At 71.1% G+C, this 56,596-nt stretch carries 52 protein-coding genes and 3 pseudogenes (1 of these 55 cut by a window edge); 31 read left to right on the plus strand and 24 right to left on the minus strand.

Features of this window, described 5'->3' with window-relative positions; all coding sequences use genetic code 11:
* Positions 1-46 precede the first annotated feature (46 nt).
* Positions 47-1,195 carry a toxic anion resistance protein gene (locus R3F55_20480; GenBank protein ID MEZ5669767.1) on the minus strand — a complete coding sequence of 383 codons (1,149 nt, stop codon included), beginning with the start codon at positions 1,193-1,195 and terminating at the stop codon, positions 47-49.
* Positions 1,196-1,463: 268 nt separating this feature from the next.
* Here R3F55_20480 and R3F55_20485 point away from each other — a divergent pair, with 268 nt between their 5' ends.
* The 3 genes from R3F55_20485 (at position 1,464) to R3F55_20495 (ending at position 3,239) form a co-directional block, all read left to right on the plus strand.
* Positions 1,464-2,225, plus strand: a complete 762-nt coding sequence (locus R3F55_20485; GenBank protein MEZ5669768.1) for a glycosyltransferase family 2 protein — start codon at positions 1,464-1,466, stop codon at positions 2,223-2,225.
* Positions 2,226-2,231: 6 nt separating this feature from the next.
* Complete coding sequence (locus R3F55_20490) at positions 2,232-2,570, plus strand: lipid-A-disaccharide synthase N-terminal domain-containing protein (GenBank protein MEZ5669769.1); 339 nt, start codon at positions 2,232-2,234, stop codon at positions 2,568-2,570.
* 192 nt (positions 2,571-2,762) lie between these two features.
* Positions 2,763-3,239 (plus strand): GcrA family cell cycle regulator, encoded by a 477-nt coding sequence (locus R3F55_20495; protein MEZ5669770.1) that lies wholly within the window; start codon positions 2,763-2,765, stop codon positions 3,237-3,239.
* A 17-nt stretch (positions 3,240-3,256) separates the two neighbouring features.
* On the opposite strand, the gene R3F55_20500 is transcribed toward R3F55_20495, so the two are convergent.
* From R3F55_20500 to R3F55_20525, 6 genes are all read right to left on the minus strand, one after another.
* Positions 3,257-4,195, minus strand: a complete 939-nt coding sequence (locus R3F55_20500; GenBank protein ID MEZ5669771.1) for an ABC transporter ATP-binding protein — start codon at positions 4,193-4,195, stop codon at positions 3,257-3,259.
* Positions 4,192-5,166: an ABC transporter ATP-binding protein gene (locus R3F55_20505; GenBank protein MEZ5669772.1), complete on the minus strand. Its 975-nt coding sequence runs from the start codon at positions 5,164-5,166 to the stop codon at positions 4,192-4,194. The genes R3F55_20500 and R3F55_20505 overlap by 4 nt, the downstream gene beginning before the upstream one ends.
* Positions 5,163-5,984, minus strand: a complete 822-nt coding sequence (locus tag R3F55_20510; GenBank protein ID MEZ5669773.1) for an ABC transporter permease — start codon at positions 5,982-5,984, stop codon at positions 5,163-5,165. Before R3F55_20510 ends, R3F55_20505 begins: the two co-directional genes overlap by 4 nt.
* Positions 5,981-6,982, minus strand: a complete 1,002-nt coding sequence (locus tag R3F55_20515; protein MEZ5669774.1) for an ABC transporter permease — start codon at positions 6,980-6,982, stop codon at positions 5,981-5,983. The genes R3F55_20510 and R3F55_20515 overlap by 4 nt, the downstream gene beginning before the upstream one ends.
* Positions 6,983-7,018: 36 nt before the next feature.
* Positions 7,019-8,626, minus strand: a complete 1,608-nt coding sequence (locus tag R3F55_20520) for an ABC transporter substrate-binding protein (GenBank protein MEZ5669775.1) — start codon at positions 8,624-8,626, stop codon at positions 7,019-7,021.
* A 137-nt stretch (positions 8,627-8,763) separates the two neighbouring features.
* Entirely contained in the window at positions 8,764-9,228 is a 465-nt protein-coding gene (locus tag R3F55_20525) for a GFA family protein (protein ID MEZ5669776.1), read from the minus strand.
* A gap of 191 nt (positions 9,229-9,419) precedes the next feature.
* Here R3F55_20525 and rpmH point away from each other — a divergent pair, with 191 nt between their 5' ends.
* The 7 genes and pseudogenes from rpmH to argB all read left to right on the plus strand — a co-directional run bounded on the left by rpmH (position 9,420) and on the right by argB (position 13,917).
* On the plus strand, positions 9,420-9,554 hold the full coding sequence (rpmH, locus tag R3F55_20530; protein ID MEZ5669777.1) for a 50S ribosomal protein L34: 135 nt from the start codon (positions 9,420-9,422) through the stop codon (positions 9,552-9,554).
* Between the two features lie 85 nt (positions 9,555-9,639).
* The gene (rnpA, locus tag R3F55_20535) at positions 9,640-10,026 is read left to right on the plus strand and encodes a ribonuclease P protein component (GenBank protein ID MEZ5669778.1); all 387 of its coding nucleotides are present in this window, start codon (positions 9,640-9,642) and stop codon (positions 10,024-10,026) included.
* A gap of 6 nt (positions 10,027-10,032) precedes the next feature.
* On the plus strand, positions 10,033-10,338 hold the full coding sequence (gene yidD / locus R3F55_20540; protein ID MEZ5669779.1) for a membrane protein insertion efficiency factor YidD: 306 nt from the start codon (positions 10,033-10,035) through the stop codon (positions 10,336-10,338).
* An 11-nt stretch (positions 10,339-10,349) separates the two neighbouring features.
* Positions 10,350-12,326, plus strand: a complete 1,977-nt coding sequence (gene yidC, locus R3F55_20545; protein MEZ5669780.1) for a membrane protein insertase YidC — start codon at positions 10,350-10,352, stop codon at positions 12,324-12,326.
* Positions 12,327-12,336: 10 nt separating this feature from the next.
* Positions 12,337-12,516, plus strand: a pseudogene (locus R3F55_20550) (GTPase).
* Positions 12,517-12,604: 88 nt separating this feature from the next.
* Positions 12,605-12,997 (plus strand): hypothetical protein, encoded by a 393-nt coding sequence (locus R3F55_20555; GenBank protein ID MEZ5669781.1) that lies wholly within the window; start codon positions 12,605-12,607, stop codon positions 12,995-12,997.
* 14 nt (positions 12,998-13,011) lie between these two features.
* Positions 13,012-13,917: an acetylglutamate kinase gene (gene argB, locus R3F55_20560; GenBank protein MEZ5669782.1), complete on the plus strand. Its 906-nt coding sequence runs from the start codon at positions 13,012-13,014 to the stop codon at positions 13,915-13,917.
* 181 nt (positions 13,918-14,098) lie between these two features.
* Here the strand turns inward: argB and R3F55_20565 are convergent, their stop codons facing one another.
* The 8 genes from R3F55_20565 to ubiA all read right to left on the minus strand — a co-directional run bounded on the left by R3F55_20565 (position 14,099) and on the right by ubiA (position 20,366).
* Entirely contained in the window at positions 14,099-14,797 is a 699-nt protein-coding gene (locus R3F55_20565; protein MEZ5669783.1) for an SDR family NAD(P)-dependent oxidoreductase, read from the minus strand.
* Between the two features lie 99 nt (positions 14,798-14,896).
* Positions 14,897-15,121: a hypothetical protein gene (locus tag R3F55_20570; GenBank protein ID MEZ5669784.1), complete on the minus strand. Its 225-nt coding sequence runs from the start codon at positions 15,119-15,121 to the stop codon at positions 14,897-14,899.
* Positions 15,122-15,163: 42 nt separating this feature from the next.
* Positions 15,164-16,003 (minus strand): S49 family peptidase, encoded by an 840-nt coding sequence (locus R3F55_20575; GenBank protein MEZ5669785.1) that lies wholly within the window; start codon positions 16,001-16,003, stop codon positions 15,164-15,166.
* 110 nt (positions 16,004-16,113) lie between these two features.
* Complete coding sequence (gene msrP, locus R3F55_20580; protein MEZ5669786.1) at positions 16,114-17,079, minus strand: protein-methionine-sulfoxide reductase catalytic subunit MsrP; 966 nt, start codon at positions 17,077-17,079, stop codon at positions 16,114-16,116.
* Positions 17,080-17,175: 96 nt separating this feature from the next.
* Positions 17,176-18,462 carry a phosphopyruvate hydratase gene (locus R3F55_20585; protein ID MEZ5669787.1) on the minus strand — a complete coding sequence of 429 codons (1,287 nt, stop codon included), beginning with the start codon at positions 18,460-18,462 and terminating at the stop codon, positions 17,176-17,178.
* Positions 18,435-18,884, minus strand: coding sequence for a phosphotransferase (locus R3F55_20590; GenBank protein MEZ5669788.1), 450 nt, complete (start codon positions 18,882-18,884; stop codon positions 18,435-18,437). Before R3F55_20590 ends, R3F55_20585 begins: the two co-directional genes overlap by 28 nt.
* Positions 18,851-19,450, minus strand: coding sequence for a hypothetical protein (locus tag R3F55_20595; protein MEZ5669789.1), 600 nt, complete (start codon positions 19,448-19,450; stop codon positions 18,851-18,853). Before R3F55_20595 ends, R3F55_20590 begins: the two co-directional genes overlap by 34 nt.
* Entirely contained in the window at positions 19,377-20,366 is a 990-nt protein-coding gene (ubiA, locus tag R3F55_20600) for a 4-hydroxybenzoate octaprenyltransferase (GenBank protein MEZ5669790.1), read from the minus strand. The genes R3F55_20595 and ubiA overlap by 74 nt, the downstream gene beginning before the upstream one ends.
* Before the next feature lie 142 nt (positions 20,367-20,508).
* Here ubiA and R3F55_20605 point away from each other — a divergent pair.
* From R3F55_20605 to R3F55_20660, 12 genes and pseudogenes are all read left to right on the plus strand, one after another.
* A pseudogene (locus tag R3F55_20605) lies at positions 20,509-24,005 on the plus strand (indolepyruvate ferredoxin oxidoreductase family protein).
* 196 nt (positions 24,006-24,201) lie between these two features.
* The gene (locus tag R3F55_20610; GenBank protein MEZ5669791.1) at positions 24,202-25,872 is read left to right on the plus strand and encodes an EAL domain-containing protein; all 1,671 of its coding nucleotides are present in this window, start codon (positions 24,202-24,204) and stop codon (positions 25,870-25,872) included.
* A 102-nt stretch (positions 25,873-25,974) separates the two neighbouring features.
* The gene (locus R3F55_20615; GenBank protein ID MEZ5669792.1) at positions 25,975-27,666 is read left to right on the plus strand and encodes an EAL domain-containing protein; all 1,692 of its coding nucleotides are present in this window, start codon (positions 25,975-25,977) and stop codon (positions 27,664-27,666) included.
* 204 nt (positions 27,667-27,870) lie between these two features.
* On the plus strand, positions 27,871-28,002 hold the full coding sequence (locus tag R3F55_20620) for a hypothetical protein (GenBank protein MEZ5669793.1): 132 nt from the start codon (positions 27,871-27,873) through the stop codon (positions 28,000-28,002).
* A 136-nt stretch (positions 28,003-28,138) separates the two neighbouring features.
* Complete coding sequence (locus R3F55_20625; protein ID MEZ5669794.1) at positions 28,139-28,474, plus strand: hypothetical protein; 336 nt, start codon at positions 28,139-28,141, stop codon at positions 28,472-28,474.
* An 83-nt stretch (positions 28,475-28,557) separates the two neighbouring features.
* Positions 28,558-29,478 carry a class I fructose-bisphosphate aldolase gene (locus tag R3F55_20630; GenBank protein MEZ5669795.1) on the plus strand — a complete coding sequence of 307 codons (921 nt, stop codon included), beginning with the start codon at positions 28,558-28,560 and terminating at the stop codon, positions 29,476-29,478.
* Complete coding sequence (gene thiE / locus R3F55_20635) at positions 29,475-30,137, plus strand: thiamine phosphate synthase (GenBank protein ID MEZ5669796.1); 663 nt, start codon at positions 29,475-29,477, stop codon at positions 30,135-30,137. Before R3F55_20630 ends, thiE begins: the two co-directional genes overlap by 4 nt.
* Before the next feature lie 78 nt (positions 30,138-30,215).
* Positions 30,216-30,786 (plus strand): annotated as a pseudogene (gene efp, locus R3F55_20640) (elongation factor P).
* 102 nt (positions 30,787-30,888) lie between these two features.
* The gene (locus R3F55_20645; protein MEZ5669797.1) at positions 30,889-31,722 is read left to right on the plus strand and encodes an inositol monophosphatase family protein; all 834 of its coding nucleotides are present in this window, start codon (positions 30,889-30,891) and stop codon (positions 31,720-31,722) included.
* Positions 31,723-31,897: 175 nt separating this feature from the next.
* Positions 31,898-33,325 carry an OmpA family protein gene (locus R3F55_20650; protein ID MEZ5669798.1) on the plus strand — a complete coding sequence of 476 codons (1,428 nt, stop codon included), beginning with the start codon at positions 31,898-31,900 and terminating at the stop codon, positions 33,323-33,325.
* 57 nt (positions 33,326-33,382) lie between these two features.
* Entirely contained in the window at positions 33,383-34,534 is a 1,152-nt protein-coding gene (locus R3F55_20655; protein MEZ5669799.1) for a flagellar motor protein MotA, read from the plus strand.
* 79 nt (positions 34,535-34,613) lie between these two features.
* Entirely contained in the window at positions 34,614-38,054 is a 3,441-nt protein-coding gene (locus R3F55_20660) for a peptidoglycan -binding protein (protein ID MEZ5669800.1), read from the plus strand.
* Between the two features lie 29 nt (positions 38,055-38,083).
* Here the strand turns inward: R3F55_20660 and R3F55_20665 are convergent, their stop codons facing one another.
* On the minus strand, positions 38,084-39,295 hold the full coding sequence (locus R3F55_20665; protein ID MEZ5669801.1) for a phosphoglycerate kinase: 1,212 nt from the start codon (positions 39,293-39,295) through the stop codon (positions 38,084-38,086).
* Positions 39,296-39,518: 223 nt separating this feature from the next.
* Here R3F55_20665 and R3F55_20670 point away from each other — a divergent pair, with 223 nt between their 5' ends.
* The 6 genes from R3F55_20670 to R3F55_20695 all read left to right on the plus strand — a co-directional run bounded on the left by R3F55_20670 (position 39,519) and on the right by R3F55_20695 (position 44,664).
* Positions 39,519-40,682: an MlaE family lipid ABC transporter permease subunit gene (locus R3F55_20670; protein MEZ5669802.1), complete on the plus strand. Its 1,164-nt coding sequence runs from the start codon at positions 39,519-39,521 to the stop codon at positions 40,680-40,682.
* 45 nt (positions 40,683-40,727) lie between these two features.
* On the plus strand, positions 40,728-41,525 hold the full coding sequence (locus R3F55_20675; protein MEZ5669803.1) for an ATP-binding cassette domain-containing protein: 798 nt from the start codon (positions 40,728-40,730) through the stop codon (positions 41,523-41,525).
* Positions 41,526-41,528: 3 nt separating this feature from the next.
* The gene (locus R3F55_20680; protein MEZ5669804.1) at positions 41,529-42,500 is read left to right on the plus strand and encodes an MlaD family protein; all 972 of its coding nucleotides are present in this window, start codon (positions 41,529-41,531) and stop codon (positions 42,498-42,500) included.
* Positions 42,497-43,165 carry an ABC-type transport auxiliary lipoprotein family protein gene (locus R3F55_20685; protein ID MEZ5669805.1) on the plus strand — a complete coding sequence of 223 codons (669 nt, stop codon included), beginning with the start codon at positions 42,497-42,499 and terminating at the stop codon, positions 43,163-43,165. Before R3F55_20680 ends, R3F55_20685 begins: the two co-directional genes overlap by 4 nt.
* Positions 43,162-44,043, plus strand: a complete 882-nt coding sequence (locus R3F55_20690) for a tetratricopeptide repeat protein (protein MEZ5669806.1) — start codon at positions 43,162-43,164, stop codon at positions 44,041-44,043. The genes R3F55_20685 and R3F55_20690 overlap by 4 nt, the downstream gene beginning before the upstream one ends.
* Before the next feature lie 174 nt (positions 44,044-44,217).
* Positions 44,218-44,664: a copper chaperone PCu(A)C gene (locus R3F55_20695; GenBank protein MEZ5669807.1), complete on the plus strand. Its 447-nt coding sequence runs from the start codon at positions 44,218-44,220 to the stop codon at positions 44,662-44,664.
* A 75-nt stretch (positions 44,665-44,739) separates the two neighbouring features.
* Here the strand turns inward: R3F55_20695 and R3F55_20700 are convergent, their stop codons facing one another.
* The 5 genes from R3F55_20700 to R3F55_20720 all read right to left on the minus strand — a co-directional run bounded on the left by R3F55_20700 (position 44,740) and on the right by R3F55_20720 (position 49,680).
* A complete protein-coding gene (locus R3F55_20700) occupies positions 44,740-45,237 on the minus strand; it encodes a CarD family transcriptional regulator (GenBank protein MEZ5669808.1) in 498 nt (165 codons plus the stop codon).
* 332 nt (positions 45,238-45,569) lie between these two features.
* A complete protein-coding gene (locus R3F55_20705; GenBank protein MEZ5669809.1) occupies positions 45,570-45,905 on the minus strand; it encodes a ferredoxin family protein in 336 nt (111 codons plus the stop codon).
* Positions 45,906-45,985: 80 nt separating this feature from the next.
* Positions 45,986-46,456, minus strand: coding sequence for a TerB family tellurite resistance protein (locus tag R3F55_20710; protein MEZ5669810.1), 471 nt, complete (start codon positions 46,454-46,456; stop codon positions 45,986-45,988).
* Positions 46,457-46,567: 111 nt separating this feature from the next.
* Positions 46,568-46,960, minus strand: a complete 393-nt coding sequence (locus R3F55_20715; GenBank protein ID MEZ5669811.1) for an RNA-binding S4 domain-containing protein — start codon at positions 46,958-46,960, stop codon at positions 46,568-46,570.
* The gene (locus tag R3F55_20720; protein ID MEZ5669812.1) at positions 46,960-49,680 is read right to left on the minus strand and encodes a helicase-related protein; all 2,721 of its coding nucleotides are present in this window, start codon (positions 49,678-49,680) and stop codon (positions 46,960-46,962) included. The genes R3F55_20715 and R3F55_20720 overlap by 1 nt, the downstream gene beginning before the upstream one ends.
* A gap of 242 nt (positions 49,681-49,922) precedes the next feature.
* On the opposite strand from R3F55_20720, the gene R3F55_20725 reads away from it, so the two are divergent.
* Both R3F55_20725 and R3F55_20730 read left to right on the plus strand, forming a co-directional pair.
* On the plus strand, positions 49,923-51,455 hold the full coding sequence (locus R3F55_20725) for a hypothetical protein (GenBank protein ID MEZ5669813.1): 1,533 nt from the start codon (positions 49,923-49,925) through the stop codon (positions 51,453-51,455).
* 92 nt (positions 51,456-51,547) lie between these two features.
* Entirely contained in the window at positions 51,548-53,215 is a 1,668-nt protein-coding gene (locus R3F55_20730; protein MEZ5669814.1) for a hypothetical protein, read from the plus strand.
* A 3-nt stretch (positions 53,216-53,218) separates the two neighbouring features.
* On the opposite strand, the gene R3F55_20735 is transcribed toward R3F55_20730, so the two are convergent.
* Positions 53,219-53,911, minus strand: coding sequence for a gamma-glutamylcyclotransferase (locus R3F55_20735; protein ID MEZ5669815.1), 693 nt, complete (start codon positions 53,909-53,911; stop codon positions 53,219-53,221).
* Positions 53,912-54,048: 137 nt separating this feature from the next.
* Positions 54,049-55,053 (minus strand): GGDEF domain-containing protein, encoded by a 1,005-nt coding sequence (locus tag R3F55_20740; protein MEZ5669816.1) that lies wholly within the window; start codon positions 55,051-55,053, stop codon positions 54,049-54,051.
* Positions 55,054-55,214: 161 nt separating this feature from the next.
* Between R3F55_20740 and R3F55_20745 the strand changes: the two genes are divergently transcribed.
* Positions 55,215-56,012, plus strand: a complete 798-nt coding sequence (locus R3F55_20745; protein ID MEZ5669817.1) for a hypothetical protein — start codon at positions 55,215-55,217, stop codon at positions 56,010-56,012.
* A 20-nt stretch (positions 56,013-56,032) separates the two neighbouring features.
* Here R3F55_20745 and R3F55_20750 read toward each other — a convergent pair whose 3' ends face one another.
* A protein-coding gene (locus R3F55_20750) for a carbohydrate ABC transporter permease (protein MEZ5669818.1) crosses the window boundary here: on the minus strand, positions 56,033-56,596 show its 3' portion. The gene runs 483 nt beyond the window's last position; the window shows 564 of its 1,047 coding nt (coding positions 484-1,047); the start codon falls outside the window, past its right edge — the gene reads right to left on this strand; the stop codon is at positions 56,033-56,035.

Below are 56,596 nucleotides of genomic sequence, written 5' to 3' on the forward strand. Positions count from 1 at the left end.
ACGGGGGGGGGGGGGGCGGGGCGGGGGCCGGCCCCCCACGCCACGGTCAGGCGGCCGCCTGGGCGGCGGTCTTCAGTGCGGTCTTCAGCTTCGTCTCGGTATCGGCCAGCTCGCGCTCCGCGGCGGCGCGCTTGGCCTTGCCTTCCTCGGCGATGCGAATGCTGTCCTGGATGGTGGCGATCAGCTCGTCATTGGCCTTCTTGATCACCTCGATGTCATAGACCCCGCGCTCCATCTGCTCGCGGATCTGCGCATTGCTGGTGCGCAGATTGGCGGCGTTGGCCGCCAGCAGCTCGTTGTTGAGGTCGTGCACCGCCTTGACGGTCTCGCCCGCCTCGGCGGCGCGGTACATGGTCACCGCCTGCGCCAGCTGGGTCTTCCACAGCGGGATGGTGTTGAGCAGCGACGACTGGATCTTGTTGACCAGCATCTTGTCGTTTTCCTGCACCAGCCGGATGCTGGGCAGCGACTGCATGGTGACCTGCCGGGTCAGCTTCAGGTCGTGGACCCGGCGCTCCAGCTCGTCGCGGGCCGAGCGCAGGTCGCGCAGCTTCTGCGCGTCGACCATGTCGCCGGATTCGTCGGCGATCTTGGCCAGCGCCGGAATCTCGTCGGCGTCGAGGCGGCGCAGCTTCTCGTCGCCGGCGGCGATGTAGTCGGCGAGGGTGTGGAAATAGTCCAGGGTGGTGTCGTAGAGCCGGTCGAGCAGCAGGATGTCCTTCAGCAGCTGCTGCTTGTGGCCCTCCAGCGTGCCGGACAGGCTCTCGATCTGGCTGCCGACGGTCTCGTACTGCTGCACGAAGCGGGCGACCGGCGAGATCGCGCCGAACAGCCGGGCCAGCCAGCCCGGCTTCTTGCCGTCCTTCAGGTCTTCGATGTCGAGGCCGCGGACCTTCAGCATCATGTTGTTGAGCGCCTCGCCGGCCGGACCGGTGTCCTTGTTGCGCACGCCCTCGAGCATGGTCTCGGACACCTCGGTGACGTGGCGCTGCGCGTCGACGCCGAAGGCGATGATCGACTGGGTGTTGTGCATGTCGAGCTGGCCGATCAGCGCCTCGATCCGCTGCTTCTCCTCGGCCTCCGCCGCCTCGTAGGGCACGATGTTCGCGGCGGGCTCCGCCAGCGTCTTCAACGCCTCAGCCGGCACTTCCGTCATCGTCAGCGTGGCGACAGGCGCCGTCGTGGTGTCGGTCATCGAAACCCCTTTCCCTTCCGTGCCCGGCGGCCTGCCTACCGCCGGGGATCGACTGCTTTCACCCCCGTGGACGGCCCGCGGCGTGCGCGCCGCGTCGCCGGGCGGAGATTAACACAGCGGCACGGCAGGCATAGTCCGATTGTCGCACCCCGCCGCGCCGTGCCGGCGGATTGTGCCGGCGCCGCCGCGATGCTATGTGCAGCCGCGCGGCGCGGCGGCGCGTCACCCGTCGCGCAGGCCCCCGTCGCAGAGGTCAGGGAGTTCGGGCATGCCCCACGAGACGCCGGAGCTGAGCGCGGCCCGGCCGCGCATCTCCGTCGTCGTGCCGGTGAAGGACGAGGAGGACAACGTCCTGCCGCTGATCGCGGAGATCGACGCGGCGCTGGCAGGCCACCCCGACCACGAGATCGTCTATGTCGACGACGGCAGCGGCGACGCCACCCCGCGGGTGCTGGCCGAGGCGGCCGGCCGCTATCCGCGGCTGCGCCGGCTGCGCCACGCCGAAAGCTGCGGCCAGAGCCGGGCGATCCGCACCGGCATCCTCCACGCCCGCGGCAGCCTGATCGTGACGCTGGACGGCGACGGCCAGAACGACCCGGCCGACATCCCGGCGCTGATCGCGCTGTTCGAACGCGGCAGCCCGGACCAGCGGCCGCTCGGCATGGTCGCCGGCCAGCGCGCCAAGCGGCGCGACAGCTGGGTCAAGCGCCGCTCCTCGCGCATCGCCAACGGCCTGCGCCGGCGGCTGCTCGACGACGATTGCGTCGACACCGGCTGCGGCCTGAAACTGATCGCGCGCGAGTGTTTCCTCGCCCTGCCCTATTTCGACCACATCCATCGCTTTCTTCCCGCACTGGTCAAACGCGAGGGCTATGCCGTACGATTCATCGACGTGAATCACCGGCCCCGCTCGCGCGGGCAATCGAAATACGGGGTGATGAACCGGCTGTGGGTCGGCATCGCCGATCTGCGCGGCGTGATGTGGCTGAACCGGCGCAGTCGCCGGCCCAGCAGGATAGACGAGCTGTAGAGATCCATGTTCGGATACGAGTGGAGCGAGATCTTCTCGGTCGAGACGCTGTGGCTGACGATCGGCTTCGCCGGCCAGGGCCTGTTCTTCGTGCGCTGGCTGGTGCAGTGGTTCTCCAGCGAGCGCGAGCGGCGCAGCGTGATCCCGATCTCGTTCTGGTACCTGTCGATGGGCGGCGCCATCGTGCTGCTCGCCTATGCGGTCTACCGCGAGGACCCGGTGTTCATCCTGGGCAACGTTTTCAATTCCGCGGTCTATGCCCGCAACCTGTATCTGATCCAGCGGGCCCGGGCCGAGGATGCCAGCCGGGAGTCGGTCGAACAGGCCAAGCCTTTGACCGAATAGGCAACTCCGACTCGGGCCCGTGCGGTGCCGAGTCGGCCCTTGCTGTGGATAAGAAAATCGTGGCTGTTAACCACTCGGTGTGGTAGGTTCCGCGTGCTTCTTCACCATATCTAGTGGCTGTCTGGGGGGCGGACAGAGCCGAGCCTCGGGTGTGCGTGACATGTTCAACTGTCAAGACGAAGGGTCAGCGATATGGCGTGGACGGAGGAACGGGTCGCCGAACTCAAACAACTGTGGGAACAGGGTCATAGCGCGAGCCAGATCGCGGCGATCCTGGGCGAGGTGACCCGCAACGCGGTGATCGGCAAGGCGCATCGCCTCGGCCTGTCGAGCCGCCCGTCGCCGATCAAGGCCGGCCAGCCCGGCGTCCCGCGCCCGAAGAAGAAGCCGGCGCCCCGCCGCCCGGCGGCCCGGCGCCGCCCGGTCGCCGCGCCCCGCGCCAAACCGGAAAAGCCGGCGGTACCGCGGCTGAGCGAGGCGGAGCGCCGCCTGCTGGCGATCCAGCCGCAACCGGCGCCGGAGGGCTATCGCGGCCCGACCTGCCAGTGGCCGATCGGCGACCCGGGCCAGGACGAGTTCCGCTTCTGCGGCGCGCCGTCGTCCAGCGGCCGGCCCTATTGCGACGCCCATTGCCAGATCGCCTATCGCCGCCGCGAGGAGGCGGCCTGAGCGGCCGGCAGCTGCATTCAACCGGCCAGGTGGCAGGCCGCCATCCGGCCGGACGCTAGCGGCCGCAGGGCGGGATCCTCGCGCCGGCAGCGGTCGACCGCCAGCGGACAGCGCGGGTGGAAGCGGCAGCCGGCGGGCACCGCATACGGACGGGGCGGCTCGCCGCCCAGCCTGAGCCCGGGGCCGGCCCGGTCCGCACGGCCGGCCGGCACCGCCGCCGCCAGTGCGCGGGTATAAGGGTGGGCCGGGGCCGCCCAGACCGTTTCGCCGGCCCCGATTTCGACCACCCGGCCCAGATACATCACCGCCACCCGATCGGCGATCCGCCGCACCACGCCGAGGTCGTGGCTGATGAACAGGATGCCGACGCCGCGCTCGCGCCACTGGTCGAGCAACAGGTTGAGGACCTGGGCCCGGACCGAGACGTCGAGCGAGGCGACCGGCTCGTCGCAGACCAGGAAGTCCGGCCGCGGCGCCAGGGCCCGGGCGATCGCCGCCCGCTGCAGCTGGCCGCCGGACAGCGCATGCGGCCGTCGCCGGGCGAGGCCCGGGTCGAGACCGACCTGCTCCAGCAACGCCGCCACGGCTGCGCCGGTGTCGCCGTCAGCCATGCGCAGTGCGCGCAGCGGCATGGCGATCGAGCCGCCCACCGTGCGGCGCGGGTTGAACGAGGCGAGCGGCTCCTGGAAGACCAGCTGGATACGCTGGCGCATCGGCCGCGCGACCCGGCCGCGGTCGCCGAACAGCGGGCGGCCGTCGCACAGCACGGTGCCCGCATCGGGGCGGTCGAGGCCGACGGCGATCCGCGCCAGCGTGCTCTTGCCGCAGCCGGACTCGCCGACCAGGCCGACGATCTCGCCCGCGCACAGTGCCAGGTCGACGCCGTCGAGCGCACGCGCGACATGGGCGCCGCGGCCGAAGCGGCGGACGATGCCGGCCAGGGCGAGCGTGCTCATCGCTCCGCCTCGCCGGCACGCCAGCAGGCCACCAGGCCGTCTTCGACATCCTCCAGGCGCGGCGCCTCGGCCCGGCACCGGTCGAGCGCCAGGGCGCAGCGCGGCGCGAAGGCGCAGCCGGTCCCGCCGGCGGGCGCCATCCGGCCCGGCAGCTCGGGCAGCCGGCCGCGGCCGGCCGCGCCCTGCGCGACGAAGGGCAGCGCGGCTTCGGCAAGCGCCCGGCTGTAGGGATGCGCCGGCCGCTCGACCAGGGCCGCGGTGGTGCGCTCCTCGACGATGCGGCCGGCGTAGATGACCGCGACGCGGTCCGCCACCGCCGCGGCGACAGCCAGATCGTGGGTCACCAGCAGCAGCGCCACGCCTTCCTTTGCGACCAGGCCGCGCAGCAGGTCGAGCACCTGCGCCTGTACCGTCGCATCCAGCGCGGTGGTCGGCTCGTCGGCGAGGATCACCGCCGGCCCGGCGGCAAGCGCCGCGGCGATGGCGACACGCTGCTTCATCCCGCCCGACAGCTGGTGCGGATAGGCGCGGGCCCGGCGCGACGCGTCGCCGATGCCGACCTGGGCCAGCAGACGCTCGGTTTCCCGGCGCGCCGCGCGACCGCGCAACCCGCGATGCACGGCCAGCACCTCGTCGACCTGGTTGCCGACGCTGAGCACCGGGTTCAGGCTGCCGGCCGGATCCTGGAACACCATGCCGATGCCGGCGCCGCGCGTGCGCTCGCGTTCGGTCTCCGCCATGTCCAGCAGGGAGCGGCCCTGCAGGCGGACTGCGCCCGAGACGACGGCAGTGGCCGGCAGCAGGCCGGCGATCGCCAGCAGTGTCGCGCTCTTGCCCGAGCCGCTTTCGCCGATCAGCGCCGTGACCGCCCCGCCGGCCAGTGTCAGCGAGACCCCGTCGACCGCGACGGCGCCGCCGAAGCGCACGCCCAGGCCGTCGACGGCGAGCGCCGGTTCCGCTGCCGGGTTCACGGCCCGGGCCGCCGTCGCGTCGCCAGCCTGTCGGCCAGCGCATCGCCGAGCAGGCTGACCGACAGCACGGTCAGGGCCACCGCCGCGCCGGGAATGGCGACCAGATGCGGGGCGGTGCGCAGCACCGCGCGGCCGTTGGCGACCATGCCGCCCCAGCTGACCTGGTTGGGGTCGCCGAGCCCGAGGAAGGCGAGGGCGGATTCGACCAGCACGGCGGCGCCGACCGTGACACCGACCAGCGCCACCACCGGCTGCAGCGCACCCGGCAGGACCTCGGCGAAGGCGATGGCCAGCGGCCGCATCCCTGCGATCCGCGCCGCATCGACATAGTCGCGCGACTTCAGCGACAGCACCTCCGCCCGCACCAGCCGGGCGGTCGCCGGCCAGGACGAGACCGCGATCGCGAGCACGATGTTGGCGGTGTTGGCGCCGAGCACGCTGACCATGGCCAGCGCCAGCAGGAATGTCGGGACGGTCTGGAACGCCTCGGTCAGCCGCATCAGCACGTCGTCGAGCCAGCCGCCGAGGAAGCCGGCGACCGTGCCGACCAGCATGCCGATGCCGATCGCCGCTGCCGCCGCAGCCAGGCCGACGATCAGCGACACGCGGGCGCCATGGACCAGCGCGGCGAAAGCGTCGCGGCCGAGCTGGTCGGTGCCCAGCGGGACCCGCCAGTCCGCGAACGGCGCCTGCAGCGGCCGGCCGACGATGTCGAGCGGATCGCCCGGCGCCAGCCAGCCGGCCAGCAGCGCCAGCAGCGCAAGGCCGCCCAGGCCGGCTGCACCGAACCAGCCGCCCGGGCCCCAGCGTCCGCTCATGCCCGCGCGCCCGGCCGGCGTTCGTCGGCGACGCGGGGGTCGAGCCAGGCGTAGGCGATGTCGACCACGAGGTTGACCGCGATGACCAGCAGCGTGCCGGCGAGCAGGATGCCGGCGACCAGCGCCAGGTCGCGCTGCCGCACCGCTTCGTAGGCGAGGCTGCCCAGCCCCGGGATGGCGAAAACGTTCTCCACCACGACGCTGCCGCCGAGCAGGTTGCCGGTCTGCAGCCCCAGCATGGTGACCACTGGCAGCAGCGCCGGCCGGGCGATGTGGCGCAGCACCAGGCGGCGGCGCGGAATGCCGCGGGCGCGGGCGGCGCGGACCCAGTCGCTGGCCTGGGTCTCGATCATCGCGCCGCGCATCAGGCGCAGGTACAGCGCCATGTATGTCAGCGCCAGGGTCAGCACCGGCAGCACCAGGTGCCAGGCCATGTCGGCCGCGCGGCCGAGCAGGCCGGTCGGGCCGTCGATGCTCTCCATCCCGCCCAGCGGGAACAGCGACAGCTTGATCACGAACAGCACGATGAAGACGAGGCCGAGCCAGAAGTTCGGCATCGCGTTCAGGATCAGCGCCCCGACGGTGATGCCGGTATCGACCGCACTGCCGCGGCGCAGCGCGGCGATCCCGCCCAAGACCGAGCCCAGCGCCGCCGACAGCACGATGGCCGAGCCCATCATCAGCAGGGTGTTGGGCAGCCGGTCGAGGATGGCATCGGCGACCGGCGCGCTCATCGCCACCGACCAGCCGAAGTCGAAGGTGACCAGCGCCTCCAGATACACCAGGAAGCGGGTGACCAGCGAACGGTCGAGCCCCCAGTCCTGGCGCAGCCGCTCGGCGAAGGCGGCGTCGCCGCTGCCGGTGCCGGCGAGATAGGCGTCGACCGCATCGCCCGGCGCCAGCTCCAACAGGCCGAAGACGCCGGTGGCGACGATCAGGACGACGGGCAGCGCGTGGACCAGCCGCCGGCCCGCCAGTCGTGCGGCCCGCGGGCCCATGGCGCCGGATCGCGGACGCCGCGGGTCAGGCCAGGGTCAGCCCTGGGCCAGCCAGGTGTCGGCCCAGGACGACGTCGCCCAGCGCGGGTTGTTCTGGGCATTGCGCACCCGGTCGCTGGCGACGGTCGTGAAGGTGAACTCGACCAGGTTCAGCAGCGGAAGCTGCTCGGCGGCCAGCTGCTGGAACCGTTCGTACATCGCGATCCGGGCCAGCGGGTCGACCGCCTGCGCGGCCTCCGCGATCACCGCGTTCATCGCTTCGTCGTCATAGCCATACTGATTTGAGAACGGCACGCCGTCGGGCAGCCCACCCTGGAACAGGATGGTGGTCGAGATCGCCGGGTCGTTGCGGTAGACCGGCGAGCCGATGGCGAGGTCGAAATCGTGGTCGGTGTAGACGGCGGCGATATGGCCGGCCGGGTCGGCGGTCACGATCTCCACATCGATGCCGATCCCCTTCAGCGCCTGGCGCACATAGTCGCCGGTCGCCCGGGTCTGCTCGAACCACGGCGCCGGGCGCAGCCGCAGCGCGAAGCGCATGTCGTCGTCGCCGCGCAGATAGCCCGCCTCGTCGAGCAGGGCCTCCGCCGCGGCCGCGTCGAAGCCGGGCTGGGCCGCGCCGGCATCGTAGAAGTCGGTCGCCGTCTGCGGGATCGGACCGGTCGCGACCGCGGCGCCGTAGCCGAGGAACACGGTATCGACGATGAACTGGCTGTCGATCGCCATCTTGATCGCCCGGCGCACGCGGACATCGGCCAGCTCGGGACGGCGGTGGTTGACCTCCACCGTGACCTGGTAGGTGATGCCCTCGTAACCCTCGGTGTAGACCGTGATGCCGTCGACCGCGTCGATGCGCTCCAGGTCGTACAGCGGAATGGCGGAGAAGGCGGCGAGGTGGATGTCGCCGGTCTCCAGCGCCGCCGCCTTGGCGCCGGCATCCGGCAGCAGCCGGAAGACGATCTCGTCGAGATAGGGCTTGCCGGCGTCCCAATAGGCCTCGTTGCGGGTCAGCCGGTAGAACTCGCCCGGCCGGTATTCCGCGAACCTGAACGGCCCGGTGCCGACCGGGTTGTTGTTGAATTCGCTGTTGGCGATGTCCGTGCCTTCGTACAGGTGACGCGGCAGCACGCTGGTCAGCGCCGGCAGGGCATTCTCGATCAACTGTGCCGGGGTCGGCTTGGCGAAGCGGAACACCGCGGTCAGGTCGTCGGGCGTATCCACCGCCTCCAGGTTGGCAAATACGACCTGCCCCAGGTTCTGCAGCGGCTTCCACACCTGCATCGCCGAGAAGGCGACATCGGCCGCGGTGAACGGCGTGCCGTCGTGCCACGTCACCCCGTCGCGCAGCTTGACCACGAAGTTCATGCCGTCGACGGCGCCCTCCCACGCGGTGGCCAGCAGCGGCCGCAGCCCGGTGGCGTAGTCCATCTCGGCCAGCGGCTCGACCACCTTGCTTGAAACGAAGAACACGCCGTTGGAGGCGACGATCGCCGGGTTCAGGTTGCGGGGCTCGCCGTCGGCGGCAACCAGCAGCGTGCCGCCCGTAACGGGCTCTTCCGCCGTAGCCGTCCGCGGCAATCCGACCAGCCAGGCGGTGGACAGCACCGAGCCCGACAGAAGCAGCGCACGCCTGGAAACCGTCATGTCCATCCGCCTATCCTCCGGTCCCTATCGCGCCGGTGCCACGACCGGCGCCGAACGCCCAAATCACAAGCCGCACCGTAAAATTCCGCAAGCGTCTTATCGCGCCGCTGGGCGCCCGATGCGATCCGGGTCGACGGTCAACTGCCGCCGCCGGTCCGATCCAGGCGCGGAACCGCCGCATATCCCATCAGACCCGGGCTGCTGCCGTCCACCTTGGGCAGGGTGTCTGCGACCTCAAGCCACGGCACGTGCTGGTCGAAGAAAATGTGGGCGGTGGGCTGGCTGTCGACCGGCCCGTCGAACGCGGCCAGCACCACGTGCGTCTCGCCGGGCGCGGCCTCGGACCGGAAGAACAGCGTGGTGCCGCACTGGGTGCAGAAGCCCCTCTGGCTCTGCGCCGACGAGCGGTACCAGCGAACCGTTGCGCTGCCGGCGGTCAGCGCGAACTGGCCGTCGGGAAAGCCGACCCAGGTGACGAAAGCGGCGCCATGCGCGGTCCGGCAATAGGCGCGGTGGCAGTGGACCACGAAACGGCTGGGCGGACGGGCCTGGAATCGCACCGCCCCGCACAGGCAGCCGCCGTGAAACGCATCGCCGGCCATCGCATCCCCTCAGGAACCGTCACCCGGCGCCCGCACTTCCGGCTGCGCCGAAAGGCCACGCGGATTGACATGGCGCATGGCCGGCACGTATATCACCGCCCACGCGAAATGCCCGACGCCTTTTCGTGGGCGCGGGCGTTTTCATTTGATCGTGCCCGTGGGCAGAATTCAGGTCAAAGACGGGGTCCACCGTGAAACGCACCTATCAACCGAGCCGCCTGGTGCGCAAGCGCCGTCACGGCTTCCGCCACCGCATGGCAACCAAGAACGGCAGGCTGGTCCTCAACCGCCGGCGCACCCGGGGCCGCAAGCGCCTGTCGGCCTGAGGCCCGGGCCGACGCCGTGGATGGTGCCCGACAGGGCCCCGCTGCACCGCGCGTCTCCGAACGGGCATCGCGCCGGCCGCCGCGGCTGGAACGGTTGAAGCGCCGCCAGGATTTCCTTCGCGTGGCCGCGAAACGCAACAGCGCTGCCCGGCCCGGCATGGTGCTGCAGGCGGCGCACCGGCCGGATGACGCAACGGAAGGGTCCGTGCGGTTCGGGCTGACGGTCAGCCGCAAGGTCGGCAACGCGGTCGAGCGGAACCGGGCGCGCCGGCGGCTGCGCGCCGCGGCGCTGGCCACGCTGTCAGCGCATGGCGAGGCCGGGGTCGATTACGTGCTGGTCGGACGGCGGGCCACCCTGACCCGGCCGTTCGACAAGCTGATGGGCGACCTGGCCGGTGCCATGCGGCAGGTCGGCTGCTGGCGCAATGACGAGGCCCCTGGCGCACGGGCGCAGGGCGAAGCCGAGGACTAAGGGACGATGGCAGCAACGGCCGCCTCCGAACCGGCACCACGACGCGGCCTTGGCCGGCTGGCTGCGCTGCCGCTGGTCGGGCTCGTGCGCGGCTACCAGCTGTTCGTCTCGCCGGTGCTGCCGATGGCCTGCCGCTTCCAGCCGACCTGTTCCAACTATGCGATCGAGGCGATCACGCGCCACGGCCCGCTGCGTGGCAGCTGGCTCGCGGCGCGGCGGATCGCGCGCTGCCATCCCCTGGGCGGCCACGGCTACGACCCGGTGCCCGCGCCGCGCGCGGCGGGTCTGCCGACGCACACCGAGCCAAGATAAGGCAGCAGCCCATGGAGAATTTCGGCAGCACCCGCAACCTGGTCATGGCGATCGTCGTCTCGGTCGCCGTGATCGCGGCGTGGCAGTTCTTCTACGAGATCCCGCGCAACGAGGAACGGCGCCAGGCCGAGCTGGAGGCGCAGCAGCGGGCGCAGTCGGTGGAAGAGACGGCACAGCCGTCCGGTCCGACGATCAGCCCGTCGGAGGTCGAAGCCGCCGCCGCGGCAACAACGGCGGCGCAGTCGCCGCGCCTGCCGATCGTCTCTGACCGCATCCACGGTTCGCTGCGCCTGATCGGGGCCCGCTTCGACGACGTCACCCTGCGCGGCTACCACGTCACGGTCGATCCGGAGAGCCCGGAGGTCGTGCTGCTCAGCCCCGAGGGCACCGACCTGCCCTACTTCGTCGAGTTCGGCTGGACCGGCGCGCCCGACGGCGTCGAACTGCCCGGGCCGCTGACCCCGTGGGAAGCCGACGGCAGCGAGCTGGTTGCCGGCGAACCGCTGACGCTGAGCTGGACCAACCCGCAGGGCGTCACCTTCGAGCGCGTGATCACGCTGGACCAGGACTACATGTTCACGGTGACCCAGCGGGTCAGCAACGGCAGCGACGTGCCGCTGAGCCTGACGCCGGTGGCGCGGGCCGAGCGCCAGGGCCTGCCGCGGCTCGAGAACTACATGGTGCTGCACGAGGGTGCGGTCGGCGTGTTCGACGAGACCCTGGAGGAGATCGACTATTCCGACCTGACCGACGACGGCGCCTATACCGACGCCAGTACCGGCGGCTGGATCGGATTCTCGGACAAGTACTGGCTGGTGGCGCTGGCTCCCGACCAGGACGCGCCGTTCACCGGCACCATGTCGCACATGCCGGGGACGGCGGCGACCTTCGACCTGACCTGGGCCGAGACCGAGCCGACCGCGATCGCGCCGGGCGAGAGCCAGGCGGTCACCTCGCACTTCTACGCCGGCGCCAAGGACGTGCGCCTGCTCGACGACTACGGCGATGCCCTGCGCATCCCGCTGTTCGACCGCGCGGTCGACTTCGGCTGGTTCTATTTCCTGACCAAGCCGCTGTTCTTGCTGCTGACCTTCATCCACGGCCTCGTCGGCAATTTCGGCGTCGCGATCATGATCCTGACCGTGATCGTGCGGCTGTTCCTGTTCCCGCTGGCGAACAAGTCCTACAAGTCGATGAGCCGGATGAAGAAGCTGGGCCCGCAGATGCAGGCCCTGCGCGAGCGCTACAAGGAAGACAAGCCGAAGCTGCAGCAGGAAATGATGGCGATGTACAAGCGGGAGAAGGTCAATCCCGCCGCCGGCTGCCTGCCCCTGCTGCTGCAGATCCCGGTGTTCTTCGCGCTGTACAAGGTGTTCCTGGTCTCGATCGAGATGCGGCACGCGCCGTTCGTGCTGTGGATCAAGGACCTGACCGCCCACGACCCGACCACGATCTTCAACCTGTTCGGCCTGATCCCGTGGGAGCCGCCCACCTTCCTGATGGTCGGCGTGCTGCCGCTGATGATGGGCGCGGCGATGTGGGCGCAGCAGCAGCTGAACCCGGCGCCGCCGGACCCGGTGCAGGCCAAGATCTTCGGCTTCCTGCCGATCGTGTTCACCTTTTTCCTGGCCAGCTTCCCGGCCGGCCTGGTGCTGTACTGGACGTGCAACAACATCCTTTCGCTGCTGCAGCAATATGTGATCATGCGCCGGATGGGCGCACCGATCGGGCGCAAGGCCGGCGCGGCGGAGCAGGCGCGGCTGAAGGCGGAGGCCGACCGCGCGATCGAGGAGGCCCGGCGCGAGGCCGAGGAGCGCAAGGAGCGCGAGAAGGCCGAGCGCGCCGCCGCCCGTGCCGCCGCGCCGGCGCCGTCGAAGCCGTTCAAGCCGAAGAAGGCGCGCGCCGCCCAGCGCGGCACCGGCGCCAAGCCGCGCCCGGCCCGGCCCGACGGCGGCTCGCCCAAGGGCGCCGGCGAAACCAGCGCCTGATCCCATCGCCATGGGCGACGCCACCGCTGCCGAAGAGGCCGCCGCGCTCGAAGCAGGCCGGCGGCTGTTCGCCGGCCCGTGCGGCTTCGTCGCCGGCGCCGACACGGTTGCGCGGCTGCCGGCGCTGAAGCTGCCCGAGGTGGCTTTCGCAGGCCGCTCCAACGTCGGCAAGTCCAGCCTGATCAACGCGCTGACCGGCCGTACCACCCTGGCACGGACCTCGAACACCCTCGGGCCGCACCCAGCAGGTCAACTTCTTCGACCTGGGCGGCCGGTTGATGCTGGTCGACCTGCCGGGCTACGGCTTCGCACGGGCGGCGAAGAGCGCGATCGCCCGCTGGCAGGGGCTGATCGTCGACTATCTGAAGGGCCGGCCCAACCTGCGCCGGGTCTGCGTGCTGGTCGATTCGCGACACGGCATCAAGGCCAGCGACGAGGAGATCTTCGCGCTGCTGGACGGCGCGGCGGTGCCCTATCAGGTGGTGCTGACCAAGGCCGACAAGAGCGGCGACACCGCGCTTGCCGCCCTGCGCGCGGCGGTCGCCGCCGCGCTGCGGCGCCATCCCGCCGCCCTGCCGGAGGCGCTGGCCACCAGCGCCGCAAAAGGCTATGGAGTGCCCGAACTGCGTGCCGAGCTGGCACGGCTCGCCGAACCCGAAACGCCCCACTGACCGGGAAGAGGAAGATGGGCCCGAAGGACAACAGACGCCGGCTGGAATGGCTTTCGAAGGCGGGGATCCTGTCGGAGGCGCTGCCCTACATGCGCCTCTACGCCGACAAGACGTTCGTCATCAAATATGGCGGCCACGCCATGGGCAACGACGAGCTGGCGACCGAGTTCGCCCGCGACATCGTGCTGCTGAAGCAGGTCGGCATCAACCCGGTGGTGGTGCACGGCGGCGGCCCGCAGATCGGCGACATGCTGGAGCGGCTGAAGATCAAGTCGGAATTCGTCGACGGCCTGCGCGTGACCGACGCCGAGACGGTCGACGTGGTCGAGATGGTGCTGGCCGGCAAGATCAACAAGCAGATCGTCACCGCGATCAATGCCAATGGCGGCAACGCCATCGGCATCTGCGGCAAGGACGGCAACCTGATGAAGGCGCGCCGGCTGCGTCGCACCCAGCGCGACCCCGACAGCAACATCGAGCGCATCCTCGACCTCGGCTTCGTCGGCGAGCCGAGCGTGGTCGACCCGACGGTTATCAAGTCGCTGGTCGCAGCCGACCTGATTCCGGTGGTGGCGCCGATCGGCGTCGGCGACAAGGGCGAGACCTACAACATCAACGCCGATACGGCGGCGGGCGCCATCGCCGGCGCGCTCGGCGCCACCCGGCTCTACCTGCTCACCGACGTGCAGGGCCTGCTCGACGGCGAGGGCAATTTCATCGGCGAGGTCACGCTGGAGGAATGCCGCAGGCTGATCGCCGACAAGGTGGCGACCGGCGGCATGATCCCGAAGCTGGAGACCTGCATGACCGCGCTGGAGAAGTCGGTCGAGGCCGCCGTCATCCTCGACGGCCGCGTGCCGCACGCCCTGCTGCTGGAGATCTTCACCGACCTCGGCGTCGGCACGATGGTGAAGCCGTAGTCAGGCGCGGCGTTGAAGCGTCGGTGAGCGGCTGCCGACGGCCGGCGTTCGGCGATCATCCTCGTCATTGCGAGCCGCCGCCTGGCGGCGTGGCAATCCAGGGCCGGGGCATCGACACCCATGCGCCGGGGCCGGTTTGCCGCGTCGCGGAGCCTGTCCTCGGGCCGGCCGAGGCTCGGCCTCAGCTCCGCCCGTAGGCCGTCAGCACGGTGCCGCGCACGGCGGTGTTGGCGGGGCCGGCCAGGTAGAGGATCGCGGCGGCCAGGGTTTCGGGCGTCACCCATTTCGCCGGGTCGGCCTTCGGCATCGCGGCGCGGTTGGCCGGCGTGTCGATGATCGACGGGGCGACCGCGTTGACCAGGATGCCCTTGTCGGCGAGCTCCTCGCCCAGCGCCGCGGTCATCGCGGCGACGGCGGCCTTGGTGGCGGTGTAGGCGACCATGCCCGCCCCGGTGCGCGGTTCCAGCGCCGGCCGGGCGGCGACGTTGACGATGCGGCCGCCGCCGTCCATCCGGCCCGCCGCCGCCTTGCAGCACAGGAAGCAGGTCATGGCGTTCATCGCCCACATCCGCTGCATGTCGGCGGCCGACGTCTCGGCCAGCCCGGCCATGGCGAAACCGCCGGCGAGGTGGACCGAGGCCCACAGCGCGGGCAGCGCGGCGTAGAAGCCGTCGACGGCGGCGGGATCGGCGAGGTCGATGCCGGCGGCGACCGTGACCCGGTCGGCGCCGAGGGCCGCGGCGGCCGTGCGGTCGGCCTCGGTGAACGCCGGGATGTGGACATGGGCGCCCGCCCGCAGCAACGCCGCCGAGACCACGCGGCCGAGCGCACCGGCCCCGCCGGTCACCACCACGTGCCTGCCTTCGAAATCCTCTGCCATCGGACGCTCCATTCGCTGCCGGCGGCGAGGGAAGCAGGGCCGGCGCCGCGCTTCAAGCCGCAATTGCGCCAGCGGGCGCCAACGGCACGCGCAGCCGGCCTACAGCGGGCAGTTCGGGCGATTGCAGCGGGCGTCGGTGTAGGTGCCGCAGGCCGGGCAGTTGCGCAGCTCGGCGGCCTTCGCGTCGACCCGCCCGTCGCGCCGCGGTCCCGGCGCCCGGGCGCGTTCCGCCGACGCCTTCTTGGCCACGCTCATCACGCGATAGGCGACCATCACGCCGACGACCACGGCGACGATGATCAGGATCTTGCCGAACGAGAGCATTGCGCTGCTATGCCCGAGCGGCAGCCGCCGGGTCAAGCGGGGTTACAGCCCGAACCGGTCCCACAGGGCGCGCTCCTCTGCCGCGGCGGCGATTTCGGCCAGCCAGTCGGCCGGCCCCTGGCGCGCACCCAACCGCCACCACGACCGCCGCTTCGGCGGATTGACCAGGACGAGCCGGACCTTTGCGCCATAGCGCTGGCGCAGCACCCCGCGCAGGTCGCCGACCGCATCGGCCAGCCCCATCGCCACCCCTGTGCGCCCGGCCCAGAACGCGCCGGAGAACATCGCGTCCGCGTCGCCCTTCAGCCGGTCGCCGCGGCGCGCCTTGACGTAATCGATGAAGGCGGCGTGGATCTCGCCCTGCACCGCCTTCAGGTGGCCGACGTCGGCCTTGCGCTCCGGCCCGAACGGGTCGAGCAGCGCCTTGCGCGTGCCGGCGGTGTGGACCCGGCGGTCGATGCCCAGCTTGGCGATCAGCTCGACGAAGCCGAAACCGGCATAGATCACGCCGATCGAGCCGACGATGGAGCTGTCGTCGACGAAGATCTCGTCGCCGGCCGCGGCCAGCCAGTAGCCGCCCGAGGCCGCCACGTCCTCGCAGAAGGCCAGCACCGGCAGCTTCTTCTCGTCCGCCAGCAGGCGGATGCGCCTTGCGATCAGCGCGGACTGCACCGGCGAGCCGCCCGGCGAGTTGACGATCAGCGCCACCGCCTTGGCACCCGGCACCTTGAAGGCGCGCTCCAGCGGCACCGCCAGATCCGCCACGTTCAGGCCGCCGCCGCGCCGGCCGGGACCGTGCCCGATCGGTCCGTGCAGGCGCACGACCGGCACGATCGGCTGGTCGCGCCCGATCAGGCGGCGGACGAAGCGGCGCAATCCCAACTTTTCCTCCTCGGCGGGCCCACAGGCCGGTCAGCCATAGCGCAGGACGGGCGGCCGGCGCCAAGGGGAATCGCGCCGGACCGGTCTGGGCGACCGGCCCGGCTGCGCCGTCACATGTACAGCGCCTCGTCGTCCATGCCGGCGTAGAGGTCGGCGACGAATTCGCCATAGCCGTTGAACAGCAGCGTCGGCACCCGCTCGCCGGTGTGCAGCACGCGCTCGTAGGCCTGGCTCCAGCGCGGGTGGCTGACCTCCGGGTTCACGTTGGCCCAGAAGCCGTATTCGTCAGGGTTGATGACTTCCCAGAAGGTGTGCGGCCGCTCCTCGGTGAAGCGGAAGTTGACGATCGACTTGACCGACTTGAAGCCGTATTTCCACGGCGCGTGCAACCGCAGCGGCGCGCCGTTCTGCTTGGCCACCGGCTTGCCGTAGAGCCCGGTCACCATGAAGGCGAGGTCGTTGGTCGCCTCGGCCATGGTCAGGCCCTCGACATAGGGCCAGGGATACCAGCTCTGCTGTTGGCCCGGCGCCACCTCCGGATCCTCGAACGTGGTCATCTGCAGGTACTTGGCCGAACCGAGCGGACGGGCGATCTCGACCAGCTGGCTCACCGGGAAGCCCGACCACGGCACGGTCATCGACCACGCCTCGACGCAGCGGTGGCGATAGACCCGCTCCTCCAGGCTGACCCGGGCCAGCAGGTCGTCGATGTCCAGCGTCATCTCCTGCTCGACCAGGCCGTCGATGGTGATCGTCCACGGCCGTACCGTCAGCGCCTGGGCGCGGTCGGCGATCGACTTCGACGAACCGAATTCGTAGAAATTGTTGTAGGTCAGCGCGTCGCCTTCCGGCGTCAGCTCGCGGTCGACCTGGTAGGTCTCGTTGCGGGCGACCGGATAGAGGCCGTTCCAGGCCTCGGTCTCGTCGGCGGCCGCGCTGCGGGCGTTCAACAGCGTGGCGCCGGCGATGGTGCCGGCCGCGGCGGTCGCCATGAACGCGCGCCGGTTCAGGTAGACGGCTTCGGGCGTCACCGCCGATTCCGGCAGCTCCCAGCCCTTCTTCACCTTGATCAGCATCGCAATCTCCCTTGTGCCGCCCTGCCATCGCGCACGATAGGCCAGACTAGGTGCGCACCGGACCACACATCAACTCAACTGGGGGTGACCGTCGTGTCATCCGGCACGCCAGCGCGCGGGCCGGCGCAGCGGCAGCCGGCCGCCGAGGGCCTCGTCGATGCGCAGGCAGGCGTTCCACTTCGCCATCCGCTCGGAGCGGGCGAACGAGCCGACCTTGAGCTGGTCCGCGCCCCAGCCGACGGCGAGATCGGCAACGGTGGTGTCCTCGGTCTCGCCGGAGCGGGCGGAGACGATGGCGCTCCACCCGGCCGCGCGCGCCGCCCGCAGCGCCGCGCGGGTCTCGGTCAGGGTTCCGGCCTGGTTCGGCTTGATCAGCGCGGTGTTGGCGGCGCCGGCCCGCGCGGCGGCGGCGATCCGGCGCGCGTCGGTGGTGACGAAGTCGTCGGCGACCACCAGCGTGCCGGCCGGCGCGGCGGCGGTGAAGGCGGCCATGCCCTCGGTGTCGTCCTCCGCCACCGGGTCCTCGACCGAGACGATCGGATAGGCCCGGCACCAGCCGAGCAGCCGTTCCAGCCAGCCGTCGCGATCCAGCTCGGCGCCGTCGGCCGCCAGCCGGTAGCGGCCGGCGCGGTGGAACTGGGTGGCGGCGACGTCGACGGCGATGGCGACCTGCCGCCCCGGGGCGAGGCCCGCCCGCTCGATCGCCAGCACCAGCACCTCCAGCGCCGCCTCGTTGCCGTCGAAGCTGGGCCACCAGCCGCCTTCGTCGGCGACGCCGGCGACCGCGCCGCGCGCCGCCATCACGCCGCCGGCCGCGCGATAGACCTCCGCGGTCCAGTCGAATGCCTCGCCGATCCACGATGCGCCGACCGCGACCACCATGAAGTCCTGCAGGTCGACCCGCGCCGCCGCATGGGCGCCGCCGCCGAACACCTGGATCTCCGGCAGCGGCATGTCGGTCACCGCCGTCTCGCCGGCCAGGTGCCGCCACAACGGCAGGCCGCGGGCGGCCGAGGCGGCGTGGGCGACGGCCATCGACACCGCGATCAGCGCGTTGCCGCCCAGCCGCGCCTTGTCCGGCGTGCCGTCGCAGGCGATCATCGCGCTGTCGACCGCGGCCTGGTCGGCGGCGTCGCGGCCCGCCAGCAGGGCGGCGATCTCGCCATTGACCGCGCCGACCGCCCGGGTGACGTCGAGACCGCCGAAGGCGCCGCCGCCGTCGCGCAGGTCGACCGCCTCGCCGCTGCCGGTCGACGCCCCGGCGGGCGCGATGGCCCGGCCGACGGCGCCGCCGGCGAGATGGATCTCGGCCTCCACCGTCGGGCGGCCGCGCGAATCCCAGACCCGCCGGCCGATCACGCGGTGGATTGCCGTCTCAACCATGTCGTTTCTCCAGCGCCGCGCACCACTCCGCGCGCACGGTTTCCAGGCGTTGCGCCCCGTCCGCGATCAGCGCCCGGGCGGTCGCGCGCACGAACGCCCTGTCGGCCGTGTCGGTCAGGTACTCGACCGGCGACTTGCCGTCGACCCGCGCCAAGGTCAGCGCCGGCAGCAGTGTCGCCGCCCGCGCCCGGCACTGCGCGCGGCTCCCAGTCGACCTCGGCCAGCCAGGCCTCGGCCAGCGCCCGGAAGCAGGCGAGGAACCGCCCGGTCGCGGCAGGCGTCCACAGGCACTTCAGCAGCAGGTGGTTGAGGCAGAAGGCGATGTCGAAGGCGGGGTCGCCGTACCAGGCGCATTCGGCGTCGAGGAACACCGGCCCGGCCGGGCCGATCAGGATGTTCTTCGGGCTGACGTCGCCGTGCACCAGCGCGGCTGCCGGCCAGCGTGCTCGACCAGGGCCTGCATCCGCGGGCCGAGGTCCGGGTGGGCGCGGCCGGTGGCCAGCAGATAGGCGTCGAGCTGGATCGGCATGAACACGTCGTCGGTGGCGAAGCGTGCGGCGACGTCCGCGTCGCCCGCGGTCGCCGCGTGAATGCGGCCGACCGTCCGCCCCACGGCGGCTGCATCGGCCGCGTCGGCGTCGCCGTCGCGCAGCATCGCCTTCCACAGCCGATAGCGGTCCGGCGGCAGCCAGGCCATCGCGAACAGGCCCGAATCCGGGTCGTGGCCGAGAATGTCCGGCGCTGTCCGGCACCACGGCGCGCGCCGTCGCGATCCAGCCACCTCGCTGGCATTGCGGAAACCGGGGCGCCAGTCCGCCGCCACCTTCAGCTTCGCCAGCGCGCTTGACGCAGAACTGACCCGCTGGCGGCGTCGACCCGCCAGATATCCGACGACACGCCGCCGGTCAGCGCCGTCATCGCCGGGCTCGTCCGCGCCGACCAGGCCGAGGCGGCGCAACGCGGGCAGCAGGTCGGCGCCGTCGCTCATAGCGAGCCGGAGGCGACCGCCCCGAGCGCGATCGCCCAGCCGATCCAGCGGTGGAACGGAACGCCTTCAGGCAGCTGACCGGATCGTGCAGCCGCACCGTGTTGATCTGCCAGGCCAGCATCAGCGCGGCGAGGCCGCAGCCTGCGAACCAGGGCCAGTCGGCACCGGCGGTCCGGCCGGTCAGCCAGAGCAGCGCCATCATCGCGACGAAGAAGCCGCCGATCCAGGTGCGCGAATGCCGGCCGAACCGACGCGCGGTCGAGCGCACGCCGATCAGGATGTCGTCCTCGATGTCCTGGTGGGCGTAAATGGTGTCATAGCCCAGCGTCCACAGGATGCCGGCGAGGTAGAGCGGCAGGATCGGCCAGTCGAGGCCGCCGGTCGCCGCGGTCCAGCCGACGATGGCGCCCCAGTTGAACGCCAGCCTGAGGAACACCTGCGGCCACCAGGTGACCCGCTTCATGAACGGGTAGATCGCGACCAGCAGCAGCGAGGCCGCGCCGAGGCCGACGGTGAGCCCGTTGAACTGCAGCAGCACGGCGAGGCCGACCAGCGCCTGCAGCCCGGCCCAGGCCGCCGCCTGGCGCACGCCGACCTGGCCGGACGGGATCGGCCGGGTGGCGGTGCGGGCGACGCGGGCGTCGATGTCGCGGTCGACGATGTCGTTGTAGGTGCAGCCGGCGCCGCGCATCGCCACCGCGCCGAGCCAGAACAGAAAGGCGTACCACAGGAAGGTCCAGTCCAGCGGCCGCGGCCAGGCCAGGGCCAGCGCCCACCAGCACGGCGGCAGCAGCAGCCGCCAGCCGATCGGCCGGTCGAGCCGCGACAGCACCGCATAGGGCCGCAGCGCCGCCGGCAGCAGCCCGATCGGGCCGGTCGTGCGAATGTCGCTGCTGTCGGACTGCGCAACAGTCATGCGCGGCCGGTCCTTTCCCCGAAACGATGCCGCCGGTTCGGCCCCGCGTTCGCCAGACCGTGTCGCGCGCGACAATGGCCTTTGCCGCCTGCGACCGCTAGATATAGTTCCAAGCTTTCCTGCCAAGCAAAGGCATCGCCGCATGGCCCTGGTCGCCGTCAGCCTGGACGACAAATACGAGAGCGAGGACGGCCGGGTCTTCATGACCGGCACCCAGGCGCTGGTGCGGTTGCCGATGATGCAACGCCGGCGCGACGAGGCGGCGGGGCTGAACACCGCCTGCTTCGTGTCGGGCTATCGCGGTTCGCCGCTGGGCGGCGTCGACCAGCAGATGTGGGCGGCACAGGCGTTCCTGAAGCGGCACCACATCGTGTTCCGTGGCGGCGTCAACGAGGACATGGCCGCGACCGCGATCTGGGGCACCCAGCAGGTCGGCCTGTTCCCGGCGCCGAAATACGACGGCGTCTTTTCCATGTGGTACGGCAAGGGCCCCGGCGTCGACCGCTCCGGCGACGTGTTCAAGCATGCCAACCTGGCCGGTACCGCGCCGCATGGCGGCGTGCTGGCGCTGGCCGGCGACGACCACCAGGCCAAGTCGTCGACCACGGCCCACCAGTCGGACTTCGCCTTCGTCGACGCCAACATGCCGCTGTTCCACCCGGCCGGCGTGCAGGAGCTGATGGACCTGGGCCTGATCGGCTTCGCGATGTCGCGCTATTCCGGCTGCTGGGTCGGCTTCAAGTGCGTCGGCGACACCATGGACAGCGCCGCCTCGGTCGCGGTCGACCCGCACCGGGTGTCGATCGTGCTGCCCGAGGACTTCGCCTTTCCGCCCGACGGCGCCAACATCCGCTTTCCCGACCCGTTCCTGGAGCAGGAAAAGCGGCTGCACCAGGTGAAGATCCCGGCGGCGCTGGCCTTCGCCCGCGCCAACGGCCTCGACCGCACGATCTGGCGACCGAACGGCGCGCGGCTCGGCATCGTCACCTCGGGCAAGAGCTACCTCGACGTCCGCCAGGCCCTCGACGACCTGCATGTCGACGAGGCCGAGGCGGCGCGGCTGGGCATCGCCCTGTTCAAGGTTTCGATGGCGTTCCCGCTGGAACCCACCGCGATCGGCGGCTTCTGCGCCGGGCTGGACGAGGTGCTGGTGGTCGAGGAGAAGCGGGCGCTGATCGAGACCCAGCTGAAGGAGGCGCTGTACAACCTGCCGGCAGACCGCCGGCCGCGGGTCCATGGCAAGAAGGACGAGGCCGGCGCCTGGATGCTGCCGTCGAACGGCGAGCTGACGCCGGCGCGGATCGCCCGCACCATCGCGCGGCGGCTGGAGGGCCTCGGCGTCCGGTCCGAAAGCATCGCGCGCCGGCTGGCCTGGTTCGACCAGAAGGAGAAGGCGCTGGACGCGCGGCCGGCGCCGCTGGTGCGCGCGCCGCACTTCTGCTCCGGCTGCCCGCACAACACCTCGACCAAGATCCCGGACGGCAGCCTGCAGCTGGCCGGCATCGGCTGCCACTACATGGTGGTGCTGATGGACCGCAACGCCATCACCTTCAGCCAGATGGGCGGCGAAGGGGTCGCCTGGACCGGTGCGGCGCCATTCAGTGCCATGCAGCACGTCTTCACCAACCTGGGCGACGGCACCTATTTCCACAGCGGCATCATGGCGATCCGCGCCGCGGTCGCCGCCGGCGTCAACATCACGTACAAGATTCTCTACAACGACGCGGTGGCGATGACCGGCGGACAGCCGGTCGACGGCCCGCTGACCGTGCCGATGATCAGCCGCCAGGTCGAGGCGGAGGGGGTCCGGCGCATCGCCATCGTCAGCGACGAGCCCGGCAAGTACCCGATCGGCACCCATTTCGCGCCGGGCACCACCTTTCACCACCGCGACGAGCTGGACGCGGTGCAGAAGGAGATGCGCGAGACCGAGGGCGTCAGCGTCATCATCTACGACCAGACCTGCGCGGCGGAGAAGCGGCGCCGGCGCAAGCGCGGCACCTTCCCCGACCCGGCCCGGCGGGTGGTGATCAACGACCGGGTCTGCGAGGGCTGCGGCGACTGCTCCACCCAGTCCAACTGCCTTTCGGTCGTGCCGCTGGAGACCGAGTTCGGGCGCAAGCGCACCATCGACCAGTCGAGCTGCAACAAGGACTATTCCTGCCTGAACGGCTTCTGCCCCAGCTTCGTCACCGTCGAGGGCGGCGCCCTGCGCAAGCCGCGCACGCTGGCCCGTGCGGCGACGCCGGCCGAGCAGTGGACGGCGCCGCTGCCCGACCCGCAGCTGCCGCCGACGCGCGAGCCCTTCGGCATCGTCGTCACCGGCATCGGCGGCACCGGGATCGTCACCATCGGCGCGCTGATCGGCATGGCCGCCCATCTCGAGGGCAAGGGCTGCTCGGTGATGGACATGACCGGGCTGGCGCAGAAGGGCGGCGCGGTGGTCAGCCATATCCGGATCGCCGACAACCCGGACGCGCTGCACGCGGTGCGCATCGCCGCCGGCGGCGCCGACCTGATCCTCGGCTGCGACATCGTCACCACGGCCGCCTTCGACACCCTGGCCAAGGCCACCGCCGGCGAGACCCGGGCCATCGTCAACGACGAGCGCACGGTGACCGGCGCCTTTACCCGCAATCCCGATTTCCGGTTTCCGGACGACGGCCTGCGCGCAACCATCGCCGACGCCGTCGGTGCGGCGGCGACCGAGTTCGTTTCGGCCACGAGGCTGGCCACCGCCCTGCTCGGCAACTCCATCGCCACCAACCCGTTCATGCTGGGCTACGCCTGGCAGAAGGGACTGGTGCCGGTGGGCGAGGAGGCGCTGATGCGCGCGATCGAGCTCAATGCGGTCGCGGTCGAGGCCAACAAGCGCGCCTTCCAGTGGGGCCGCCGCGCGGCCGTGGATATGCCGGCGGTGCAGAGGCTGGCGCGTCCGCCGGCGAACAAGGCGCCGGCGATCGACATCGCAACCGACTTCGCCGATGTCGTCGCGCGCCGGGTCGAATTCCTCACCGGTTATCAGAATGCCCGCTATGCCGCCCGTTACCGGGCGCTGGTCGACCGCGCCGCCGCGGCGGAGCGGACAAGGCGCCCGGCATGACCGGCTTCGCCGAGGCGGTCGCCCGTTATTACTTCAAGCTATTGGCCTACAAGGACGAGTACGAGGTCGCGCGGCTCTACACCGACGGTGCGTTCCTCGAGCGCATCCGCGAGCAGTTCGAGGGCGACTGGCGGCTGAAGTTCCACCTGGCGCCGCCGCTGCTGGCCGACCGCGACCCCGACACCGACCGGCCGCGCAAGAAGGAATACGGGCCGCGCACGATCTGGCTGCTGCGCCTGCTCGCCCGGATGAAGGGCCTGCGCGGCACGCCGCTCGACATCTTCGGCCGCACCGCGGAGCGCCGGCTGGAGCGGCAGCTGATCGCCGACTACGAGGCTGTGGTGGCGGATCTGATCGCGGGGCTTTCCCACGACGGCCACGCCCTGGCCACGCAGATCGCCGCTCTGCCGGAACGCATCCGCGGCTACGGCCATGTGAAGGAGCGGCATGTCGCCGCGGTGCGGGCGGAACAGGCCGCACTGCTTGCCGCCTGGCGCAACGGCAAAGAGGTGCCGCAGGCCGCCGCTGCCGAATGACGCAGGCCGCCGAACCGTCGCTCGGGCGCCGCCGCACTAACGGGCAATTAATACGAAGGGCCTAGGTTGATTGGGGTCCGGCAGGGTCCGGCGCCGCACGGTCCGGCGCTGCGGCATGATCCTGCCCGTCCGCGACGGGACCCCGATGCAAGCAACCGGCTCCAGCCCAGCTCAACCCAGTGAGTGGCGCCGCTATGTGGCCTTTTCCTTCGCCACCTCCGACGTCCTGATCGAGCTGGACGCCGCGCAGCAGATCGCATTCATCACCGGTGCGGCGGAAGAGCTGATCGGCATGACGCCGGCGCAGCTGCTCGGCAAGCGGTTCGTCGACCTGGTCTCGTCCGCCGACCGGGCGCACATCGCCGACGTGCTGGCCAGCCTCCAGCCCGGGCGCCGGATGCAACAGCGCACGATCGGCTTCGTGCTTGGCCGGACGATGATCAGGCTGTCCGGCTTCAAGCTGCCGGACGATCCGCAGCGCATCTACCTCGCCGGCTCGCGTGCGATCTCGACCATCGACCCGCGGACCGCCGCGACGCGCGACGAGCAGACCGGCCTGCTCGGCCGCGACGACTTTTCCGCCATGGTCGAGGATCAGATCAGGCTGCTCGGCACCGCCGGCCAGGCCGGTGCGCTGACGCTGCTGCAGATCGAGGACCTCGAGGGCTTGCAGAAGCGGCTGGACGGCCGCAAGGCGAGCCGGCTCTATGCCGAGCTCGGAACCCTGCTGCGCTCCTACTCGCGTGGCGGCGATTCCGCCGGGCGGCTGTCCGAGGACAAGTACGGCATCGTCTACGACCACACCGAGGTGATGGCCGGCATGGCCGCCAAGCTGCGCGAGCTGATCAAGCGCGCCGACCCGGCCGGCGACGCCCGCTTCCTGGAGCGGACGATCGACCTCGGCGACCACACGCTCAACGAGCGCGAGGCGGTGCAGGCGATCCGCTATGCCGTCAACCGCTTCGTCGAGACCGACGCCGCCAAGTTCGACATCGCCTCGATCGAAACCGGCATCGAGCGGCTGGCCGGCGAGACGGCGGGCCGCATCGAGCAGCTGAAGCGGACGATCAACAGCCAGTCGTTCAGCCTCGCCTTCCAGCCGATCGCATCGCTGGCGGACCGCACCGTGGTTCACCACGAGGCGCTGATCCGCTTCAGGAAGGACGAGTCGCCCTATGAGGCGATCGTGTTCGCCGAGGAGGTCGGCATCATCGAGGACCTCGACCTGGCGGTCGCCCGCAAGGTGCGCGACTTCCTGTGGAACGAGAGCCTGACGTCGCCGGACCTCAGGATCGCGGTCAACCTTTCGGCGCGGTCGCTGGAAAGCGACAGCTTCCTGGAACAGCTGTGCGAGGACAATGCCGGCGACGCCGACCTGCGCGCCCGCCTGATGTTCGAGGTGACCGAGTCCTACAAGGTGCGCAACCTGGAGCGGATGGACAACGTCATCCAGTCGCTGCGCGCCGACGGGCACCTGCTGTGCCTCGACGACTTCGGCGGCGGCGGCGCTTCGTTCGACTACATCCAGAACGTCCAGGTCGACTATGTGAAGCTGGACGGCACCTATGTCCGGCGCATGATCAAGAACGACCGCGACGCGCACATCCTGAAGGCGATGGCCGATCTCTGCGCCAATCTGAGCGTCGAGACGATCGCGGAGTTCGTCGAGACCGAGGAACAGGCCGACCGCCTGCGCGTCATCGGCATCCACTACGGCCAGGGCTATCTGTTCGGCCGGCCCAGCGAAGAGCCCGCGGCACAGATCCTCCGCCCGGCAAGCCGGGCGCCGCTGGCTCGCGCCAGGCCGGCAACCGCCGCATCGCCTGATCCGGCGCCGGCGGCGCCCTCCGCTGCAACCAACAATTAATGCCGGCGACGTAGTATTGGTCGCGGAAGCTCTTCGCTACCGCAAGTCGCGCGGAGATATTCCATCGATCATTTGGTATAATTGAGAATTCACAGGTCGCCAATGCCAGTTCCGCTTGGAAGTCCCGGAAACGACCGCGATTGGCGCCGCTTCGTCGCCTTCTCGTTCGCCGCGTCCGACGTTCTGATCGAGGTGGACGGGATCGGCGTGGTCACGTTCGTGACCGGCGCGACCGAGGAACTGGTCGGCCTGCGCGCCGACGCGATTCCCGGCAAGCGCCTGCTCGACCTGGTCAGCCGCCAGGACCGTCAGGCCCTGGCCGAGGCCCTGGGCACGGTCAAGCCCGGCCATCGCATGAACCCGCTGCCGGTCGGCTTCGTCCTGGCCGGCGCCCTGGTGCACATGTCCGGGTTCAAGCTGCCGCAGGACCCCGGCCACGCCTATCTGACCGCCGCGCGGGTGATGATCCCGAGCGCCCGCCACGCCGGCGTGGCCCGCGACGAACGCACCGGCCTGCTCTGCTGCGAGGATTTCACCCGGCTGGTCGAGGACCAGATCCGCCTGATCCAGGATTCCGGCCAGGAAGCCGCGCTGACGCTGATGCGGCTGGAGGGCCTGGACCAGCTGCGCCAGCGCATCGGCGACGCGGAGCTGGCCAACCTGATGCACGAGCTGGGGCGCGTGCTGCAGGCCTATTCGCTCGGCGGCGACTCCGCCGGCCAGCTCGACGACGACAAGTACGGCGTCGTCTTCACGCCGGGCACGGGCGTCGCGGAGCTGATGGGGCGCCTGCGCGGCCTGCTGAGCGACGTGGACCCGACCGGCCAGGCCGGACTGGTCGAAGAAACCGTCGCCCTGCACGGGCCGGTGCTCGGCCACCAGGACGCTGCCCAGGCGATCCGCTATGCCGTCAACCGGTTCATCGACGCCGACGCCCGCGAATTCGACATCCGCTCGCTCGAGGACGGCATCCAACAGCGCCTGCAGGAAACGGTCGGCCGGATCGGGGCGTTGCGTCGCATCATCGCCGAGGACGCCTTTACGCTGGCGTTCCAGCCCATCGTCGAGCTGCAGACCCGCGCCGTCCACCACTACGAGGCGCTGACCCGTTTCGAAGGTGGTGCCTCGCCATTCGAGATGATCACCTTCGCCGAGCAGGTCGGGATCATCGAGGACTTCGACCTCGCCGTCGTTCGTCGGGTCCTCGCCACGCTGCGGGCCCACGCCGACCGGCCCGAACCGCTCAGCATCGCCGTCAATCTGTCGGCGCGGTCGCTTGAAGGCGATCTGTTCGTCGCCGCGCTGCGCGCCCTGCTCGCGACCGAGCCGGCCCTGCGCCGGCGCCTGCTGTTCGAGATCACCGGATCGTACAAGGCGAAGGATCTGCGGCAGACCGATGCCGTGATCCAGGCCCTGCGCACCGACGGGCATCTGGTCTGCCTCGACGACTTCGGCGCCGGCGGCGCGTCGTTCGACTATCTGCAGGCGCTCCACCTCGACTTCGTCAAGCTGGACGGCGCCTATGTCCGCAAGATGCTGCAGAATCGCCGCGACGCCCAGATCATGCGCGGCATGGCCGCCCTGTGCCACAGCCTGAAGATCGACACCATCGGCGAATTCGTCGAGACCGAAGACCAGGCAACCCGGCTGTGCCGGCTCGGCGTCCGCCTCGCCCAGGGCTGGCTGTTCGCCAAGCCGGGCCCGATCCCGCAGTCGGGCAATGCGGAGGACGGCGCGCCCGCGCCGGCGGTGCGGTCGGTGCAATGGGCCGACGACCAGACGCGGTGGGACTGAGCGGCACTCCGGGCCGCCGAAACCTTGGCGTCGTCTTGCCTTCTCGGCGGTTCACACGCATGGCAGCCATGCGTTTTGTGCGCTGCACAATGCACTGGCGTACCCCTAGCTTAGAGGTCCTGACACTCGGTTGGAGACCTGCGATGAACCGGCAAGAAGCCAGCCTCGAACCCGCCGCGATCACCCACGAGACGATCGCCGCCTATGTGGCCCGCGGCCGCGCTGCGCGCCGCGTACATGGCGCATGCGCTGCGCGCCCTGGGTCGCCTGCTGATCGGCCGCCGCACCGTCGCCGATCGCGCCAAGACCCGGCAGCCCGTCGGACACACCGCCTGATCGGACCTTGCCAGCGGCGTCAGGCGGCGCATGACGGGCCGGTGAGCCCGCCACCGCCGAAGCCGCCGCTTTCATCGTCCACGGCCTGCCCCAGGCCCTGGCGGCATGTTCCGCCGCCCGGGCCGCGGGCCGGCCGGTGACCCTGGTCAGCGCCGCCGGCTGCGCTCAGTCCGCCGGGGTGGGCTGGTTCGCCGCCGTCGTCGACCAGGCGCGGGAGGCATGCCCCGACGTCGCGATCGGCGCGATCCTCGACTGCACCGATGCCACGGGCCGGGCGCTGCAGGCCATCTCGGTCGGCCTGCGCCGCCTCGTGGTTGCGGCCGACTGCCCTGCCCTGCCGGCACTGTCCGACCTGGCGGCGCAGGCCGGCGCGACGATCCTGACCGCGCCGCCCGACGCGATCGACCTGGCAGCGGTCGCCGACGTGCATGCCGCCTGCCGGGCGGCATTCGGCCTCGCCCCCGCATCCTGACGGCTTTTTCGCTTGCGCGCCGCCGCGCGCGCCCGATACCAACGCGCCCACATCTGCCGCCGCCACGATCGGGAGCATCGGCCATGCGCGTGACGCAACGGGTTCGCCGCATTCTGCAGAACTACGAGAGCGACAATCCCGGGACCAAGACCAACCTGGCTCGCATCCTGATGGCCGGCAAGCTGGGCGGCACCGGCAAGATGATCATCCTGCCGGTCGACCAGGGCTTCGAGCATGGTCCGGCACGCAGCTTCGCCCCGAACCCGGTCGCCTACGACCCGCATTATCTGTTCCGGCTGGCGGTCGAGGCCGGGCTGAACGCCTATGCCGCGCCGCTCGGGTGCGCTGGAGGCAGGGCCGACAGCTATGCCGGCGCGGTGCCGCTGATCCTGAAAATGAACAGCGCCAATACCCTGCCCGCCAGCGTGCAGGACCAGGCGGTCACCGCCTCGGTCGAGGATGCGTTGCGGCTCGGCTGCTGCGCCGTCGGCTTCACCATCTACCCGGGCGTCGACGCCACCTACGACATGTACGAGGAGGTCCGCGACATGATCGCCGAGGCGAAGGCCTGCGGGCTCGCCTCCGTGGTCTGGGCCTATCCGCGCGGCGCGATGTCGAAGGACGGCGAGACCGCCATCGACGTGGTCGGCTATTCCGCCCACATGGCCTGCCTGCTCGGCGCCCACATCGTCAAGGTCAAGCTGCCGACCGACCACCTGGAGCAAGCCGAGGCCAAGAAGGTCTACCAGTCGCAGAAGATCGCCATCAAGACGCAGGCCCAGCGGGTCGCGCACATCGTGGAGTGCTGCTTCGCCGGGCGGCGCATCGTCGTCTTCTCCGGCGGCGCGGCCAAGGGTGCCGACGCGGTGTTCCAGGATGCGCGCGACATCCGCGACGGCGGCGGCAACGGCTCGATCATCGGCCGCAACAGCTTCCAGCGCTCCTACGACGACGCCCGCGCGCTGCTCGACCGGCTGATCCGCATCTACCAGGGACGGGAATGAGCGAAGCCCCGACCGGCGGCACGGAGCGGACCTGCCGGCTCTACCTCGTCACGCCGGCGACGCTCGAGCCGGCGGGCTTTGCGGAGCGTCTGACCGAGGCGCTCGACGCCGGCGACGTCGCCTGCGTGCAGCTGCGGCTGAAGGACGTCGACGACGATGCGATCCGGCGCGCCGCCGACGCGCTGCGCCCGGTCTGCCACGACCGCGACGTGGCGCTGATCATGAACGACAGGCCGGACCTGGCGGCCGAGACCGGCTGCGACGGCGTGCATATCGGCCAGGAGGACGCTTCCTACGCGGAGGCCCGGCGCCTGGTCGGCGACGAGGCCATCGTCGGCGTGACCTGCCACGACAGCCGCCACCTGGCAATGGAGGCAGCCGAACGCGGCGCCGACTATGTCGCCTTCGGCGCCTTCTTCCCGACCCGGACCAAGGAGCGCAAATTCGCGCCATCGCCCGAGCTGCTGACCTGGTGGCAGGACATCTTCGAGATCCCCTGCGTCGCCATCGGCGGCATCACGCCGGAAAACTGCGGCGTGCTGGTCCAGGCCGGCGCCGATTTCCTGGCCGTGGTCAGCGCGGTGTGGGAGCATCCCCGAGGACCGGGCGCAGCCGTCCGGGCCTTCAACGCACAGATCGCCGCGGCGCTTGCCGGCTGATCCCGCGCCGCCATTGAACCGGGCCCGGCCGCCCGCTATAAGCCTCAGCGCCCTGCGAGGGAAATGACGGACACATCGATGAAAATCAACGGCAACGAAATCCGGCCCGGCAACGTGATCGACTACCAGGGCCGGGCTGTGGCGCGCGGTGAAGATCCAGCACGTCAAGCCCGGCAAGGGACCGGCCTACATGCAGGTCGAGCTTAAGGACCTGCGCGACGGCACCAAGCTGAACGAGCGTTTCCGCGCCTCCGAGACGGTGGAGCGCGCCCGGCTGGACGAGAAGGACTATCAGTATCTCTATGCCGAGGGCGACGCCTACACCTTCATGGACACCGAGACCTACGAGCAGATCTCGCTGAGCGCCGACATGATCGGCGAGGAGAACGTGCCGTTCCTGCAGGAGAGCATGGTGGTGACGGTCGAGAGCTACGAGGGCGAGCCGATCGGGGTCACCCTGCCGCCGACCGTGGTGATGGAGATCGTCGAGGCCGACGCCGTGGTCAAGGGCCAGACCGCCTCGTCGTCGTTCAAGCCGGCGTTGCTGGAGAACGGGGTGCGCATCATGGTGCCGCCGCACATCGAGACCGGCACCCGCGTGGTGGTCAACACCGCCGACCGCAGCTACGTCGAGCGCGCGCGGGACTGACCCGGGCCGAGATTCGCGGCGCCGGCGCCTTAGGCCGCGGCTGCCCGGGCCCGGCCCGGGGCCGCGGTGCACGCTTCATTTCGCAACCGAAAGACCCGCACCATGCCGAATCCGACCCCGCGCCGCACCGCGCTGATCAACGTCATGGCCAAGGCGGCGTTCAAGGCCGCGCGCAGCCTGGTGCACGACTTCGGGGAGATCGAGCAGCTGCAGGTGTCGCGCAAGGGACCGGGCGACTTCGTCAGTCAGGCCGACCTGCGCGCCGAGAAGCTGATCCGCGAGGAACTGGCGAAGGCCCGGCCCGATTTCGGATTCCTGCTGGAGGAAGGCGGCGCGATCAGCGGCGACGGCGAGCACGTCTGGCTGGTCGACCCGCTGGACGGTACCAACAACTTCCTGCATGGCCTGCCCCACTTCTCGATCTCGATCGGGCTCAAGCAGGGCGAAGACGTCGTCGCCGGCGTGGTCTACGACCCGCTGCGCGACGAGCTGTTCTGGGCCGAACGCGGGGTCGGCGCCTATGTCGCCGATCGCCGCGCGCTCGACCGCCGGCTGCGCGTCGGCGGCCGCCGCCAGCTCGCCGACGCGATGCTGGCGACCGGGCTGGCGCCGGCCCGCGCCTTCGACCCGGGCCACCGCGCCGCGTTCATGGCCGAGTTCGAGGCGATGACCGCCGCGTCCAGCGGCGTGCGCCGCTGGGGCTCCGCTGCGCTCGACCTCGCCTATGTCGCCGCCGGCCGGTTCGACGGCTTCTGGGAGAACGGGCTGGCGCCGTGGGACATGGCGGCGGGCATCGTGCTGATCCGCGAGGCGGGCGGCACGGTCTCGGACATCACCGGCGCCGCCACGCCGCTGTCCGGCCAGGGCGTGATCGCGGCCAACCCGACCCTGCACACCGCGATGGTCAAGACCCTGCGCGGCCTGCGGAAACGCTGAGGGCAGGTTTGCGCCTGGACGCCGAGTCGTCTAGGTTACTGAGCGATTCGTCATAGTTTCGCCGTATTGCCGCTACGTTCTGACGGCTGGCGGCAACCGCCTCGTTGCGCGGCCCACGGCAGGGGTCGCCGCGACCGCGGTTCCGCGCAAGGCGACAGCAGATGGGATGCCGACGATGGCGCACAGGTCGCGACCCGCTCTCACAGGCACGACAGGCGGCGGCGCGCATGCGGGCCGTCGGCCGGCGCTGCGCCTGGCCCTGCTCGCCAGCGCGACGGCGGCCGGCTTCGTCCTCGCCGCGCCGGCCCACGCCCAGTACCAGCCATACAACCCGTTCGCCGGCGGCCCGGTGCCCTATTCCGCGCTGCAGGGCGGCGGCGGCGGCTACCAGGTCCCCTATGCGCAATACCAGTCGCCCGGCTATGCGCCGGCCTATGGCGGGACGTCGGTGGTCGGCGGCGGGTCGATCGTCTACGACCGCAGCGTGATCGGCGGCGGCTACCAGGCGCCGTTCTATGCCGGCATCGCCGGCCAGCCCGGCGTGCAGGCGGTGCCGCAATACGCGCCGCCGCAGCAGGTCTATGGCGGTGCCGTCGCCTATGGCGCCGCGCCGCAGCAGGGCGGCGGGCGCAGCGGCGCCTACGGCCAGGCCGGCGGCCTGCTGGTGCCGGGTCCGTCCACGCCGCGCTCGGAGCTGTACATCCAGCCGGGCGTTGCCGCGCCCGGCTATGCCCAGACCCAGGTCGGCATCGCCACCGGCGCGATCCCGTCGGCCCCGGTCGCCACCGTGCAGTCGGTGCCGACCACGACGCCACAGATCGCGGCCGCCCAGACCACCACGCCGACACCGCCCGCGCAGCCGCAGATCGCGCCGCCGCCGCCGCCGGCTTCGACCGGCGCGACCGGGCCGGATCGCGTGCCGGTGATCGTCAGCGAGCCGGCGGCGCCGCCGACCCCGCCCGCGCCGCCGTCGCCGCCGCCGGTGACCGACAATGGCGGGCGCAGCGTCGAGGAGATCCTGCAGCCGCCGCCGCCGCCGCCGACCGACACGCAGGTGGCCACGGCCGCGCCCGAACTGACCCGGCCGGCGACGCCGCAGAGCCCGCCGCCGGCGCCGACGCCGTCGACGCGCAGCACCGAGACGACGGCGCCGAACCCGCCGCCGGTCGAGCAGGTGGAGGTGGTGCCGCCACCCCCGCCGCCGCCGACCGAGACGGCCTCCACCGAAGACGTGGCGCCGCCGCCGACGCCGGTTCCGACCCAGACCCCGCCGAGCGCGGCCGCCGACGGCGAGACCGTGGCACTGAGCATCGCGTTCCCGGCGAACGAGAGCGAGCTGCCGGCCGCGTCGCAGGGCCAGCTCGCCGCCATCGCCCAGCAGATGCTGGCCGACGAGTCGCTGCGGCTGACCATTCGCGCCTATGCGGAAGGCAGCGCCGAAGAGGCGAGCCAGGCGCGCCGCCTGTCGCTGTCGCGTGCCCTGGCCGTGCGGACCTACCTGATCGACCAGGGGATCCGCGGCCCGCGGATGGACGTGCGCGCGCTCGGCCACCGCATCGATCCGCCCCGCGACCGTGTCGATCTGGTCCTGGTCTCGCAATAGCCGGTGCCGCGGGGTGACGCCGGCCATGTGCCGGACGGGCCGAACGGATTGACGCAGATGACCCGCCCCTGGCGCTATCTGGTCCGGATGGCGATCTTCCTGGTCGCCGTGCTGGCCCTGGCCGGTGCCCTGCTGCCGGTGCTGGAACCGGCGTTCATGGCGAACGCCGTGCTCAACGGCGTGATCGTCGGGGTGTTCCTGATCGGCGTGGTGTTCATCTTCGCCCAGGTCATCCAGATCGGGCCGGAAGTCGCCTGGGTCGAGGCCTATCGCGGCCTGGAGCCCGGCGCCGCACCGCCCGGACGCCCGCCGCGCCTGCTGTCGACCATGGCGACCATGCTGGGCGACCGCGTCGGCCGGGTCAGCCTGTCGGCGATCTCGCTGCGCTCGCTGCTGGACACGATCGGCTCGCGGCTGGACGAATCGCGCGAGACCTCGCGCTACATCATCGGCCTGCTGGTCTTTCTCGGCCTGCTCGGCACCTTCTGGGGCCTGCTGCAGACCGTCGGCGCAATCGGCGACGTGATCGACAGCCTGGAGGTCGGTGCCAGTTCCGACCTGGCCGCGATGTTCGACGACCTGAAGCTCGGCCTGGAGCAGCCGGTCGCCGGCATGGGCACGGCGTTCTCGTCGTCGCTGTTCGGCCTGGCCGGCTCGCTGGCGCTGGGCTTTCTCGAGCTGCAGGCCGGCCAGGCGCGCAACCGCTTCTACAACGACCTGGAGGAGTGGCTGTCCAGCGTCACCCGCCTGTCGAGCGCATCGGCGCTGACCGGCGACGGCGACCAGCACATCCCGGCCTACATCCAGGCCCTGCTGGAGCAGACCGCCGACAGCCTGGAGAACCTGCAGCGCACCATCACCCGCGGCGAGGAGAGCCGGCTGACCGCCAACGCCAACCTGATGGCGCTGACCGAGCGGCTGACCACGCTGACCGACCAGATGCGGGCGGAGCAGACGCTGATGCGTCGCATCGCCGAAACCCAGGTCGAGCTGAAGCCGGTGCTGACCCGGCTCGGCGACGCGGTCTCCGGCGGCGCGCTGGGCATCGACGACGAATCGCGGGCCCACATCCGCAATCTCGAGGTCTATGCGGCGCGGCTCTTGGAGGAGATGACATCGGGCCGCGCGGATTCGGTGCAGGAGATCCGCAGCGAGATCAAGATGCTGGCCCGCACCATCGCGGCGCTCGCCGACGAGGCCAGCGCCTGAGCCGGCACGCCATGCGGGCCGATGAGCCGGGCGCGTCCGCCGCAGGCGGCACCGACGGCAAACGCGGAGTGAGCGACCCATGCCGGGTCTGACGCGCGCAAGGCGTTCGACGCCGAACATCTGGCCGGGCTTCGTCGACGCCCTGTCGACGCTGCTGATGGTCATCATCTTCCTGCTGCTGATCTTCACCATCGCCCAGTTCTCGCTGAACGAGACCCTGGCCGGCCGCGACGAGCGGCTGACCGAGATGGGCCAGCTTGTCGACGAGCTCAACGACATGCTGGCGCTCGAGCGCGAGACCAGCGCCAACCTGCGCCTCTCCGTCGACCAGCTTGCCACCCGGCTGGACAGCACCGAGGCGGCGCGCGCCTCGCTGGCCGCCGAGCTCGACGCCACCGTGATCGCCCGCGACCAGCTGCGCAGCGACCTGGAGGCCGCCGTGGCCGAGCGCGACGTGCTGCACCAGCGCCTGGCCGATACCACGGCGCGGGCCGATTCTGCCGAGGCGGACGTTGCCGCGCTGTCGGCCGAGCGCGACCGGCTGATCACCGACATCGCGTTGCTCGGCACGGCGCGCGAGGCGCTGGAGGCCCGCATCGTCGAGCTTGGCGTGCTGCTGCGGATGCAGCGCGAGCAGGGCACCACCCTGGCCGCCGACCTCGCCGCCCGGCAGGCGGAGCTCGCCGCGCTGCAGGACGAGCTGGCCTCGACCGACGCCGAGCGGGCCGACCTGTCGCAGGCGCTCGACGAACTGACGCTGCGCGCCACCGAGGTCGCGGCCGACCGCGACAGCCTGCGCGACGAATTGGCCGGCGCCACCGCCGAGCAGGCTGCGCTGGCGGCACTGCTGGATCAGGTCCGAAGCCAGGCCGCGGAGCTGCGGTCGGCCCGCGACGACCTCGACGCCGCGCTCACGGCACGCGAGGCGGAGCTGGCCCAGGCCCAGGCCGACATCGACAGCCTGAACGACGCACTGGCGGCGCGGACGGAAACGGTGGAAGGCCTGCGCGAGGAGGTCGCCGTGCTGATCGCGCTGCGCGACGCCCTGCGCGCCGACGTCGCCGAGCGCGACGGCCAGATCGCGCTGCTGCAGGCGCGGGAGGGCGCGCTGAGCGACGCCGTCGCCGCCGGCGACGACGAACGCGACAGCCTGCGCGAGGAGATCGTTACCCTGACCGCGTTGCGCGACCAGCTGGAGCAGCGGCTTGCCGAGCAGACCGACCGGATCGCCGACCAGTCGCAGCAGATCGCCGCCCTGGAGGCGGACACCGCCGACATGCGCAGCCAGGCCAGCACCGACCGCGGCGCCATCGCCGACCTGCGCAAGGAGCTGGTGGCGCTGACCGCGCTGCGCGACCAGCTGAACGCCGAACTGGCCGAGCGCAGCGACGAGATCGCCGCCCTGCAGACCCGCGAGCAGACGCTGCAGGCGGTCATCGCCGACCGGGACGACGCCCTGCTGGCGGCCGAACAGGCCCGGCAGAGCCTCGCCCAGGCGCTGGCCGAGCGCAACGCCGCGCTGGCCTCCATCATCGACCGGGCCGATGCGCTCGCCGCCCAGCTGCAGGACCAGACGGCGATGCTGGACGCGCTGGAGCAGGATGTTGCCGGCGCGGTGGCGCGCGAGGATGCGCTGACCGAGCGGCTGGACGACCAGAGCACCGCGCTGGACGAGATGACCGCGGCGCGGAATGCCCTGGCCTCCGCCCTCGCCGAGCGCGAGGCCGCGCTGGCGCTGGCCGAGCAGCATGCCCGCGACCTCGCCCGCGCGCTGGCCGAGCGCGATGCCGCCATCGCATCGATCACCGGCGAACGCGAAGCGGTCGCGGCCGAGCTGGTCGACGTCGCCGCCGCGCGCGAGGCGCTGGCAGAGGCCCTGGCGGAGCGCGACGCCGCGCTCGAGCTGGCCGCCGAGCAGCATGACGCGATGGCGCAGGCGCTGGCAGATCGCGAGCGGGCGCTGGCGGAGGCGCAGGCGGCGCGCGACGCGCTGTCCGGCGACCTGCAGGAGCAGGCGGCCACGCTCGCCCAGGCCGAAGGCTTGCGCAGCGCCCTGCAGCTGGCCCTCACCCAGCGTGACGCCGCGATCGCCCAGCTGACCGCCGAGCGCGACGAAGCCGCCACGGCACTGGCATCGGGCGGAGCGGAGCGCGAGTTGCTGGCCGCCAAGCTGGCCGAGCTGCAGGCCGCGCTCGACGCGCTGAACAGCGAGCAGAGCGCGCTCGCGTCCGCACTGGCCGAGCGCGACGCCGCGCTGGCCGAGCTGACCGAACAGCGCGACAGCCTGCGCACCGACCTCGGCGAACGCGACGAACGCATCGCCGCGCTGGTCGAGCAGGCCGACCGGCTGACCGACATGATCGCGGCGCGCGAGCGCGAGCTGAACGAGGTGCGCGGCGAACTCGCGGCCCTGATCGCGCTGCGGACGCAGCTCGAGACCGACCTGAACGGGCGCGAGAGCGAGGTGGCCGCGCTGCTCGCCCTGCGCGACCAGCTGGTCTCGGACCTGGACGAGCGGCAGTCGCAGATCGACGTGCTGATCGCAAGAAACGACGCGCTCGACGCAGCGGCGGCCGTCCGCCAGCGATCGCTGGCCGAGCGCGACGCGGCGATCGAGGCGCGGCTGGCGGAGATCGGCGAGTTGAGCGCGTTGCGCGACGCCTTGCAGGCGCAGATCGACGACATGAGCGCACAGCTTGCCGCGGCCCAGGATTCGCTGGCGCTGAGCCAGGAGGAACGGGCGCGGATGGCGTCGGAACTGGCGGAGATGACCAGCCGGGTCGCCACCGCCAGCGCCGATACCCGCGCGATGTACGACGACCTCAGCGATGCGCGCACCCGCAACCGCGAACTCGAGGCCGCGCTCGACACCGCCCAGGCCGACTCCGCCGAGGCGAGCGCGCAGATCGACGCGCTCAATGCCGAGATCCGGCGGTTGAGCGCCGAGCTGTCGCGCATCACGGTCGCCCTGACCGATGCGGAAACCGTGATCGCCACCCGCGACGCCGAGATCACCGACCTGTCCGGCCGGCTGAACATGGCGCTGATCGACCGGGTCGAGGAGCTGTCGCGCTATCGCTCGGAGTTCTTCGGCCGCCTGCGCGAGGCGATCGGCGACCGCGACGACGTGCGGGTGGTCGGCGACCGCTTCGTGTTCCAGTCCGAGGTGCTGTTCGATTCCGGCGAGGCCCGGCTGGGGCCCGAGGGCCGGGTCCAACTGGCCCAGCTGGCCGACACGCTGCTGGAGATATCGGAGACGATCCCCGACGACGTCGACTGGATCCTGCGGGTCGACGGCCACACCGACGTGTTGCCGATCAACACCCGCGAGTTCCCGTCGAACTGGGAGCTGTCGGCCGCACGCGCCATCTCGGTGGTCGAGTTCCTGATCGAGCGGGGCATCCCGCCCAGCCGCCTGGCGGCAACCGGCTTCGGCCAGTACCACCCGCTGGTGCCGGGCGAGGACGCCGATTCGCTGCGGTCCAACCGCCGGATCGAGATCAAGCTGGACCAGCGCTGAGCGGCCGGGGCGCGCGCGGCTCTCGCGCCCTACCGCCGCGCCTTCGCCGCCTTCAGCGCGGCCACGCCGGGCAGTTCGCGGCCCTCCAGCCACTCCAGAAAGGCGCCGCCGGCGGTCGAGACATAGGTGAAATCGCCGACCACGCCCGCATGGGCCAGCGCCGCCACCGTGTCGCCGCCGCCGGCCACGCTGACCAGCCCGTGCTTCCTGGTCCGGTCCGCCGCCTCGCGGGCGACCGCGTTGGTGGCGGCGTCGAACGGCGGCGTCTCGAACGCGCCGAGCGGACCGTTCCACAGCAGGGTGCGGCAGGTGCGCATGGTGTGGATGATGGTCTCGGCCGAGTGCGGGCCGACATCGAGGATCATCTTGGAATGCGGCACCTTGCTGATCTTGACGATCCTGGTCTCCTCGCCCGGCTTCAGCGCCCTGGCCACCACCGCGTCCACCGGCAGCACGATCTCGCAGTCGTTGTTGCGCGCGTCGACCATGATGTTGCGCGCGGTGTCGACGAGGTCGGCCTCGTGCAGCGAGGCGCCGACGTCGAAGCCGCGGGCATGCAGGAAGGTGTTGGCCATGCCGCCGCCGATCACCAAAACCTGCACCTTGGCGCTGAGGTTCGACAGCAGGTCGATCTTGGTCGAAACCTTGGCCCCGCCGACGATGGCCATCACCGGGTGCTCGGGATGCTCCAGCGCCGCATCCAGCGCCTTCAGCTCCGCCGCCATCGCAAGGCCGGCCGCAGACGGCAGCAGGTGAGCGAGGCCCTCGGTCGAGGCGTGTGCGCGGTGGGCGGCCGAGAAGGCGTCGTTGACATAGACGTCGCCCAGCTCCGCCAGCGCCCTGGCGAATGCCGGGTCGTTGGCCTCCTCGCCGGCGTGAAAACGCAGGTTCTCCAGCAGCAGCACGTCGCCGTCGCCCAGGGTCGCCACCGCCTTGGCCGCGACGGCGCCGACGCAGTCGTCGGCGAAGGCGACCGCGATGCCGCCGAGCGCCGCGCCGACGGCGGCCGCGACCGGGGCCAGCGACATGTCGGCCACCGGCTTGCCCTTCGGCCGGCCGAAATGGGCGAGCAGCACCACCCGTGCACCCCGGTCGCGCAGGGCGCGGATCGTCGGCGCCACCCGGTCGATCCGCGTGCTGTCGGTCACCTTGCCGTCCTGCATCGGCACGTTCAGATCGACGCGCAGCAGGACGCGCTTGCCCCGGCAGTCGAGATCGTCGAGCGTGGCGAAATCGGTCATTCGCAGGTTTCCTCCCTTTCCAACCGCCCGGCCTTGCGCCCCACGCCGGTTCGCTGCTGCTTGGTCGGCCCAACCAATCAAGCCAGTCTCCGCCGCATAGTCAATCGGCCCCGACCGGGCCGCGGCCCGCTGCGGCGGCCGGCGGCACCGCCGCATGCCGCCGCGCCGGGCCGTCGCATGGCTTCGTGCCCGGCAGACCGGAATCGGGCATAATCGCCCGCCTATGAGCCACGCCGACGCCGCCGCAACGCCCCCAGCCCACGCCGATCTCGGCGTCGCAACCGTCGACGGCACCTTCGTGGTCACGCCGTCTGGCCAGTGGCGCGGCGAGGCGATCGGCGCCGCGCACGCCCGCCTGAGCGCGCTCGAACTGCCGGGAGCCGGCACGGCGCGGATCGACCTGTCCGCGCTCGACATCGTCGACCGCGCCGGCGCATGGCTGATCCACGGCCTGGCCCACCGCCTCGCGGCGCGCGGCGTCGCGGTGACGATCGACCATGCCGAACCCGACGTCGCGGCGATGCTGGACCGCGTCGGGGCCATCGAGTCGCCGCGCGCCGACCAGATGCTGCGGCCGCGCCTGCCCCAGTGGCTGGCGATACTGGAGCGCAGCGGCCGCGCCACCGTGCGCGCGTTGACGTCGCTGCTGGGCCTGCTCAGCTTCTTCGGGGCGGTCACCGTGACCTTCGCCCGCGCGCTGGCGCGGCCCCGCCGCATCCGCATCACCGCCTTCCTGTTCCATGTCGAGCAGACCGGGCTGAACGCGCTCGGCATCGTCGGGCTGATCAACTTCCTGATCGGGCTGGTCCTGGCCTATATGGGCGCGACCCAGCTGGCGGCGTTCGGCGCGGAGATCTTTGCCGTCGACCTCGTCGGGATCGCGGTGCTGCGCGAGATGGGCATCCTGCTGACCGCGATCATCGTCGCCGGCCGCTCAGGCAGCGCGTTCACCGCCCAGATCGGCGCGATGAAGGCGCAGGAGGAGGTCGACGCCATGGTCACCATCGGCGTCGACCCGCTGGAGGCGCTGGTGCTGCCGCGCCTGTTCGCGCTGCTGCTCACCCTGCCCGCGCTGACCCTGTTCGGCGACCTGATGGGCCTGATCGGCGGCGCGCTGATGGGCCTGGTCGTGCTCGACATCCCGGTGACCCAGTTCCTCGAGCGGCTGCGCGAGGCGGTCTCGCTGTCGACCTTCCTGGTCGGCATGAGCAAGGCGCCGGTGTTCGCCGCGATCATCGCCCTGGTCGGCTGCTACGAGGGGTTGCGGGTCGGCGGCAGCGCCGAAAGCGTCGGACGGCAGACCACGCGTTCCGTCGTCGAGTCCATCTTCCTGGTCATCGTGTTCGACGCCCTGTTCGCAATCATGTATTCCTACCTCGGTGTCTAACGCCTTTGTCATCCGTCGCACCGGTCGCCAACCTTGGACGCGCCCATGGTCGAACCGGCCCGAGAATCCCTGAACCGCGGCGAGGCGATCGCCATCCGCATCCGCGGCCTGCGCAACCAGTTCGGCAGCCAGGTCATCCATGACGGCCTCGACCTCGATGTCCGCCGCGGCGAGGTGCTCGGCGTGGTCGGCGGTTCCGGCACCGGCAAGTCGGTGCTGCTGCGCACCATCGTCGGCCTCAACCGGCAGCGTGCCGGCACCGTCGAGGTGCTGGGCGCCGACATGGCGCGCCTCGACGATGCCGGCCGGGCCCGGATGCAGGCGCAGTGGGGCGTGCTGTTCCAGAACGGGGCGCTGTTCAGCTCGCTGACCGTGCTGGAGAACGTGATGGCGCCGATGCGCGAGCATCGCGACTGGCCGGCCGCGCTGGCCCGCGACCTGGCCGCGCTCAAGGTGCGCATGGTCGGCCTGCCCGCCGACGCCTGCGCCAAGTTCCCGTCCGAGCTGTCCGGCGGCATGCGCAAGCGGGCCGGGCTCGCCCGCGCCCTGGCCCTGGACCCGCCTTTGCTGTTCCTCGACGAACCCACCGCCGGGCTGGACCCGATCGGCGCCGCCGAGTTCGACCAGCTGCTGCTCAGCCTGACACAAAGCCTTGGTCTCACCGTATTCATGGTGACCCATGACCTCGACAGCCTGGCGGCAATCTGCGACCGCATCGCCGTGCTGGTCGACAAGAAGGTGATCGTCGATACGATGCCGAACCTGATGCAGTTGGACCACCCTTGGATTCGGGCCTATTTCCACGGGCCGCGCGCCCGGGCAGCGCTGCGCGCGGCGGAGTAGCGCATGGAAACCCGTGCCAACTACGTGCTGGTCGGCGGCTTCGTCCTGCTGCTCGTGCTGGTCGGCTTCGGCTTCGTCGTCTGGCTGGCCAACATCAAGTTCGACCGGGTCGAGAAAGCATATTATCTGTTGTTCACGGACTCGGTCAGCGGGCTGACCGAAGGCGGCACGGTCAGCTATCGCGGCGTCAAGGTGGGGCGGATCACCCGCATCTCGATCGACCCGGACAACGTCGAGCAGGTGCGGGTCGACCTGGCGATCGACAGCGACGTGCCGATCAAGACCGACGCCGTCGCGTCCATGCAGTTCCAGGGGATCACCGGCTTGAGCTACATCGAGATCAGCGGCGGCACCCGGGAAGCGGCCGTCCTGCCGGACGGCGCGCCGATCACGACCCAGCCGACGGGCCTGCAGGAGGTCATCCAGAACGCGCCCGAGCTGCTGAACCAGCTGATCCTGGCGGTCGACCGCTTCAACACCCTGCTGGACGCGCAGAACCAGGAAGCCTTTGCCGCGATGCTGGACAATCTCGCCCAGGTGTCGGCGGCACTGGCCGACGCCGACGACGGCGTGCCCCGGCTGATGCAGGCGATCACCGGCGCGGCCGAGCGCTTCGACGAGACCAGCGCCACGCTGGCCAACGACCTGCCGGCGCTGCTCAGCCACCTCGACACCGCGGTGCTCGACGCCTCCTCGGTGCTGGCCGGGGTCGATGCCGAGATCGGGCCGGCGGCACAGAGCGTGGCGCGCGCCGCCGATGCCGTGACCGGCGCGGCGGGGCAGATCGAGGGCATCCTCGCCGAGAACCGGTCGGACCTGCGCGATTTCGTCGGCACCGGTCTGGTCGAGCTGAGCGCCACCATCGCCGAGGTCCGCGACGTGATCGGCCAGCTGAGCCGGATCGTCACCGAGCTGGAACGGGCGCCGTCCCGCTTCTTCTTCGGCGACAGTACCGAGGGCTACGAGTTCCAATGAACGGGGCAACCGGGATCGGGCGGCGCCGCGCCCTCGGCCTGTTCGGGACAGCCGGCCTGTGGGCGGCCGGCGGCTGCACCCTGCCCGGCGATTCGCCGCCGCCGCAGCTCTACACCCTGTCGCCCAAGAGCACCTTTGCGCCCGACCTGCCGCTGATCACCGCCCAGATGATCGTCGACGAACCCTTCGCGGCGGCCGGCCTCGACACCGCCCGCATCGCGCTGGCGCAGGACGCCTACCGGTTGGAGTATTTCGCCGAATCGGCGTGGAGCGACCGGGCGCCGTCGATGGTGCAGACGCTGATCGTCGAGTCATTCGAGAACAGCGGGCGCATCGTCGCCATCGCCCGCGAGAGCACCGACCTGCGTCCCGACTTCATCCTGAAGACCGAGCTGCGCGAGTTCCAGGCCCAGCTGCACGGCGAGAACGAGCCGCCCAGCGTGTGGGTGCAGATCAACGCCAAGCTGGTGAAGATGCCGGAGCGCCTGATTTTCGCCAACAATACGTTCGAAGCTAGCCAATATGCTGCGACCCGCGACCTGGAGGCTGTCGTCACGGCGTTCGACGTGGCGCTGGGCAGCGTGCTGAAGGACCTGATCGAATGGACATTGCGAACCCTGCCGCGCACCGGCGCGAACGGCGGCCTCGCGCCGGCACGCTCGTGACCGCCCCGCGCCGGACCTGGCGCGCGGCCTGGCTGGGCGCGGCCGCGGCGCTGGCGCTCGCCTGGTCGGCGCCCGGCGCACGTGCCGACATCATGGAAGGCTGGACCGCCTACGACCTCGGCGACTATGCCCGCGCGCTTGAGATTTTCGGCGCCGACGCCGCGGCCGGGGATCCGGAGGGCCAGTACGCGCTGGGCTGGATGTATGCCAACGGCCTCGGCACCGGCCAGGACTATGCCGCCGCGCTGCGCTGGTACGAGAAGGCCGCGCGCCAGGGTCATGTCGAGGCGCAGAACAGCGCCGGTTTCATTCACGACCTCGGCCTCGCTGGCCGCGCCGACACCGACATGGCGGAATACTGGTACGGCGAGGCGGCGGCGCAGGGCAGCATCGTCGCCCAGAACAATCTGGCCTATCGCTGGAGCCTGGACGGCCGCAACCTCGAGCAGGCGCTGGAACTGATCCGCAACGTGGTGCGCAGCGATCCGTCCAATTCGGCCTATCTCGACACCCTCGGCTGGGTTCTCTACCAGCTCGACCGGTTCCAGGACGCGATTCCGCCGCTGTGCGAGGCGGTGAAGCTGGAGCCCGGCCACCCGGAACTGCGCGTCCACCTGGGCGACGCCTATTTCCAGGTGAGCCGCGACCTCGATGCCAACTACCAGTGGAACCGCGCGCTGCGGCTGCTGAGCGAGCCGGAGGCGCTGAGCGAGGACGGCCGGCTGTTCGTGCGCACCCGGCCGCCGTCCTGGCGCCAGTCGCTGGAGCAGCGTCTCGCCGACGGGCTGACCCGCCGCGACGACCTGTCGCCGGCCGACGCACCGCCGTCGGCGGTGGAGCGCAGTTTCGTGGACGAATGCGCGGTGCCGACAAGCTGAGCCGCCGAGTCTGGCCGCTCCGCGGCACGGCAGTGCGTCCATTTGCGCACTGCAACCCCGGCCGGCGTTGGCCACTCTCTAGCCCGAGCGCCGAAGGGCGGCAGCGACCGGGGCGCGATCGCCCGACCGTACGCGCCGTCCGACGCATCGCCGTGACCCGACGGAGAAGGCCCCGTGCCACCGTTCGCCATGTCGCCGATCGCTGCCATCACGGTCCTGGCCGCCGCCGCGGCCGTCGCGGTGGTGGCGGCGATGCAGACCGGCGAGAGCGGGCGCATCACCGTGCGCGAGCCGCGCGCCGTGCCGATCGTCGGTGCGCCGAACGATGCCGCCCTGTTCATGACCATCGTCAACGACGGCGGCGACGACCGGCTGGTCGGCCTGCGGCTGCGGGTCGCCGACGCGGCGGTGCTGGTCGACGCCGCGTCGCAGCCGCAGCCGGAGCTGGACCTGCCCGGCCACAGCGCCGTCGCGCTCGCGCCCGGCCAGCTTCACGTGGTGGTCGAGAATGTGGACTGGAGCCGGCTCGACGGCGGCTCGATTCCGCTCTCGCTGCTGTTCGAGGAAGCCGAGGGCATCACCGTGCCGGTTCCGGTGGAGGGCCTGCCGGCCGACCGATGAGCCGGCCTTCAAACGCGAACGGCACAGCCGTCGGGCTGCGCCGTCGCCACTTCCGGATCGGGCCCGGCCGGGCGGTCAGGCCGCTTCCAGCACGCGCTCCAGCTTGGTGATCGCCGCCGGCTCGTCGATGTCCTCGACCGCCGCCAGCTCGCGCACCAGACGGTCCAGCGCCTCCTGATAGATCTGCCGCTCGCTGTACGACTGGTCCGGCTGGTTCGACGAGCGGTGCAGGTCGCGCACCACCTCGGCGATCGAGACCGGGTCGCCCGAGTTGATCTTCGCCTCGTATTCCTGGGCGCGGCGGCTCCACATCGTACGCTTCGCCCGCGCCCGCCCGGTCAGGGTCTTCAGCGCCGCATCCATCCGGTCGCGGCTGGACAGCGCGCGCAGACCCGAGGTGCTCACCTTGTTGATCGGGACGCGCAGCGTCATCCGGTCCTTTTCGAAATGAACGACCAGCACACGCAGTTCGTGCCCTGCAATCTGCTGTGACTCGATCGCCTCTATCCGACCCACGCCATGGGTCGGATAGACCACCATCTCGCCGGGCTTGAACTCACTGCCGTCCGCCATCTTGTCTTCCTTCTTCAACCGTGCACGCTTGGCGACCGAAAAGCCCACGGGTCACGCGCTCGCTCCGCGCAAACGGCGCAGCGCGGGGACCGTTGGCCATCCGGGTCGCTTCGGCGACCCCACTCACTCCAGAAACTACGGCGCCGTGCTCAACGTCGTTTGCTGTGCTCTACCTAACTGACGTTGGAAAACCGACGCACCGAGAGCCATGAATTCCAACCATTCATGCTGTAGTGAAGCATAGCACAGGTTGGCGCAATTTCCTAGTCTCTCTTGATTTGGTTAACACTGCCGCGGAGTCAACGGCTGCCGCCGCACCGCCGTCGCGCCGGTCAATCGCCTGTGCCGGGATTCGTGCTGAACTGGCTCTCCTTGCCCGCCACGCCCTTCCATTCGTCGGCGTCGGCCGGCGACGGCTTCTTTCGCGTGATGTTGGGCCAGGACTCCGCGAAGGTCCGGTTCAGTTCCAGCCACTTGTCCAGGCCCGGCTCGGTATCGGGCAGGATGGCCTCGGCCGGGCATTCCGGCTCGCACACGCCGCAGTCGATGCATTCGTCGGGGTGGATGACGAGCATGTTCTCGCCTTCATAGAAACAGTCCACCGGGCAGACCTCGACGCAGTCCATGTACTTGCACCGGATGCACCCTTCCACCACCACATAGGTCATCGCGTCGTCCTTCTTCGCTGCGCATCGGCACGATCCCCGCCGGTCAACGGCCGGTCCCGGAGCGTTGCCCCAGCGCGTCGTTATGTCCGTGTCCGCGCCGCATCGGCCGATGCCAGCGCACGTTGGCGGGCCAAACCGCTATCCTTATCCGTAACGTAGAGCAAGCCGGCGATGCGCCGCATCAGGTTTGCTTCGCGATCGTGGACGACGCCGTCGGCGCAGACCACCTGCCACAGCATCTCCATCACCCGCAGCCGTTCCGCATCGTCATAGGCCTGCTTGATCTCGGCGGTGAAGCGCTGGAAATGGGTGGCGTCCTGCGCCTCGCGCTCCGCCTCGGCCAGCAGGGCGGCGGCCTCGTCAGCCGGCAGCGCGAAGCGCGCCGCCACGGCGTCCGCGATCACCGCCCGCTCCGTCGCGTCGATCCGGTCGTCCATCTGGGCGGCCATGAACAGCAGCGCGGCAACCGAACGGCGCAGTTCGGCCTCGCCGCCGGCCTCGCCGCGCTGGTCCGGCCGCGCCGCCAGCAAGGATTTCAGCCTACCGATCATCCCCTGCAGCGCCCCTGGCATTGGGCCCGGGCGTCCAGGGAATCTGGGCATGCGGACCGATTTGGCAAGGCCATGGGCCAAGCGGGCGCGCGGCGCGCGGCGCGCGGAGGCTCAGTCGTCATCCTGCAACCGGTCGATCTGGCGTCGCTCGCGCTTGGTCGGACGGCCGCTGCCGCGGTCCCGCAGCGCCACAGCCGGGGCGCGCGGCATGCGCGGCTGCTCGCTGGGCGGCGCCAGGTCGCGGTAGAGGGCCTGCGCCTCGCTGGCGGGTCCGCGCCGGCTGCCGAGGGCCGCAATCTCGATCACGCGCACATAGGGTCCCTGGGCGAAGGTCAGCACGTCGCCGGGCTTGACCGCGGCATTGGCCTTGCCGGCCGGCGTGCCGTTGATGCGGATGCCGCCGGCGTTGCATGCGCCCGAGGCCAGCGTCCGGCTCTTGAAGAAGCGGGCGTACCACAGCCATTTGTCCAGCCGCAGCCGGCCGGCCGCGTCGTCCCCCGCCATCAGCCGCCGGTCATGCTCTGCTTCAGCGCCTGCAGGACGGCGAACGGCGAATCCGGATCGAAGGCCGGCTCGCGCCGCGTCGGCCCCTGCCGGCCGCCGCCCTGCGGCCTGCGGTCCTTGTCCTTCGGCTTCGGACCGCCCTTGCGCGGCTTGTCGTGACGGGTGCGCGCCGGCCGGTCCTGCCGGTCGCCGTCCGGCCGCGCCGCCGCACCGTCGGCGACGGCCTCGCCGTCCGGCCGGGGCCCGCGACCGCGGCGACGGCCGGGCCGCGTCCGCTCACCCTCCGTCTGCTGGCCGCGCGGCCGGTCGTCGTCGCGCCGCGCCCGGCCGGGGACATAGTGCGCGCCATCGCCGTCCTGGACCTGGCGAAAGCCGAGCACGGCCAGCACCTCGCGCACCTCGGCCAGGGTCAGGTCCGCATAGGCCGCCAGCTGCGGCGACGCGGTCAGGCGCCCGCGGCGCAGGGCGGACGCGGCGGCATCGGCGAGCCGGTCGAACAGCCAGATCGGGATCGCCCGGCGCGCCACCCGGACATAGCCGGTGGCCGGATAGAAGCCCTCGGGCGCCGCCGGATCGACCGGCACGCTGCGGCCGCGGCGCGCCGGCAGGTTGGGCATGGGCTTGTCGTTGTGCAGGCACCACAGCAGCGCGCGCAGGCGCACCGCTTCCGGCCGCGCCAGCGCCGGCACGCTGAGCGCATAGCGGCCGAAGTTGACGCCCAGGCCGCGCAGCGCCTTGCGTTCGGTGCCGAGCCCGTCGAGATGGCCGCGCACCTGAGCGCGCGGCACGGTGCCGAGCCCGTCGACCAGCTGGAAGGCGAGACCGCGGGCATGGGCACCGAGCTCCGCCTCGCGCAGCGCGAACAGCGCGCCGAGGCGACTGCGCAGATGGCCTTCGGTCCAGGCCTTCAGCCGCGCCACCAGCCGGTCGCGATCCGCCGGCTCCAGCGAATCGCCGCCGGTCAGCTGCACCGCCGGCGACAGCACCTCGCGATCGCCCTTCAGCCGTGCGATCTCGCTGCCGTCCCAGCGCAGGGCGCCGTCGCCGCCCAGCCGGAACGCGTCGTCGGCGGCGCCGACGATGCCGTCGACCCAGCCCGGCATGCCTTCGCGCAGGGCGCGCCGCACCCCGCGCGCCAGCGCGGTGTCGCCGTAGCCGGCGGTACGCCGCCTGAGGCCGTCCGGATCGAGCCCGCTGTCCGGGTCGGGAGTGAAGCCGAGACCTGCCATCACGCCAATCCTCTCGTCTCCGACCCAGACCGCGCCGTCGCGCAGCCGGGCCACCACCTCTTCCTCATGCTTACGCCGTCGCCGCCCCGCCGTCACGGCATAGGGATCGACGAACTGGTCGGTCAGCCGGTCGTGCAGCGCGTCCGACAGCAGATCCTCGATGCCCCGCGTCCGCTCCTGCCAGTGTACCGCATCCGCCATCCATTCGCCGTGATGGGCAAGATAGGTCCAGGTGCGGATGCGTGCGATGCGTTCCAGCAGCGCGCCGATGTCCCCCTCAACCCGCTCCAGCCGGGCCACGTGGTTGGCCACCCAGTCCACCGGCAGCACGCCGTCGTCGCGCAGGTGCACGAAGATGCGCGCGATCAGGCGGGCATGGCTGCCGGAGCCGACCTGCGCGAAATCCGGCGTCTGGCAGGCCTCCCACAGCAGCGCGACGCCATCCGGGTCCTTGGCGCGATCCACGATCTCGGGTTGTTCGGCCAGCGCCTTGAGGACCAGGTGGTCTTCCGCGTCGCGGGTCGGCAGCAGGGCCGGGTCCGGCGGCGGGTCGTCCAGGCTGCGCAGCAGCGCGCCCAGGGTTCGCGTGTCCGGCCGTCCGTTGCGCCACTGCAAGGCGCGCAGCGGCGGAAAGTCGTGGCCTTCGAGGGCCTCGATCAGCGGCTGGTCGAAACCGGTGAGCGGCTCGGTGACGCCGAAGGTGCCGTCGCGCATGTAGCGGCCGGCGCGGCCGGCGATCTGGCCGATCTCGGCGTCGGTCAGGCGGCGGTTCTGGCGGCCGTCGAACTTGGCCAGGCTGGCGAAGGCGACATGGTCGATGTCCATGTTGAGCCCCATGCCGATGGCGTCGGTCGCGACCAGGAAGTCGACATCGCCGGACTGATAGAGCGCGACCTGGGCATTGCGCGTGCGCGGGCTCAGCGCGCCCATGACGATGGCGCAGCCGCCGCGGCGCCGTCGCAGCGCTACCGCGATGTCGTGCACGTCCTCGGCCGAAAAGGCGACGACCGCGGTGCGCGGCGGCAGGCGGGAGAGCTTGCGCGGCCCGGCGTAGCTCAGCCGCGACAGGCGCGGCCGGGTGCGGATCTCGACATGCGGCAGCAGCCGCCGGATCAGTCCCTCGGCGGTCTGCGAGCCCAGCAGCACGGTCTCAGCGATGCCGCGGGCGCCCAGAATGCGCTGGGTGAACACATGGCCGCGGTCGGGGTCGGCGGCGAGCTGGACCTCGTCGATCGCCAGGAACTCGGTCTGCCGGCTCAGCGGCATCGCCTCGACCGTGCAGATGAAATAGCGCGGGTCTTCGGGGATGATCTTCTCTTCCCCGGTGATCAGCGCGGTGACCCGCGGCCCGCGCTCCGCCACCACACGGTCGAAGATCTCGCGCGCCAGCAGGCGCAGGGGAAATCCGATCATGCCGGAGGCGTGCGCCAGCATCCGCTCGACCGCGAAATGGGTCTTGCCGGTGTTGGTCGGGCCCAGGACCGCGATCACCGGGGAGGTGTCCCGGGGCGATGCCCAGGCCGTCGTCGTCTGGCCTCGCATGAGTTGACGTTGGCTCCATCGGGCGCTTTGCACAAGGGGCGAGGCCAGGGTGCCGGCCGGCCGCAGCGCATTTCGACACGATCACGATCTATGATCATCCCACTGACGCCACAATTGCCTATATCAATCCCGTGCGGGACGGCTAGGTTGCCGGCGGTCACCCCCGGTCACCCGAATGACGGAGCAGGCAGATGAACGGAATTTCCCGGACGCGCATCGATTTGCGCGCGCTCATGGCATCGACGGCGCTGGGCGCGGCGCTGTGTGCGCTCGGCGGCGGCGCCGGCCAGGCGGCAACGCTCGAAGAGGCGGAGACGCTGCGCGGCGAGGTCGCGTCTTTCCTGGCGGATACCGGCATTCCGGCCTGGTCGTTCCGCAGCGGCACCGTGACCGCCGACATCGACGGCGACGGCTACCGCATCGTCATTCCGGACCTGGTCCTGGTGTTCGACGAAGCCGGCAACCATGCCGAGGTCGAACTCGACGACGTCACGTTGCAGCTTGACCCCGATCCGGTCGACGACGCGGTGTTCGGCGTTTCGGCCCGCCTGGGCGGCAGCAGCCTGCTCGGCGGCGGCCCGGTACAGCTGGTCATCAACGGCACCGAGGGCCAGCGTGCCTTCATCGACATCGGCAGCCACGACTTCTCCGGGACCTGGTCCAGCGAGATCAGCTACTTCACCGATGCCAAGATCGCGCTCGACAACGTGGTCGTGACGCCGGACGCGTCGGTCGCCAACGCGCCGGACTTCCGGCTTTCGGTCGGCTCGATCCACGGTGGCTCCAGCCTGACCGAGGTGGAGCCCGGCTTGTGGGACGGCACCGGCGAGTCCGTCATCGAGGACGTGGTGGTGGAGGCCGACGGCCAGACGCCGTTCCGGCTCGACCGGTTCACGCTGAACCAGTCCGTCGCCGGTTTCGCCTTCGCCGACTACATGGAGTGGGTACGCAGCAACCCGGCGATGATGGGCGAGGAGCCGCAGTTCGCGTCGGACGAGGAAGCGCAGGCGTTCTTCAAGCAGACCATCCTCAACTTCCCCACGGTGCTCGACGACTTCGACCTGTCCTGGACGCTTACGGGGCTCGATGCAGGCGATCGCGACGACCGGCTGCTGATCGACAGCCACGAGTTCGGAATCTCGGCGACCGGCCTTGCCGGCGATGTCTCAGACTGGCAGCTGCGCCTGGGCCTGACCGGCCTGACGATCCCGGGCGACGAGGCGCCGGCGCAGTTCGTGCCCACGGTGGTCGACATCGACCTGGCGCTGAACGACCTGCCGACCGGTCTCGGCTGGCAGGCGATGGAAAGCGCTGTCGGCGGCGCCGAGATCCGCGACATGGACATGATCGGACCGATGCTCGGCCAGCAGATCCTGCAGCTGGCCCTGCAGGCCCAGTCCGGCGTCGACCTCGGCGGTCATGTCGACTTCCAGACCGGCAACGTCACCTTCGACGGCGAGATCCACGCCGATCCCAATTCGCCGGTGATGGCAAGCGGCGGCCTGCTCATCGCCGTCAGCCAGATGCAGGACTTCATCCGCGAGGTCGAGAACACGATGGGGCCGGAATCCGCCGCGCCGCTGACCATGCTGCAGGCCCTCGGCCAGCAGGAGGACGGCGCGAACGGGCCGCAGACCGTGTTCGATTTCCAGATCTCGGGCAGCTCGGTCCTGATGAACGGCCAGGACATGCAGCCGCTGATGATGATGCTCGGGCAGCAATAGCCCGGGAACGACCGGGCGGACGCGTCGGGGCGATCCTCGAACCGGCCCGACGCGTCCACCCCGAGACCCGACCAACGGAACGGGAGCGACCGATGCCCTCGCCAATGGCCGGCACCGGCAAGGCCGTCGCCGTGGCGCTGCTTGTCCTCGCGCCGGTTGCGGCGCGCGCGGACCAGGCCGGCGCCGATGCCCTGCAGGCCGATTTCGACGGCCTGCTGCGCGACATCGAGCAGATCTTCGACCTGCGGGTCACCCCGGCCGATCCGTTCCGGGTCGCCGTCGACGGGGCCGGCTATCGGGTCGAGGTATCGGCCTTCGCGGTCGGCCGCGACCCGTCGATCCCGCCCGCCGGCGAGCCGGGCCCGACCGAAATCGCGATGGAGGTCGGCGCGTTTGCGATCGCGCTGATGCCCGATCCGGCCGACCCCGACCGCACCCGCTTCAGCATCGACAGTGTTCCGGCGGTGATCGTTACCGCCGAGGGCGCCCCGGCGTTGACGATGGACCAGGACAGCCTGTCGCTGCGCGGCGTCTGGTCCGACGCGCTCGACCAGCCGCTGCAGGTCAGCGCCAGCGGCACCGGACTGCGTGCGACCTTCGGCGCGGCGGCGCTGCCGTTCGGCTTCGGCCCGGCGAGCGACGCCGCAATGGTGCTCGAGCTCGCGACGCTGTCGAGCAGCAGCTATCTGATCGCGGAAGGCGACGGCCTGTGGCGCATCGAATCGAAAGCTCGGGCGACCGAGCTGGTCAGCGCGATGCTGGTGCCCGACCCCGACAACCCCGCAGCGCCGCCTGAGCGGACCGAACTGGACCGCATCGGCGCCTTGCTGAGCGAGACGACGGCGTCCGGCGTGCCGGTCCTGGCCTGGCACGACCTGATTCTCGACTGGCTGCCCCGCCTTGCCGCCGAGGAAGGCCAGCTCGACGCGGACCAGATGCGCGTCCGTTTCGCCGAACTGCTCGACGCGCTGCCGGTGCTGTTCGACCGCCTGGTCAGCCATACGCAGCTGCAGGACGTCGCCTCGTCCGGTTCGTCGATCGCACTGCATGACCAATCGGTCGAGATCGCCGGCGGGTCGAGCGAGGCGTGGGACATCCGCATCGCCGATACCGCGACCGGCATCCAGCCGCTCGACATCGAGGCGGCGCTCGACAACCTGCCCGGCGGCGGCGCGCCCCTGATCGACCTGAACCCCGACCTGGCCGCGCTGGTGGCGACGCTGACGCCGACCGGTTACGATTCGGTGCTCGACCTACACGCCGTTCCGTTCGGGCGTGCCTGGCGCGACCTGGTCGCCACGGCCGACGTCTGGGTCGACGAGCCGAAGACTGCCTTCGACGTGTTCTTCCGTACCTTCGGCGAGGCCGCCCTCGACTTCGGCACCAGCGGAACGCTCGACCTGACGGTCGACTGGGCGGAGTCCCGACTGAGCGTCGACGCGGCACTGGCCGCCGACCGCGAGGCCGCGCTCTCCGTCGCCGGCGCGATCGACGCCGGCTTCGCCAACATGGACGCCATCGGCAGCGGGCTGACCGCGGGCGCGGGGCCGGAGGCCGGCACATTCTGGCTGATGCTGCAGGCCCTCGGCCAGCGCGAGCCGCTGGCCGAGTCAGGCTCCGCGCTGACCCGCTACCGGCTGGAGATCGACCCGGACGGCACGGTCACGCTGAACGGCATCGACTTCGGCCCGGTCGTGCGCACGGTCGCGTCGGCATTCGAGGCGTTCAGCGTCGGTATGGTCCCGCCGACGCTCGACTGAGATTCAGCCGATCGGCCCGTGGGCGGCCTCGATGCGGGCGGCCACCATCTCCTGCAGCCGCCACAGCCGTCGGTCGTGGATGCCCTCGGCCTCCAGGTGGGCGACGGTGTTGTGCAGGTACTCCGCCATCGTGCCCCAATGGCCGACCGCGGTGGCGAGCATGTCGGCCACGCGATCGGCGTCGAGGCCGCCGACATAGCGCCCGCTGTCGCGATCGATCGCGAAGGTTATCGCGCGCACGCACTCGCCCGCCGCGGTACGGACCGTGACCCAGCGCGGCGGCATCGGCGTCGGCAGCAGGAACATCTCGCGCCGGAACAGGCGGAACAGGTTGTCCTCGGCGCGGCCATCGGGCAGCCGTTCGATCACCCCGCGGCAGGCGCCGCCGCGGTCCAGCACCATCATCAGTCCGGGACGGCCGGGCATGCCGCGGAAGTGGGTGTCCCAGCCCAGGCAGAACGAGCGGTGCCAGCCGCGCAGCAGCGCCACCCGGCGCTCGGCCACGTCGTGCACCGGGTTCCAGATCAGCGAGCCGTAGGCGAAGATCCAGACTGCGCCGTCGGCGGGTCTGTCGGCCAGCAGGCGCGCAACGACGGCCGCATAGTCGTCCTCGGTGGCATAGCGCCGGTCCTGCACGGGGCCGGGGTCGGCAACCGGCATCGCAACCCGTTCGAGGTGCGACGGCGTAAGGCGCATGCGTCTGCGGGATCGGTCGGCGGCGGCCATCGGTCTCGATGCTGGTGCGGCGATGGCCTCCTATAGCATGCGCCGGGCCGTCCGCACGCGCGTTCGCGGTCGGTTTGTCCGCAAGCGGCCGCAGCGGCCAGGCTCGGTCAGGCGACCGCCTGCGAGTCCGGTTTGCCCGCGACCGCGTCCTCCGGCCCGAGCCAGCGCAGGTCGACGCCACCGCCGGACGCCTTGATCCTGTACATCGCCTTGTCGGCCGCGCCGAGCAGGCGCTCGGCATCGACGTCGCGGCCCTCGGCCATCGCGATGCCGATGCTGGCACCGATGGAGACCTGGGTATCGTCCAGGTCCACCGGCAGGATCAGCTGCTGCTCCAGCCGGTTGGCGAGCACCCTGGCGCCGTCCGCGGTCACGCCGGTCTCCATCAGCAGCACGAACTCGTCGCCGCCGAGGCGGGCGATGGTGTCGACCGTGCGGCAGCAGCGCTGCAGCCGGTCCGCCGTCGTTTTCAGCACCGCGTCGCCGGCGGCGTGCCCGTGCCGGTCGTTGATCCGCTTGAAGCGGTCGAGGTCGATCAGCAGGATCGCCAGCGGCTGGCCCGAGCGCCGGGCCAGCGCGATCGCATGCTCCAGCCGCAGATAGAACAGGCGCCGGTTGCCGATGCCGGTCAGCGGGTCCTTGAGCGCCAGCTGCTCCAGTTCCGCCTTGGCGCGACGCAGTTCTTCGTTCTGCGCCTCCAGCGCCCGGCGCATTTCCGCCTTCTCGGTGATGTCGGTGGTGAGCACGAAATAGCCCATCACATACCCGTCCCGGCGGGTATCGGGGATATAGCTGATCTGGACCGTGCGCTCGCCGATGCCGGGATAGGTCGCGACCTGCTCGAAGTCGGCCGGCTCGCCCTCGAGCGCGCGCTCGATCCGGTCGCGCACGGCGACGTAGTTCGTCCGACCGACGACCTCCGCGATCGGGCGGCCGTGCATGGCGCTGAGCGGCTTGTCGAACAGCTGTTGATAACGCGCATTGGCGTAGCGCACCCGCTGCAGCGCATCGACATAGCCGATGCAGACCGGCAGGTGATCCGCCACCAGCGCGCACAGCTCCGCATTGCTCAGCGCGTGAACGTCGGCCGGTTGCGTTTTCTTGGGGCACATACCCGGCACAGTAGATTAAGGCCGTGAACGCCGGGTTAACCCGCGTTTAACGCGTAGAACGCCAGGGCCGGTCGGCAGCGGTTGCCGCGCAGACATTCGTCGCTATTCTCCGCCGGCGCGGCCGATGCACGGCGTCGCGGGATTCAGGCGGAGAAGAAGTCGTGAAAGCGTTGCGGATTGTCCTGATCGTGGTCGTCGGCGTCGTCGCCGTCATCGCCGGGCTGGTTTATCTCGTCTTCGGCCTGACCGACGAGGCGGCCGAGGCGACCGACGCGCTGTTCGCGCGATTCGCTGCCGGCGAGGCGGTGGCGGCCTACGAAGCGACCGCGCCCGACCTGCAAGGCGTGCAGAGCGCGGACGCCTTCGCCGAAGCCGTTGCCGCGCTCGGCCTGGACCGCTTCGACCGGGCCGAATGGACGAGCCGCGAGATCAGCACCGAGGGCACCGCGCAGCTGGGCGGCACGGTCACGCGGACCGACGGCAGCACCATCGCGCTCGACGTCGCGCTGACCGAGGTCGGCGACGAATGGCGCGTGGCCCGCTTCACCAGTCCCGACATGCCCGGCGTCGGCGGCGGCCTGCCGGACCTGCCGGACCTGGAAGGACTCGAGACGCTGACCCGCGCGGCGCTGGCCGGTTTCGCCGACGCCGTCGCGCGCGCCGACTTCACCGCGTTCCACGCCGAAATCGCCGCTCTGTGGCAGCGCCAGATCGACGCCGACCAGCTGAAGGAGGCATTCCAGAGCGTGATCGACGCGCAGGTCGACCTCACCGGGATCGAGGGCTGGCGACTGACCTTCGAGCCGGCCCCGACGCGCGACGCCGACGGTGTGCTCGAAGCCTATGGCGGCGCGACCGGTCCGCGCGGTACGCTGTACTTCCGGCTGCGGTTCTTCTTCGAGCGGCCGGACTGGAAGCTGATCGGAATCGAGGTCGGCGATTCGCCGCTGACAGACTGACGCGCCCCGCCGTGACGGGGTCAGCCGCGCCTCGGCACGGCTCGGGCGAAATGCCGCACGGCAAAGGCCGTGAGCGGCAGCAGCGGCAACACCATCAGCACGATCGCCGCCGAAAACCGGGCCCATTCGCGCTGTTCGCCGCCGACCTGGGCCTCGCCGGTCGATATCTGCCCGACCACCAGCGGCGGCAAGGTCTGGGCGGCGTCGGTCGTCAGATAGGCGGCGAACAGATATTCGGTCCAGCACAGTGCGAACACGATCAGGCCGGCGCCGGCGATGCCGCGCGCGACCATCGGCGCAAGAATCTCGACCAGGATGCGCGCATGCGACGCGCCGTCGAGCCTGGCCGCCTCTTCCTGCTCGGTCGGTCGTGCGCCGAGCACGCTGTGCAGCAGCCACAGCGCGACCGGCAGGTTGACCGCGGCATAGACGAGCACCAATCCGCCGCGGGTGTCGAGGATCTCCAGGGTCTGTGCCACCAGGTAGAGCGGCACCACGGTCAGCACCGGCGGGACCATCCGGCTCGCCAGAATCGCGATCCGGATCGTCCGGCTGCCGACCGCGGCCCCGCGGCGCAGGATGGG

The organism is Alphaproteobacteria bacterium, from assembly GCA_041396705.1.
Classification (GTDB): Bacteria; Pseudomonadota; Alphaproteobacteria; order CALKHQ01; family CALKHQ01; genus CALKHQ01.

Excerpts from the sequence above, each read along its gene's own strand:
- R3F55_20710 (MEZ5669810.1), bottom strand. The coding sequence starts at position 46,456 with ATGATCGGTAGGCTGAAATCCTTGCTGGCGGCGCGGCCGGACCAGCGC.
- R3F55_20730 (MEZ5669814.1), top strand. The coding sequence starts at position 51,548 with ATGCCCTCGCCAATGGCCGGCACCGGCAAGGCCGTCGCCGTGGCGCTG.
- R3F55_20685 (MEZ5669805.1), top strand. The coding sequence starts at position 42,497 with ATGAACGGGGCAACCGGGATCGGGCGGCGCCGCGCCCTCGGCCTGTTC.
- R3F55_20515 (MEZ5669774.1), bottom strand. The coding sequence starts at position 6,982 with ATGGGCCCGCGGGCCGCACGACTGGCGGGCCGGCGGCTGGTCCACGCG.
- R3F55_20500 (MEZ5669771.1), bottom strand. The coding sequence starts at position 4,195 with ATGAGCACGCTCGCCCTGGCCGGCATCGTCCGCCGCTTCGGCCGCGGC.
- argB (MEZ5669782.1), top strand. The coding sequence starts at position 13,012 with ATGGGCCCGAAGGACAACAGACGCCGGCTGGAATGGCTTTCGAAGGCG.
- R3F55_20650 (MEZ5669798.1), top strand. The coding sequence starts at position 31,898 with ATGGCGCACAGGTCGCGACCCGCTCTCACAGGCACGACAGGCGGCGGC.
- R3F55_20655 (MEZ5669799.1), top strand. The coding sequence starts at position 33,383 with ATGACCCGCCCCTGGCGCTATCTGGTCCGGATGGCGATCTTCCTGGTC.
- R3F55_20665 (MEZ5669801.1), bottom strand. The coding sequence starts at position 39,295 with ATGACCGATTTCGCCACGCTCGACGATCTCGACTGCCGGGGCAAGCGC.
- R3F55_20705 (MEZ5669809.1), bottom strand. The coding sequence starts at position 45,905 with ATGACCTATGTGGTGGTGGAAGGGTGCATCCGGTGCAAGTACATGGAC.
- R3F55_20680 (MEZ5669804.1), top strand. The coding sequence starts at position 41,529 with ATGGAAACCCGTGCCAACTACGTGCTGGTCGGCGGCTTCGTCCTGCTG.
- yidC (MEZ5669780.1), top strand. The coding sequence starts at position 10,350 with ATGGAGAATTTCGGCAGCACCCGCAACCTGGTCATGGCGATCGTCGTC.
- R3F55_20595 (MEZ5669789.1), bottom strand. The coding sequence starts at position 19,450 with ATGAGCGACGGCGCCGACCTGCTGCCCGCGTTGCGCCGCCTCGGCCTG.
- R3F55_20525 (MEZ5669776.1), bottom strand. The coding sequence starts at position 9,228 with ATGGCCGGCGATGCGTTTCACGGCGGCTGCCTGTGCGGGGCGGTGCGA.
- R3F55_20675 (MEZ5669803.1), top strand. The coding sequence starts at position 40,728 with ATGGTCGAACCGGCCCGAGAATCCCTGAACCGCGGCGAGGCGATCGCC.
- R3F55_20700 (MEZ5669808.1), bottom strand. The coding sequence starts at position 45,237 with ATGGCGGACGGCAGTGAGTTCAAGCCCGGCGAGATGGTGGTCTATCCG.
- R3F55_20585 (MEZ5669787.1), bottom strand. The coding sequence starts at position 18,462 with ATGGTTGAGACGGCAATCCACCGCGTGATCGGCCGGCGGGTCTGGGAT.
- R3F55_20715 (MEZ5669811.1), bottom strand. The coding sequence starts at position 46,960 with ATGGCGGGGGACGACGCGGCCGGCCGGCTGCGGCTGGACAAATGGCTG.
- R3F55_20570 (MEZ5669784.1), bottom strand. The coding sequence starts at position 15,121 with ATGCTCTCGTTCGGCAAGATCCTGATCATCGTCGCCGTGGTCGTCGGC.
- R3F55_20490 (MEZ5669769.1), top strand. The coding sequence starts at position 2,232 with ATGTTCGGATACGAGTGGAGCGAGATCTTCTCGGTCGAGACGCTGTGG.
- R3F55_20620 (MEZ5669793.1), top strand. The coding sequence starts at position 27,871 with ATGTGGCCCGCGGCCGCGCTGCGCGCCGCGTACATGGCGCATGCGCTG.
- msrP (MEZ5669786.1), bottom strand. The coding sequence starts at position 17,079 with ATGCTGATCAAGGTGAAGAAGGGCTGGGAGCTGCCGGAATCGGCGGTG.
- R3F55_20615 (MEZ5669792.1), top strand. The coding sequence starts at position 25,975 with ATGCCAGTTCCGCTTGGAAGTCCCGGAAACGACCGCGATTGGCGCCGC.
- ubiA (MEZ5669790.1), bottom strand. The coding sequence starts at position 20,366 with ATGACTGTTGCGCAGTCCGACAGCAGCGACATTCGCACGACCGGCCCG.
- R3F55_20485 (MEZ5669768.1), top strand. The coding sequence starts at position 1,464 with ATGCCCCACGAGACGCCGGAGCTGAGCGCGGCCCGGCCGCGCATCTCC.
- R3F55_20645 (MEZ5669797.1), top strand. The coding sequence starts at position 30,889 with ATGCCGAATCCGACCCCGCGCCGCACCGCGCTGATCAACGTCATGGCC.
- R3F55_20480 (MEZ5669767.1), bottom strand. The coding sequence starts at position 1,195 with ATGACCGACACCACGACGGCGCCTGTCGCCACGCTGACGATGACGGAA.
- R3F55_20670 (MEZ5669802.1), top strand. The coding sequence starts at position 39,519 with ATGAGCCACGCCGACGCCGCCGCAACGCCCCCAGCCCACGCCGATCTC.
- R3F55_20630 (MEZ5669795.1), top strand. The coding sequence starts at position 28,558 with ATGCGCGTGACGCAACGGGTTCGCCGCATTCTGCAGAACTACGAGAGC.
- R3F55_20495 (MEZ5669770.1), top strand. The coding sequence starts at position 2,763 with ATGGCGTGGACGGAGGAACGGGTCGCCGAACTCAAACAACTGTGGGAA.
- yidD (MEZ5669779.1), top strand. The coding sequence starts at position 10,033 with ATGGCAGCAACGGCCGCCTCCGAACCGGCACCACGACGCGGCCTTGGC.
- R3F55_20520 (MEZ5669775.1), bottom strand. The coding sequence starts at position 8,626 with ATGACGGTTTCCAGGCGTGCGCTGCTTCTGTCGGGCTCGGTGCTGTCC.
- R3F55_20565 (MEZ5669783.1), bottom strand. The coding sequence starts at position 14,797 with ATGGCAGAGGATTTCGAAGGCAGGCACGTGGTGGTGACCGGCGGGGCC.
- R3F55_20555 (MEZ5669781.1), top strand. The coding sequence starts at position 12,605 with ATGCTGGTCGACCTGCCGGGCTACGGCTTCGCACGGGCGGCGAAGAGC.
- R3F55_20660 (MEZ5669800.1), top strand. The coding sequence starts at position 34,614 with ATGCCGGGTCTGACGCGCGCAAGGCGTTCGACGCCGAACATCTGGCCG.
- R3F55_20725 (MEZ5669813.1), top strand. The coding sequence starts at position 49,923 with ATGAACGGAATTTCCCGGACGCGCATCGATTTGCGCGCGCTCATGGCA.
- R3F55_20735 (MEZ5669815.1), bottom strand. The coding sequence starts at position 53,911 with ATGCGCCTTACGCCGTCGCACCTCGAACGGGTTGCGATGCCGGTTGCC.
- thiE (MEZ5669796.1), top strand. The coding sequence starts at position 29,475 with ATGAGCGAAGCCCCGACCGGCGGCACGGAGCGGACCTGCCGGCTCTAC.
- R3F55_20510 (MEZ5669773.1), bottom strand. The coding sequence starts at position 5,984 with ATGAGCGGACGCTGGGGCCCGGGCGGCTGGTTCGGTGCAGCCGGCCTG.
- R3F55_20740 (MEZ5669816.1), bottom strand. The coding sequence starts at position 55,053 with ATGTGCCCCAAGAAAACGCAACCGGCCGACGTTCACGCGCTGAGCAAT.